Here is a 53,019-nt window from a genome sequence, read left to right on the forward strand (position 1 = left end):
CCTCAGGCTTGCAGACCCCGGCCAAGCTGTAGCGCCGCGTCATCATTGCGGCGCGGCGGGTGAGTGCTACCCGCGGGGAATCTCGGCGTCGCGCAGCTGACGCAGCAAATCCTGCCAGTTCCAGCTCTCCACGCGCGCCTGAAGCATGAGCATGCTCGGGGTCAGCAGCAGGGTCAGGACCGTCGCGAAGGCGAGTCCCCCGGCCACCGCTGAGGACAGCTGAGTCCACCACTGCGACGAAGGACCGCCGATCAGGATCTCGCGGTCGAAGAAGTCCAGGTTGATACCGAACACCATCGGTAGGAGTCCAAGCACCGTGGTCACGGTGGTCAGCAGCACGGGGCGCAGACGCTGCGCACAGGTACGCAGGATCGCCTCCGTCGCCGACATGCCACTGCCGTGCAGGGTGTTGTAGGTGTCGATGAGTACGATGTTGTTGTTGACCACGATGCCCGCCAGGGCGATCACCCCGATACCGCTCATCACCAAGCCGAAGGGTTGCTGGAGAAGCAGGTGACCGAGGAGCACTCCACCGGTCGAGAACAGCACGGCCGTCAGGATCAGGAAGCCCTGGAACAGGCTATTGAATTGCGTCACCAGGATGATGTAAATGATCGCCACGGCCACCAGCATGGCGCTCATCAGAAAGGCCTGGGAGGACTCTTGCTCCTCGCTGTCGCCGCGGAAGCTCACGTTGACGGAGCGGTCGAGGGGCAGCTCGCCGACGGCTTCGCGCAGCACGGCCACCCGCTCGGGAATCTGCATGCCGGGGCGCACGTCGGACTTCACGCTCATCGTGCGCCGCAGGTCCGTACGCTCCAGGGTACCCACCTCCTGCGCCGGAATGCGTGTGACGAAGTTGCCGATGGGCACCATGCCGCGATCGGAGGAGACGCGCAGGGTGTCGATCTCCGTGAGGCTGCGGCTGGTGGCGGGATAGCGCACGCGAATATCCACCTCGTCATCCGCATCGTCCGGGCGATACTCACCGATCTTGAGGCCGTTGGTGACCAGCTGCACCGCGTTGCCGACGAGGGTAACGTCGGCACCGTAGCGGGCGGCCTCCGCACGATCGACGTTCAGTCGCCATTCGATGCCCGGCAGGGGACGGCTATCGGAGACATCCTGCAGGCCAGGCACCTCCTCCAGCAGCGTGCGTATGCCCGTGGTCGCCGCCTCCAGTCGCTCCGGGTAGCGTGAGCTCACCTCGATGATGATCGGCTTGTCGTTGCTGGGGCCCGCCCGCGGCGTCCGGGCCGTGACCACGATGCCCGCGAGATCCGCCGTGCGTTCGCGCACGTCGGCGAGGATCTGCGCGGCCGGCCGGCGCTCACTCCAATCCACGAACTGAAGCTGGATAGTGCCCACCACATCGCTGGTGCCCTCATCTCGTGAGGCGCCGGTGCGAGCGTACACGGAGTCGAACTCGGGCATGTCGAGGATGCGCGATTCCACCTGGCGCACCAGGGCATCCTGCTCCTGCGGCGAGAGATCGCCGCGCGCGCGCACTTCCACGCTCGAGAACTCGGGCTCCACGTCCGGGAAGAACTCCATGCCCTTGCCGAAGGCGCCGTAGGCCACGTAGATGCCCACCAGCAGCACGGTGACCGACGTCACCGCCAACATCGGCACGCGCAGGGCCACGCGTAGCACCCGAAGGTAAGCACCCGTGAAACCGTGAATCTGATCGAGATCCCCCTGCTCCGCCGCGGCCAGCTCCGCTTGTGCCTTGGGATCCAGGGTCCCCGCCCGCCCGAAGATCCCTCCGAGCGTCGGCACGAAGACCAGGGCCATCACCAGGGACGCACTCAGCACGGCGATCAAGGTAATCGGTAGGTAGCGCATGAACTGGCCGGTGACGTCCGGCCAGAACAACAGGGGGAAGAACGCGGCCAGGGTGGTCAGCGTGGACGCGGTGATCGGCAGGGCCATGCGCTTGGCCGCCGTCGCGTAGGCATCCTTGCGCGCCAACCCTTCCGCCATCTTGCGGTCCGCCAACTCGGTCACCACGATGGCGCCATCGACGAGCATGCCCACGGCCATGATCAAGCTGAACAGCACCACGATATTGACGTTGATGTCCATGAGGTTCAGCACGAGCATCGCTGCCAGGAAGGAGCCGGGAATGGCCACGCCCACCAACAGGGCCGAGCGCAGGCCGAGGATTCCGATGATCACCACGAATACCAACAGCACCGCGGAGAGCACGTTGTTCTCCAGGTCGCTGAGCATGTTGCGGATGTCGCGGGACTTATCGCGCGAGAAGCTCGCCTGCACGGCTGCCGGCCAGAGCGCCGATTCGCGTTCGACCAGCGCCCTCACCTCGTCCACCGTGTCGATCACATTGGCGCCGGCGCGCTTGATGATCTCGAGGCTGATCGATGGCCTGCCGTCGATACGAGCGAAGCTGGTGGCGTCCTTGTAGGTGCGCCGGATGTTGGCGATGTCCTGCAGGGCGACGATGCGATCGCCATCCGCCTTCACCGGCATCGCCATCACGTCTTCAACGGTCTCGAACACCCCGGGCACCTTCACCGGGAAGCGCCCTCGCTGGCCCTGCAAGGTGCCGGCCGCCACCAGGCGGTTGTTGCGATCGACCAGCTGGAACAGCTCCGCCTGAGAGATCTCGTAGCTCTCCATGGCGCGCGGATCCACCAGCACTTCGACCACCTCTTCCCGGTCGCCCGCCGTATTGACCTCGAGCACGCCGGCGAGGCCTTCGATGTCGTCCTTCAGATCCCGCGCGAGGCGGGTCAGCACCCGCTCCTGCACCTGACCGCTCAGTTGCAGGACGAGCATGGGATCCATGCGCGACAGGGTGACCTCGGAGACGATGGGCTCGTCCGTCTCCTCCGGCAACTCGGCCTTGACGCCGTCCACCTTCTCGCGCACGTCCTGCAGGGCCAGACTCGTGTCCACGCCCGCGTCGAACTCGAGGGTGACGGACGCCCCGCCCTGGTAGGCGTTGGAGGAGATCTTCTTGATGCCCTCGATAGCGCGCAGGGACTGCTCGACGGGGCGCACCAGCAAGCGTTCCGCATCCTCGGGGGAGATGCCCTCGTGCGACAGGGAGGTGTAGATCACCGGAATCTCGACGTCCGGATCGGCCTCCTTGGGGATGTTCACGTAGCTGGCGGCGCCGGCGACGAGAATCAGAGCCAAGCCGAGTAGCACCGTGCGCGCGTGGTGCACGGCGAAGTCGATGATGGCGTTCATCAGTTGTCCTCGCCGACGTCAGCCTCGACCAGGCGTGTGTCCGGGAGTGCATCCCGCTCGCGCGCCGTGCGCTGGTTCTGCGACTCCAAGGTGGGGGCCACGCGCTCGCCCTCGCTGACGAAGCCGTAGCCGACGGTGATGATGCGGGCCGGGTCCGGCAGGCCCGTCACCCAGACCGTGTCGCCGTCCGCGCGGGCGATCTCCACCGGCAGGAAGCGCACCTGGTTGTCGTCGTCGACGATCTTGATGCCGAGGCCGCCGGCATCGTCCAGGGTCATCAGGGCGGGCGAGATGGCGTGGGCCAGCACGCTCTCGAGCGGCAGGCCGAGATCGGCCGATGCGCCGAGGGGTAGACGCCCCTGTGCGTTGTCCAGCTCCAACTCCACCAGGAAGGTGCGCGTGGAAGTGTCGGCCTGGGGTGAGATGTAGCGCACATGCCCCTGGCGGCTGACGCCGTCGATGAGCTGTGCTTCCCCGACCAGCCCCGTGTGCAGGTAGCCGATGTCACCTTCGGACACATCAGCGCTCACGATCACCTTGCGATCGTCGAGGTAGGTGAAGAGCGGATCGCCCGGAGTGACGTAGTCGCCCACTTCCACCGAACGATCTTGCAAGGCACCGTCGAAGGGCGCCCGCACCACCATGCGTTCGAGGTCCAGCTCCGCCCGGCGCAATTCTGCTCGCGCGCCCTCGAGGTTGGCCAAGGTCTCCGCCACTCGGCCCTCGGTGTTGAAGCCGGAGGGCTTGAGGGCCTTGTTCGACGCGTACTCGAGTTCGCGCTGACGCACCAAGGCCTTGGCTTGCGTCAGGCGCGCCTGGCGGTCGCTGAGGTCAAGGCGCAACACTTCCTCACCCGCCTCCATGCGCGCACCGCGCAGGGCAACGGTGGCCTCGATACGACCGGAAGTCTGCGCCTTCACCTGCACCTCGCGGGAGGCCTCCGTACGCCCGCTCACCTGCAGACGACGCTCGATGCGCTGCGCGAACTCCTCCTGATACTGCACGCGCGTAAGACGGCCCTCGCGCGCCCCTACACCGCCGTCGCCCGCCTCGGCGACGGGCGTCGAAGAAGACGCCGATCCGTCGGACAGCGCACCGGAGGTCATCCAGGCCACCAGGACCAGCACGATGATGATGGAAAGGGTCCAAGGGCTTCGCAGAAGACTGGTCATTCGGGGGGTCCTAGGGCCTACGCGCGAGGGGGCGATATTATGCTGCAAGGCAGCGAAATTTACGACTACAGCAGCGTGATCTGGATCGAATCCATCGCTGCATAGATGCCGTCCGGACAGCTGCGGTCGCAGTGCCGGGCGCGCGTCGCTAGGCGGAGACGGTCCCGCTCGTCAGGGTTGCAGATCGGCCGGGATCATCGGCGCCGACAGCAGGCGGGTGAAGGCCGTCCAGCGGTCGTCCCCCGCCGCCTCGACGAAGGTCCGCACTAGGTCACGGCCCAGGTTGTAGTTGACGACGTAGCTGCGGTAGGTATCGATGAAATCCAGCGATTGCTCCGCTTGGTCACGATCGACGAGGTTGTAGCGCACGATCCAGTCGATCGCCTGCTCACGGGACATCTGCCCGTCCAGATAGCCACGCGCCGCCTCGTTGCGCGCGTAACTCAGGCGCGCCCGCAGGCGCTGGAGCGCGTAGTAGCGATCCGCCTCCGCCACGTCCAGCCCCGCGAGGGGCCACAGGACGCGCTTCTCGAAGGCCACCTGATCGTCACCGGGGAAGGCCACCTCGATGCCGTAGTTGGCGCTGCCCTCGGCCAGCAGGGCCGACGGACTGAACAGCGGCTGCACCGTGTACTCGATCCACCCCTCGCCCTGGGCCAAATTCAGCTCCTGCAGCGTCTGGTAGGTGTGGTGGCCGGGATAGCCCTCATGGCAACCCAGATCGACGGCGCGGTTGATCTGCTGGGGCAGATCCGTGTTGACCTGGATCAGGCTCTCGGCATCGCCCTGGTACCAGTTGTAACCGCTCCAGGGTTTGTCGCTCACGTACTCGAGGGTGAAGCGCTCCTTAGCGGGGAGTTCGAGGGCCGCCAGCGTGCGCGCGCGGCACTCATCGATCGCCGCCTGAAACACGCCATCGAGCCGATCGGCAGGTACCTCGAAGCGTTCGAGAAACGCGCTCACCCGGTCGGCCAGGGGATCCTCGCCCGGGAGCAAGGTCTCGATGTCCACGAGCAGGGCCTCGAAGTGGGCCGCGTCGTACGTCGGAGGCGTCACACCGAAGAGGGCGAGAGCCTCCTGATCGAAGGAGAGACGTTCACCCGCCGCCATGGCGGCCCGCGTGCGCAACGCGTGCAGGCGTGCAAGCAAACCGCGTAGGCGATCGCGTGCGCGCCCTTCTCGGACTCTGACCAGAGGCTCCAAGCGCGCGCTCAGGGCATCGGCCTGTTCGATGATCTCGGCCGGAGCGAGATCGGCCTGCTCGGCGAGGGCGGCGAGCTCTTCGGGACCGAAGTAGGCGTCGACGTGAGCGGGATCGTGGCGCCCCATGGCCAGTTCCAGGGACACGTACTCGCGGGCGAGAACATCCACATCGGGCACGGCGGCGTTGCTCGCCACTCCGCCATCACCCCCGCAGGCGGCGAGCCCCAAGGTCGCGACGGCGCCGGCGCCCAGGGCGATAGTACGACGCGGCAGTCGGTTAATGGTTCTGTTCAGCATGGCCTGCATCCTTCTCCGCCTTGTCCTTGCCCGGCAGCAGACCGCTCAAGGCCCCCCAGGTCGGCGCCACGACGCGCCCGACCACCGGAATCAGCAGCAGACCCACCACCAACCCGAACACGCCGGCGCCGGTGGCGAACACGAGCCATTCGACAAAGCCCTCGAACACGTGCACGGCGTGCGCCACCATGACGGCGACATCGTGCAGCCAGTGCTCCACCCCGTCTGCGCCGAACACGGCGAGCCCATGAATCACGATGCCACCGCCGACCCAGATCATCGCGGCCGTACCCACGGCCGCCAGCAACTTCAGGAACCCCGGCATCGCCACCACCAGGGCACGGCCGAACGCCCGCACACCGCCACCGAGGGGGCCTTCCCACTTGGTCGCGGCGAGGGCGACACCCATGTCATCCGCCTTCACGATCAAGGCGACCGCACCGTACACCGCCAAGGTGATACCGATGCCGACGATGGCCAGCACGATGGCCTGGGTTAACAACGGTGAATCGGACACCTCGGACAGGGCGATCGCCATGATCTCCGCGGACAGAATGAAGTCCGTGCGAATGGCGCTCGCCACCTTCTTGTCCTCGAGGGCCTGCGCATTGGTCTCGGCCAAGCCCACCTTTTCCTCGTGCTTGTGCGCTTGGTGAGGGAGGAAGACTTCCAGCACCTTCTCGGCGCCTTCGCAGCAGAGGTAGAAGCCTCCCAACATGAGCAGCGGCGTGATGATCCACGGCGCGAACTTGCTCAGCAGCAGGGCCACGGGCAGCAGCACCAGCACCTTGTTTTTCAGGGAACCGACCGCGATCTTGTAGACGATCGGGATCTCCCGCGCGGCCGCGAAGCCGACCACGTAGCGCGGCGTGACGGCGGTGTCGTCGATGACCACGCCGGCGGACTTGGCGCCTGCCTTCGCGGCCTGGCCCGCCACGTCGTCCAAGGAGGCCGCCGCCACCTTGGCGATCGACACCACGTCATCCAACAGTGCAATCAACCCTGTGCTCACGCCGCTTCACCTCCAGCGAGCCCACGCGCGGGCCCAGGAGGCGTTATACCGCCTTGGAGGGGAGTTTGCAGATCGCGGACCGGGCGGACGCCGGGCGGGCCAGGCGAGCCTCGAAGACTCGGCGCGCTTCGCGCGGCTCGGGCGCTCGTGCCTGAAGGGCCGTGACCTCGAGCGCAGGCTCAACCAGGACGCGTCCGTGAGCTCGGCCCAGACGCCGGGACGAACCGTCATCCCGCCAGTGACCGTCTCCGCCCTGGGCCAGCGCACGGGCTCGGTGCGTAGGCAGGCGTTGCAGGCGATTGATGACGGCGTAGCTGGCCGGGGAGGCGTCCAGGGTCCAGCCGGCGTTCTGCACGGCCAGGAGTTGCGCCTGGACGATCGGCGCCACCGCGTCGCACACCCCCTCGAAGGCCCCGAGGGGAGGCCAGAAGCCGAGTTCCCCAGCCACCACCACCGCCCGATGGGCGAGCATGACCTGGCAGTCTACGAACGCCCGCGGGCTGCGCGCGTGTGCGCGCTCGGCGATCGCCGAGGCCACCGCAGAACAGAAGGCCTCCGCCGCAACGGACGGGGAATCACACTGATCGTAGGACATGGAATCCTCTTCGCTGCCCCGAACACCATTCCGGCGGGAGCCGGAATCCGGGGCGGGAGGATTCGTGGGCGCCGCTTTAGCCGTACTTCTATCCCGCCCGCAAGTTGGTACTTAAATCGGCGGTGTCCCCGAGGGACGCGAAAATTATAGCGCGCGGCGCGGCGCGATCAAGCGTCGCTCGCGCCCGTCGGTGCCTCCCCGCCCTCAGGGCCGTAGAAGAACACCCAAGTCACAAAATCTTCGGAGAAGTCCTCGAAGCGGTGGGTCACGCCGGCGGGCACGAAGAGCACTTCGCCCGCTTCGAACCGCTCGCGCTCCCCGTCAGCCACGAACCAACCGCTGCCCGAGGCCACCACGTAGAGCTCATCACGCGTGTGCGGCGTTTGCCTATCGACGCTGATGGGCCGATAGATTTCCACGCTCATGCTGCCATGGGTGAACAGCTCTCGGAACGGCGTGTCGACCTGGGCCAGGCGCGCCAGCGCGTTGGCGACGGTTAGTCTCATGGCGACTCCGGCTGTCCTTGCACACGACTCGCCATTCTATGCCCGCCCGCCTGCATACGCATGCTGCAGCCCAACCGCGACGGGCGAGGATCGCCGCCTGCGCACCGCTTCGAGTATGCTGCATAGCAAAGGTGGGGACACACGCCACACCCCGACACCCGCGCAGCCTCAAGGACGACCGCCCGCATGTTTGCCTCGATCCGCCAATGGCTGGACTCTCTGAGCGAGGAGAGCCACCTGTTTACGAATCGCGATGACGCCATGCTGCACAGCGGCGTCGCTGCCGTGCTCTACCACCTGATCGCCGCCGACGACACGATCAGCCAGCGCGAGCGCAACGCCTTCACCCAGATCATGCGCGAGGAGTTCGACCTGAGCGATGCACAGATCGCCCATCTCTTCGAGGCGGCGCAGGCCTCGCGCGGCGATCCCCTGGAAGACGTGGAGACCGTGAGCGCCTACCTGAAGGACAGCCCGACCATGCGCATGGCCTTCGTGGCCAAGCTCATGCGCCTGATCAACGTAGACGGCACGGAGCAGAAGGAACTCGACGCCCTCTACGGCAGTCTGCGGGAGGCCTTCCCGGAGCTCGGCGCCCCGTGATGATCACCGCACCCCTCGGGGTGCTCGCCATCCTGTCGGTCAACGTAGGCATCAGCGACTGGTTGGCGCGACGGCCCGGCTGGCACCTGCTCGGCGCCGCCCTGCTGGTGATCGCCCTCACCGCCGTCTGCGCCAACGTCGGCCTGATTCCATCGGTCACCGACGGCTCCCCCGCCTACGACGCCATCTTCACCTACGTCGCCCCGATGGCGATCTTCTGGTTGCTGCTCGGGGTGGATCTGCGCAGCATCGTGGCCGCCGGCATCCCCATGCTGGGCATGTTCGCGCTGGGCGCGATCGGCACACTGCTCGGTGTGCTGGTCGCCATGGTCCTGATCCCAGCGGAGATCTTCGGGGAGTTTCGCGCCGCGCTCGCCGGCATGTTCGTCGGCACCTACATCGGCGGCGCCCTGAACTTCAATGCCGTGGCGCTCGAGTTCGGGGTCCAGCGCGAGGGGCTGCTCTACGCGAGCGCTGGTGTGGTCGACAACCTCATGACCACTGTGTGGATGGTGGCGACGATCGCGTTGCCGCGCGTGCTTGGCCCCGTGTGGCGCACTCGCGCCGCGAGCCGCCCACAGGTCACCGGTGAGGCCACCACGTCTTCAACCCAACCCCACGCCGACGCCTCGGACGACGAAGTCGTTGGCCCCGGCGACCTTGCCGTGATGTTAGCCCTGGGCGCGGGCGCCCTACTGCTGGCACAGAAGCTAACGGAAATCATCGCAAGCCTGGGACTGGCGCTGCCCGAGATTCTGGTCCTCACCACGGTCGCCCTCGCCCTGGCGCAAGTGCCCGTGATCCAGCGCCTGCGTGGTGCGCGCGCCTTAGGGATGTTCTCGGTGTTGCTGTTCCTGGCGGCGATCGGGGCTCTGTGTGATCTCGGTGAACTCGCGGGCACGGGCCACCTTGGGTTCGGGCTGTCAGCCCTCGTCACCCTCACGGTTCTGGTCCACGGTGTGTTCGTCTTCGCGGGCGCCTACGTGATGCGCATCGATCCGGCCGGGGCCGCCGTGGCGTCCCAGGCCAACATCGGCGGCGGCACCTCGGCCCTCGCCCTCGCCCGAGGCCTCGAGCGACCGGATCTGGTGGCGCCGGCGCTGCTGATCGGCTCGCTCGGCAATGCCGTCGGCACCTACCTCGGCTTCTTCGCCGCCGGCCTGCTCGCCTGAGGGGGCTTCGCTGAGTCCCTAAGCGCTCGGCGGAATCGCCGCGTAGCCCACTTCGCCGAGGGCGTGGATCTCATCGCCCACCATCGCGCGCACGCGCAAGTGCAAGCGGGCTCGACCGCGGCGGCGAAACTGGGTCAGGAAGGACTCCACCGTCTGCCCGTCGGGCATCACGGCCATCGCTTCGAAATCGCTGCGCACAGGCAGGAGGAACTTCACCTTCACGCTTTGCGCAACGATATCGCTAGGTGGACAGTCATCGACGAGCGCCGCCGTCAGGCCCCAACCCGCCAGAGTCATTGCCGTCTGCAGGGCACCGGCGAACCCCGTGCCCATATGGTTGGCGCTCGGCGTGAGCGGGGCGAACAATCGCAGGCCCCGCGCGTCGAGCTCACGCAGCTGCAAGCGCATGAAACGAGCCAAAGGAATCTGTTCGGCCCAGGTGGTACCGAGGCGCTGCTTGAGCTCCTCACTGAACTGGTGATGGTCTTCTTGCCGCTGCGCCATTCGTCCGCTCTCCACCGGATCACCCAATATCTGACGCTCTGCTGCGTCGCGTCGACAGGTGCCGCAGCGGGCGTCGAAAAACGACCCCTCTCACGGCTTGAGGCGAGGCAGCTTAGCTGTCCCTATCGCACTCGACAACACGCCAGGTCACGGCTGGCACGACTCACGCGACAAGCTCTTCCAACGCGACCGAATCGACGTCAGTTCGTCGCGTTCGCAACGCCGAGGGTCGACGGCGCGACGCTGCCTTGCAGCAATGTCAGCGATTGGCGGCGAGGGTTTCGATCGGAACGTAGACTTGATCGAAACCGAAGTTTCGAGGCGCCACGAATTCCAACGCCTTCGCCGTTCGCATGCGTGCCGGCGCGCCGATGGCGAGCAGTTGCAGGCGCTGGCCGTAGCGCAGGGTCTCAGCCGTGATCGGCAGCCCCGTCTCGAGATCCAGCGCACAGATCAGGTCCGGCGTCGTCGCCAGCACCCGCTCACCCGCCGTCGCCAGGAGGTACTCGTTCTTGATGCCCACCTGCACGGGCACACCCCCGGCGAAGGGCTGTACCTGCAGGGTGGCGAAGTCGTAGCCGCCCTCCACTCGGCGTTCGATGTCCGTCACCTTGCCCGTCGTCAACACGTGTACCTCTCCGTAGTGTGTCGGCGCGAGTAAGTCTCTCAGGGCATCGACGAAGGGCTCGAGGCGGTTACCGAAGCGGCCGATCAGCTCGCCGATCTGATGGCACAGGCTGATCGTGCTGGGGATCGTGACCTCCTTCGCCTGCGCACCGCTCATGCAATGCTCCGCACTCAAGCACTGACCACCGCCTGCGACCACCGAGAACTGGCGCACCAGGTGTTCGGTGATCAAGGGGTCGCGCACGTGGTCGAGCACCACGCGATCGCCGAGTTCGCTGGCCACCGCGAGGGGGGTGGCGGAGATGCCGTAGATGGAGAAGGACTCCATCTGCAGTTCGGGAAAGGCGCGCCCCATGCCGTCGGCGTCGACCACGGGCAGGCCGCGCTCGGCGGCGGCGACGAAGGGCACGAGCGCATTCACGCCCCCGGCTTCGAAGGCGATCAGCGCGGTGGTGCGGCGGCCGAGAAAAGCCTCCAGGGCATCGAGGGCCCAACCGGCCTCGCGGCCGTTGCCGGGCTTCTCCTGCATGATGGTCGGTGAGCCCACGGAGCCTATCGCCACCACTAACGCGTCGTCGTCGAGCTCCTCCAAGGGCAGCAGGTCGACCGCGCCGACACCGTCGAGGGCGCGCTCGGCGAGAATCTCACCGATCAGCGTATCGCCTCCACCGCCGGTGGCCAGGAAGGCGCCGCCGCGAGCGATCGCCTCCACATGCTCGGCCCGCACCTGACGCAAGCGCTCACCTCCATCGCCACTCATCGCGCCGCCTCCCCACTCACTGCTGATACCCGCTCGAGATCCGCATCGCCCACGGCGCGCGCGTGCAAGGTGCCGCCCGGCTCATCGGAGTAGCTGAGAGGCACCTCCCCTACCTCGACCACGTCCACAGTGCCCTCGCGCGCGCCCGCCTGCACGGCGCGCGCGATCGCCTCTGCCTTGACCGCCGCCAGCGCCTGCTCCCGCGGTTGCCGAGACGCCACATACACACTTTGCGCTTCACCGCCGATCTGCCCGAGCGCAGCGCCGATGGCGTTGGCCACCGCCCCGTCCTGGGGCCGCAAGGTCTCACTCACCCCTGCCAGTCCGTCCGGCACGAGGAAGCCACCGCCGCCGACCACCACCAACGGCAGCGGCGCCGGATTGGTCTTCATCTGATCCACGTGCACCTCCAGGCGCTCGCGCATCACGCGACTCGCCGCCGCCACCGTGGCGGCGGGCACCTGGGCGACGCACCCGGGATCGCCGATCTGTACCCGGCCTTGGGCCACGGCGATATCCGTGGCCGTGAGCTGATCGCCGCCGAACACCAGCGCCCGCGTGCGCAGATCCCGCCCCACGGAGCCCGGTCCTACGCTGCCACCGTCTTCGCTCACCTGAGAACCACCGCCTAATGCGACCGCTAGTACGTCCGGCATGCGGAAGTTGGTTAGGACGCCGCCCACGCGCACGGCGCTGCCGGATGGACGCGGGAAGCCGTCGACGAGCATGCCGATATCGGCCGTCGTACCGCCCACGTCCACCACCATGGCGTCGCCGTGGCGGGCGAGCCACAGGGCGCCGCGCATGGAGTTGGTGGGGCCGGAGGAGAAGGTGAAGACCGGGTAGCTGCGGGCGAATGCAGCCGCCATCAGCGTGCCGTCGTTCTGGGAGATGAAGAAGGGGCAGCGCATGGACAAGGCCGCGAAGGCCTGCTCGAAGGCGCTTACCACGTCGTTCGCCAGGGGCAGGAGGGCGGCGTTGAGCAGCGTCGCGTTCTCGCGCTGATAGAGCCCGAGGTGACCGAGCTGGTGTGAGAGGGCGATGCGAATCCCGGGCACCCGCGTGCGCAGGCGAGCGGCCGCCTCGCGCTCGGCGCTGGCGTCCGTGGTCGCGAAGACGGACGTCACGGCCACCGCACTCACGCCGCTACGCGCTATCTGCTCCACCGCATCGTCCAGGGCCGCCTCGTCGAGGGGCACGATGGGCTTCCCGTCGTACTCCGTTCCCCCGTCCACCAGCAGGCCACCGGCGAGTGCTGGATCCGCCAACACCACCTCACGAAGTTCGCGAGGCCACTTCGCCGCGATCGGCAAGGCCGAAGACGACTGGCCGCCGATGCGCAGGGCGGCAATCGGCGAGAGCCGTCGACGCTCGACCACCGCGTTGGTGAACTGAGTGGTGCCGAGGTTCATCATGCGTACGGCATCAGGGGCTACGCCCGCCTGCGTGAGCACCTCGCGCACCGCGTCCAGCACGCCGCTGGCGATGTCGCCGGTCGTGAGCGTCTTGTGCGCGGCCAACAGCTGGTTGTCGTCGATGACCACGGCGTCGGTGTGCGTGCCGCCCACATCTACGCCGACCCTCATGCAACCACCCTCCGCGCCTCGCGCCGCCGTATCAGCCCCAAGCCCCCGTACACGAGGGCCGCCACCAGCACGCCGTCCAGGTTGGCGATACCCGTGACGTGCGTCTTATCGAAGTAGGCGAGCGCCGCGGCCACGGCACCGAGCGCCCAGGCGATGAAGGCAGATGGGTTGACGCTGCTGTGCGCGCCGTCGAGTTGCTCCAGGCGATAGTCACCACCGCGCAGGATGAAGAAGTCCACCACGTACACCCCCAACACCGAGGAGAAGATCACGCTCTGCCAGACGAGGAAGTCGATGAACACGTCGCTGACATCGGTAAGGGCGATCGCCGTGCCGATGACGCCGGCCACCACCACGAAGACCCACTCGCTCGTGCGCGGAAAGATGGAGGCGAGTGACAATCCTGCGCCGTAGAGGTTAACGGCATTGGTGGTCAGGCTGGCCACGACCAGAAACACCAACGCGAAGGCGCCGAAGCCGAGGGCGAGCATGATGGCCAGGGGCTCGATCTCCCCGAGGTGCAAGGCAGGGCCGGCCGCCACCGCGTGTACTAAGGTCTCGATCAGCGTGAGGGCGATGATCACCGCCACCACCACATCGCGAGGCCCGCGCGCATAGCGCGTCAGGTCCGGCACCAGCAGGACGCCGACGATGATGCCGCCGGACAGGGTGGTGACCGCCTGGCCGAAGCTCATCTGCGCCGTGGGTGCCAGGGTGGTGAGCGTCTCCCACGACGTCGCCTCGAAGGTGCGAGCCACCATCATCACCAGCATCGTGAGCATGAGAGGAAAGGCGATCAGGGCCAGCTTGTCGAGCGCCTTGAAGCCGAAGATCGTTGCCCCCGTCATCAGCACGCCCCCGCCGATCACGTAGGCGGCCGAGGGCAGGGTCGCGCCGAGCACTTGCTCGCCGATCTGCTCACCGGCGGCACCGAAGAAATAAGCGTTGACGCCGAACCAGCCGAACTGGGCGATGGCGAAGGTCAAGTTCACCCAACGCGCACCCTGTGTGCCGAAGGAGAAGCGCAGGATCATGTAGGTGGACAGGCGGCTGCGCATCCCGACCCAACCGGTGACGATGGCCAGGGTGCTGACCAGCACGGCGGCGGCCAGAAAGGCGAGCAAGCTGGCTTCGAAGCCGAGGGCGACCCCGACCTCGGCTCCGCTCAACAACGCAGGCAGGGCAACGCCGATGCCGCCGAGGATGAAGCCGATACGCACGCCGCCGTAGGTCTCCGCCTGGGGCACCGGTTCGGTGGCGTAGTCCTCGACCAGATTTTCCAACCGACTCACACGGAGCGCTCCTCGAGTAGGCAAGGTCAATAAAGAAATCCCCGGACCGCCTTCGCGATCCGAGGACTTCTGCCCACTCCAGATACTCCGCTACTGTGCCGGGAACCGCCAGTCCCGGGCAGCCAGACGATCGCGGCCCACTAGCCCTGGGGAATACGCAACACCTGACCTGGGTAGATGCGATCGGGGTTGCTCAGCATCGGCTTGTTTGCCTCGAAGATGCTCATGTACTTGGCGCCACTGCCGAGGGTCTTCTCGGCGATTGCCCAGAGCGTGTCCCCCGACGCCACCGTGTGGAAGACGGGTTCGGCCGCACCGGAGTCCGCCACGATGGCCTCCTCGACCTCGGCCACACCTTCAAGGTTACCGACGGCCACGATGATCTTCTCTTTCTCTTCTTGGGTGGGCGCACGGCCTTCCAGGCGCACGCGATCGCCATCCACGGAGATCTGCAGATCATCTCCGGGCAACCCGAGCTCCTTCACCTCCGCGCTGAGAGCTGAGGCATCTGGCGCCGCATCCTTCTTGCGACCGATCCCGATGGCCTTACCGGCATCTCGCACAAACTTCCAAACATCCATGAGCTTCCCTCCGCCAGTATCGTGTTTGATGTTCTGATCGTGCCACTGCACCGACCGGCAACCAACGACTGTAACGCTACTTAACACTTGGATAAGGTTATCGGAAAAAGGACCGGCCACCCCCTGGCGGCCGGCCAACGCGGCACGCACCCGCCGGGATACGTGCAGCAAAGGGATCGCAGAGCTTCCGTGCCCTACTTACTGCTTCGTCTTGAGGTCAGGAAAGCTCGCCGCCGCAACGCAGACACGTTGCTGGAGCCAAGCCAAGTGATTCAGCGCGGGCATTGTGGAGACCGCCGAACCGGTTGGTCAACGACGGTCACAGGAGTTTTCAAGTGCGGTGCATCCAGAATCGAGGCACCGCGAAAGGCAACGGGGAATCGCTACAGATTGTGGCTACCGCGGCACGTACGCACGCAGCTCGTGGCGCGCCACCTGACGGCGATGTACGGCGTCGGGGCCGTCGGCCAGGCGCAGGGTTCGCATCAAGGTCCAGGCCCGCGCCAACGGCGTGTCCTGACTGACCCCCGCGCCACCGTGCAATTGAATCGCCTCGTCGAGCACGTGCAAGGCGGTGCGCGGCGCCACCACCTTCACCTGACTGATCCACGGCGCGGCAGCGCGCGGGTCGCCGCGATCGATCATCCAAGCGGCCTTGAGGCACAGGAGGCGGGCCATCTCGATCTCCATCCGGCACTCGGCGATGATGTCGTGGTTGGCGCCCAGCAGGGCGAGGGGCTTACCGAAGGCCTCGCGCGACACCGAACGCTGACAGAGCAGGCGCAGGGCCTCCTCCGCCATGCCGACAGCGCGCATGCAATGATGGATGCGACCGGGCCCCAGGCGCGCCTGAGCGATCTCGAAGCCTCTGCCCTCACCGAGCAGCAGGTGATCGCGCGGCACCCGCACGTCGGTGAAGCGCAGGTGCATGTGTCCGTGGGGAGCGTCGTCGTGGCCGTAGATCTCCATCGCCCGCAGCACTTCCACCCCCGCGGTATCGCTGGGCACGAGAATCATCGAGTGCGCCTGGTGGCGCGGTGCATCTTCGGCCCCCGTACGTACCATGACGATGTACACCTTGCAGCGCGGATCACCGGCGCCGGAGGCCCACCACTTCTCGCCGTTCAACACGTAGTGCTCACCGTCGGGTTCGCAGCGCATGGCAATGTTGGTGGCATCGGAGCACGCCGCGTCGGGCTCGGTCATGAGGTAGGCGGAGCGAATCTCCCCGTCGAGCAATGGCGTCAGCCAGGCGGTCTGCTGCGCGGGTGTGCCGAAGCGATGCAACACCTCCATGTTGCCCGTGTCGGGGGCGGAGCAATTGAAGACCTCGGCGGCGAGCGGTGAGCGTCCCATCTCCTCGGCCAGATAGGCGTAGTCGACGGTGTTGAGCGCCGCGTCTTCGGTGGCGGTGAGCCAGAGGTTCCACAGGCCCGCTTCGCGCGCCCGTGCCTTGAGGGCGCCGAGCAGTTCCAACTGTACGGGCGTGAGCTGCCAACGGTCGCCGACGCCTACCTCGCGGGCGTAGATCTCCTCCGCCGGGCGCACGTGCAGATCGATGATCTCGCGCACTTGCTCGCGCATCGCGTGGGCCTTCGGGCTCAAGCCCAGATTCATGGTGAGTTCTTGCAAGGCGAAGCTCCAAACGTTGAGCGCAGGTGTCGGCAACTCCGAGACCGGGTTAAGCTGATCCCCGCACCGCAGGCGCCTTCGTGACGCCCTGCTTGTCATTTCTCTTCGACCGCCGGAGCGCGCGTGGACAACGTCAGCGACAGCCTGGACCAGGACCTCATTGGATCATACCTCGCCGACCAGATTGCGGGCTTCGGCAAGCTGCAGAGCATCGAACGCTTCCGCCAGGGCCAATCCAACCCCACCTACCTGCTCGTGGCCGAGGGCGGTCGCTACGTGCTGCGCACCCAGCCACCCGGTAAGTTGCTGCCCTCCGCGCACCAGGTGGCACGGGAATATCGGGTGATGCAGGCGCTGGCGGATCAGCAGGTGCCCGTGCCGACGGTGCACCTGCTCGCCACGGAGGATTCCCCCCTCGGCCGAGACTTCTTCGTCATGGACTTCGTGGAAGGGGAGATCTTCTGGGATCCGGCCTTGCCCACGGTGGACGAGCAGACCCGCAGCACCATCTACGATCAGCAAAACCAGGTGCTGGCCGCCCTGCACCAGGTGGACGTGGCCGCCGCGGACCTCAGCGACTTCGGCAAACCAGGCAACTACTACGCCCGGCAGATCGGGCGCTGGAGCAAGCAGTACCAGGCCTCGGTGATCGAGCCGATCCCGTCGATGGACTGGCTCATGGCATGGCTGGAGGACAACCAACCTGAGGATGATGGCCAGGTCGCCCTCGTCCACGGCGACTACCGCCTCGACAATCTCATCATCGAGACCGCCCGGCCGGCGCAGGACACGCGCATCGTGGCCGTGCTCGACTGGGAACTGTCGACCCTCGGCCACCCCTACTCGGACCTCGCCTACCAGTGCATGCAGTGGCGTCTGCCGAACACGGCCGCCACCCGCGGCCTGCTGGGACTGGCGCGGGAGAAGCTGGGCATTCCGAGCGAAGCGCAGTACGTGCGCACCTACTGCGAATGCACGGGGCGCGACGGCATCGATCACTGGCCCTTCTACCTCGCCTTCAGCTTCTTCCGCCTGGCCGCCATCGTGCAGGGGGTGGTGAAGCGGGCGGTGGACGGCAATGCGTCAAACCCTGAGCAGGCCAATCAGTTCAAGGCCATGGTGCCCACCTTGAGCAACATGGCGAAAGATATCGTCAGGCGAGGCGAGTAGCATCGCATCGGCAGGCCCGACGGTGTTACTCAGCGCCGCTCACCGAGGCCGAGTAAGGGCACGAGCACGCCGGTGACGAGGCCGAGCGCGAGTACGCAAGCGCCACCGAAGTAGGCCACCAGAACGAGGAATTCCTCCACGGGCCTCACCCCCGACAGCGACGCCGCGGCACTCGCAAACCCCACCAACGCAGGCACTACGACCACGGTGAGCGGCAACAGCGGATGTCCGAACACGCCGTGCGGCGCGGCGGCGGGACTGAGGTGGGCCGGCGTGGCACGCGCCCACAAGCCGATCCCGACCAGCAACGCCACAGCGCCTGCAATCGTGCTGAGGTGCTGCAACACCACGTAGCGCGGCAAGCTCTGCTCAGCGAACACGGGCGCCGCGAACCAATCGCCCCACAGGCTGCCCGCACGCGGGTGGGTGAACGAGTCCCACCCGATGTGCGTGAGTGTACCGATCGCCAAACACACGAGCACCGCCCACATGGGTTCGCGCGAGGGCCAACCCCGTCGCCACGCCTCCGCCTCCAGGCGGCTGCTCACCCAGCGCGGCAACAAGCGTACGTAGGCGGGACGCACCAACCAGTGGTAGAGCAGAAACAGGCAGAGCCCGATCGCGATCCCCGTCGTCACCGCCCCCTCGAGTGAGTGTAGGTGCACGGCCAAGGTCCAGGACTGCACGTAGTAGCCAAGGTCCGGCACCATCGCACCGATCGCCAGCGCCGAGAACGACGTGCGCGCCCCGAGCATGCGCTGGAGCGGTACGACGGCGGCGACGTGGGAAACGGTGAACGGCATTGCCCAGCGAGTATACGTACTTGTCAGCGCCCTTCATGCGGCGCTGAAGCACCCGCTCAACCCGCCCCGCCTCGCTCGGCCAGGTAAGCACGCACCAAGGTGGCGGCGTTACGCGCGGCTAAGCCCATGAACACGCGCATCTCGTTGCCCTTCGGCTCGCCCCCGGCAAGATCCGACACGGAGCGGAAGGCCACGTAGGGCACGCCATTGGCGTAGGCGACCTGGGCGATGGCCGCCGTCTCCATCTCCACCACCTGCGCATCGAAGGTGCGTCGCAGATACTCGCGAAAGCGCGCGTTGTCGAGGAACACCGAACCGGTCACCGCGCTGCCGCCCACGTGCACGCGCGGTTTGCCGCGCAGACAGGCGTCGTCCGCATCGAGGCACGCTTGCAGCTCGGTCACCTCAGCCGCACGCGCCGCCGCGGCCATCAAGGCCGGGTCTGCTGGATACCAGAAACGTCGCTCGGCCTGCGCAGTGTCGACGGAGGCCACGGGAATGCTCCGCGGCGCCATGAACTCGAACGGCGGGAAGTCGGTGACGATTCCCGGCGGCAGGGCGGCCGCTGCGTTGGGCATATCCCGCAGGTACACCATCTCATCGTACTTGCCCCAACGGGCGGGCACGGCGACGTCACCGATTGCGAGGCCCCCGTCCAGGGAGCCGGCGATGCCGCTGACGATGATCTCATCCACAACGAACCGGTCGATGGCGAGCTGCGTGGTCATCGCCGCGTTGACGGTACTGATGCCCGTGCGGAACAACACCACCGACACCTTGGCGATCGATCCTCTTAGGAACGTGACGCCGTTGTGCTCGACCACCTCAGCACCCTCCACGTACGGCGCGAGCGCGTCGAACTCGGGCCCGAACGCCGTGGCGATGGCCACCGAGGGCGACCCCTCGTCGCTGAGCGTCTCCGCCTCGCTGGCGGCGGGCAGCAACAACGGCGAGAGCGCCAGCGCGGCGACGGCGATCACCGCGACGTCTTCCAGCAGTGCCGCCGGCAAGTCGCGGCCCAAGCGCTGAGCGAGCTGTGCACGCATGGTGTAGGTGACGAAGGCGCCGATCATCGCGGCGCCGACCACGAGCACCACCACCAGCGTGCCACCCCCCAAATGACTGGCCAGCGCCGCTCCGCCGAGCGAGGCCAGCACCGCGCGCGCCACCAGTGCGGCAGGCGACTTGCGCGACGGAATCGCGGGTTGCTTGTCAGCCGCCAGCTCGAGCAGGGCCAGAGCGGTGAGGATGACCGCGGGCGCGGTAGAGGTGAGAAAGGTGACCCGCGAGTCAGCCACCTGAACGATGCCGAAGGCTGCCGCCCAGGCGACGATCGCGGGCGCCGCAAAGGTGCGGGCACCGTTCACAAATCCGATGAGAATTGCGCTGAGCATTCGTCCCTGAGCGTCCTTGCGACATAAGCGAAGGTGACAGACCGCTCACCGCCTGGACGCACATGCGCGAGAGGCGGGCTGGGTCTAAGTATCGACGGGGCCGATGATGGCATATTGATCCATCCCGGCGGTGCTACCGCCCTCGCCCACGAGCAGACGACCGAGAAGCGATGCCCGCCGCGCCACCGATTCCCAAGAACGATGCCGCCCGAGTGACGGCGCTGCACGAGCTGCAGTTGCTCGACACGCGTGCCGATGAACGCTTCGACCGCGTCACGCGGATCGCGAGCGATCTGCTGCAAGCGCCGATCGCCCTGGTCAGCCTGGTCGACGATGACCGCCAGTGGTTCAAATCACGCCAGGGCATCACCACCACGGAAACGCCACGTCCCGTCGCCTTCTCCGCCCACACGATCTGCCACAAGGGCCCCTTGGTGGTGCCGGACGTGCAGGCGGACGAGCGCTTCGCCGACAACCCCTGGGTCGCGGGCGCGCCCAACGTGCGCTTCTACGCGGGCGTGCCCCTGAGGACAGGCACGGGCCTGCCCTTTGGCAGCCTCTGCGTGTACGACTACGCCCCGCGCAAGCTGGACGAGCAGGCTATCGAGCGCCTGGTGGACCTCGGCGGCATCCTCGACCACGTGGTGCGCACGGACCGCGCGGCGATCGAGGATCCCGTCACCGCGCTGCCCAACCAGCGCGGCCTCGAGCACACCGGCCAAGGGCTACTTCGCCGTTGTGCCCGCCAACGCTTGCCGGCGTCGCTAGCGGTGGTGCAGATCAAAGGGGCCCGTGAGCTCAAGCGCGACTTCGGCAACGCCGCCTTCGAGCGCACATTGGTCGGCTTCGCTGAAGCGATGCAGGAGGTGTTCCGCGAACGCGACCTGCTCGCTCACCTAGGCAACGGTCGCTTCGTGGCGCTGGTCGCCAACTGCACCGACGGCGAAGCAAGCCGCGCCCTGACGCGCCTGCGCATGAACCTGCGTGCCGAGCAGGGCCGCCCCGACGGCTCACCGGTCACCTTCGACTTCGGCGTCACCACGGTGCGCGCGGGCCAACCGCTGGCCCTAGATGCGATGCTGCGCGCGGCAGAACCTGCCAAGGCAGCCTGATCCGCTCACGCCGCACGCGGCGCACCTGACGGGATCTATCGCTCCCCTATCGCCTGGCGCCTTCAGCCGCTTCCAAGCCGCGAAGCGCTTGGACGCGATTGCGCGACCGTGCCAGCTGCTCGCGATAGGCCTGCGCCGCGCCTTCGTAGCGCTCCTCGGCCAGCAGCAGATCCCCGAGGAACTGGGCGGCTGGGTAATCCACGAAGGGCGGCCCGTAGGAGTAGGGCATTCGCCCCTCGCGCTCGCTCGCAGCCCGTGCGTGGCTCAGCATCTTCTCCTTGTCGCCGTCGGCACGAGCGAGCACGGCACGGATCTGCAAGAGCATGACCTCCAGACGATCCATGTAGAGCTCGTTCCAGGCGGTGCGACGGTTCTGCGCCGTCAGCGCGGCGTCGAGAGAAGATTGTAGATCGAGGAAGGCGGCCAGGTGCTGTCCGATGTCGGGGAGTTCCCGGGCCGTCAAGGCCTTCACGTAGTGGTAGAGCAGCTGGGGATCGTACGCCTCACCCAGGTCGAACTCCCACGCTGCCACCTTCGGATCGCGGCCGCCGATCTCGATCAGGTAACGAGCCCACATCTGCACGGTCGAGCCGAGTTGGGAACGATCCGCATCGAGTTCCAACACATCCATGTCGGCGCGTGAGGCCCCGGGCAGCTCACCGTGGGCTGCCTCCAGCAGGCGTCTCGCCTCGGTGGCCTTGCCCTCCTGCAGTAAGCCGTAGAGCAACCAGAAGTTGTAGTGGCCCCAGCTACGCGCCTTACGCCCCCGTTCGCTGGCCATGGCGTTGGCGACGCGAGAGGCCTCCGTATTGGCGGTCACCACATCGGACCACATGCCGAGGGCCGTGAAGATATGCGAGGTCATGTGCAGCGAGTGCCCCGCGTCGGGCGCCATGATGGCGAGGGCGCGAGCGGCCTCCAGGCCCAAGGGGGCGTGGATCGGGTCGTCCACGGCGTGGATCAGGTAGTGCGCCGCCCCGGGATGCTCACGGTTGGCGTAGAAAACGGCTTGCGAGATGGCGGCCGACTCCATGTAGGCGGGCACATCACGCACGCCCGCCCCCTCGCCCATGATGGCCAGGGCATGGAACAGCTGCACTTCCCGGTCGTCCGCATAGAGGGCTGCCATCTGCCCCATGGTGCGGCGATAGGCGGCGTCGCGCTGGGACTTGGTTCCCTCCCCGTACAACACCTCCAGGCTGGCCAGAAAGTCGCGTTCCTTGTCGTTCGTCGCTCGCGCGGCGCGGGCCTGTGCGCCGTCCCCCAGACGCGCCAGCACCGCCAACGCCGCCTCACGGTTCTGCTGGTCCCACAGCGGGTGGTTGTGCACCATCGCCTCGCCCCAGTAGGCCATGACGAAGGCGGGGTCCAGGCGCTGCGCCTCCTGAAAATGGGCCTTGGCGAAGTCGTACTCGAAGAGGTGCAGCAACAGCATGCCGCGGATGAACTCGGCCTGCGCCGCCTTGGAGTCGGTGCTCGTCGGGAAGCTGATCTCCCCGAGGACGCGCGTCGGCGTGGGGGCAGGATCGTGTTCGCCGCCATGGGCGTGGGCCACGTTGAGCACGGATGCAGCGCCGCCAGCGATCAACGAGAACAGCAGACAGGATTTCAGCGAAAGCAGCCAACGGCGCATGAGAGTTCCTCGGCGATGGGTGGACGCTCGCCGCGCTGGCGAACGCGGCGGCAGAGGATGGGCATCAGCATACCGCCGCTGGATCGCCGGTGCCTGCCCTGCGCCGACCCGGGGGGCGCGAGCGCCGCTTGAGCGCCCGCTACCCCCTCCCCTAGACTGCTGACCGTCCCCCTCCCCACGATCGTCGTCGATCAATCGCACTCATCCAGGGCCCATGCTCCCGCGCAAGCTTCTCGCCACCGCCCCGATCCCCGACACGAAGAAGGAACTGCACCTCTACCAGTCGGGCGATCTTTACTCGATCAAGGTCCTCGGCCTGGGCGATCTCATGACCACCCGCATGCACGGCTCCGAACGGGCCCTTGCGGAACTCGCCACCACCCACCTCACCAGCCACCCGAGCCCGCGCCTGCTGGTGGGCGGACTCGGCATCGGCTTCACCCTGCGGGCGGCGCTCGACGCGGTGGGTGAGGGAGCTGAGGTGGTGGTCGCGGAGCTGGTCCCGGAGGTGGTCGACTGGAATCGACAGTGGATCGGGGCGCCGGCAGGTCATCCGCTGGACGATCCGCGCGCGAGCGTGTTCGTCGGCGACGTGGCCAAGCTGCTGCAGCGCCCGGGCACGGGCTTCGACGCCATCCTCCTTGACGTGGACAACGGACCCGAGGGATGGGTCCGCGCCGACAACGACTGGCTCTACTCCCTCGAGGGGCTCAGCGCGGCCCGCGGCGCCTTACGCGAAGGCGGTGTGCTCGCCATCTGGTCCGCTGGGCCAGATCGCGCCTTCGTCCAACGACTGCACAAAAGCGGCTATCAGGTACGTGAACACAAGGTGCGCCCTCACCGACCGGGCAAGGGGGGTTACCACTACATCTGGCTGGCGAGCTAGTGTCCTGTCCCGCGAATTCTTCAACGAACTTGTGGGACAGGACATTGGGTGATGTCGTCACCGATCGTTTTTGACTGGGGTACACTCATCGTCCTCGCGCACCCAGTCCCAACGAAGAGCCCATGAACATCCTCGAACTCAGCGCCCTGCTGCTCACGCTGGCGGCAGCTTTTGCGTACCTGAACCATCGCGTCATCGGCTTGCCCATGACCATCGGCGTGATGCTCCTCGCCATGTGCACCTCCCTGCTCCTGGTGCTCGCAGGCAACTTCGGCCTCGAGGCGCAGCTCGGCGAGGCGCGCGACATCGTGCGCGGCATCGACTTCGACCAGGCGCTCATGGACGGCATGCTGAGCTTCCTGCTGTTCGCCGGCGCCCTGCACGTGAAGCTCGAGGAGCTCGCGCGCTACCGCTGGCTGGTGGGCATCCTCGCGAGCCTCGGCGTGGTCTTCACAACCTTCGTGGTGGGCACGGGCGCTTGGTTGCTCTTCGGCCTGCTCGGCATCGAACTGCCCTGGATCTACGGCCTGCTCTTCGGCGCCCTGATCGCCCCCACCGACCCCGTCGCCGTGCTCGCGGTGCTCAAGTCCGCCGGCGTCTCCAAAGCGATCGAAACCAAGATCGCCGGCGAGAGCCTGTTCAACGACGGCGTGGCCGTGGTGGTGTTCATCGTGGTCAGCGGCATCGCGGTGAAGGGGGATGAGGCGAGCGCCTTGCACATCGCCGAGCTGTTCGTGCATGAAGCGGTGGGCGGCGCCGTGCTCGGTCTCGCCCTCGGCTGGATCGTCTACCGCCTGCTGGCCCCGATCGACAACTACCGGGTGGAGATCCTCCTCACCCTGGCCCTGGTGGCCGGTGGCTACACCCTCGCCCACGCGCTTCACCTATCAGGTCCGATCGCCATGGTGGTGGCGGGACTGCTGATCGGCAACCGCGGCCGAGCCTTCGCCATGTCCGAGCAGACACGCCTGCGCCTCGACGACTTCTGGGAGCTGATCGACGAGATCCTGAACGCCGTCCTGTTCCTGATCATCGGCCTGGAAGTGCTGGCCATCACCTTCGGGGGCCGCGAGCTCGCCGCGGGCGTGCTGGTCATCCCCCTGGTGTTGGTGGCGCGGTGGCTGAGCGTGCTCGGGCCCGTGCAGCTGCTGCGCGCGCGCCAGGAATTCCCACCCAACGTGGTGCGGATGATGACCTGGGGCGGCATCCGCGGCGGTATCTCGGTCGCCCTGGCGCTCTCCCTGCCGCCGAGTGCGGAACGGGAGATCCTGGTGGCCGTGGCCTACTGCGTGGTGGTGTTCTCGATTCTGGTGCAGGGCACGACGATGAAGCGCCTGGCCGTCGCCACGCGCGAGGGATGATCGGCACGGCCGAGCGAGGGTCACGCCCGTTTCACGGTAGGCCCCTGACACGCAAAGCAATTCCCTAGGTAGCCGGCGAGCGGTAGCTTCACGGGGTGCGCAGGTGGGCGCGATCTGGCATCGTGAGGCGGTGCTGATATCGACCGAGGCCTGCCGTCCATGTCCCCAGGTGTTCGCCTACTAGTCGTCGCCCTGGGAGGGCTCACCGTCGGCGCCGTCCTGAGCGCGTCGCTGACCAACCGGCCACCGCCGTCTACGGACCGAACGCCGGACACGCTGCGCAGCAGCCGCCAGGCAGTGGCACCCGCCCCGCTGCCGTCGGCGCCCACCCCCGAGGCCCTCTCGACCCTACCGCCCGATCTGGCGTCGGCCCTCGCCGTCAGCACCCCCTTCGGCCGCGACCTCGCCTTGCACCGCCTGGCCTCGCAGAGCGATGCAGGATTCCTACGCGAAGGCATCGAACGCATGGCCGGCACCGGTCAGAGCGCCGGCGGTCGTGGCGCGGCGGCCGGCATCTTCCTGCAACGGCTCACGGAACTCTCACCGGAGCAGGCCCTGGCGCAGATCAACCGCGCCGCCACCGTGGATGCGGACTATTTCACGCGCATCGTCTTCGGCACCTGGGCGGAGGTGGATCTCGAGGCGGCGATCGAAGGCGTGCGCGAGCTGCAGTCCACACCCTTGCGCCAGGGGGCGGGGGACACGATCGTCGGCACCTGGGCAGACCTGGATCCGTCGCGGGTGGATTGGATCATCTCCCGCTTGCCCGCCACCTACCAGGCCAAATCGGCGCGACGTCGCTTGCTCGCACGAGACGTGGCTAACGACCCAGCAGGTACGCTAAGTAAGGCACTCGCGTCGACGGACCCAGTAGCGCGATGGAAACAGGTGGCAACGATCGCACGACTGTGGGCGGATACCGATCCCTACGCTGCCCTCGCCCAGGGTTCGCTCATCGAGGATGCCAACGCGCGGCTCGCCTTCGAACGCGCCGTGATCGACCGCTGGGCACAACGTGATCCCCGCGCTGCCATCGCCCAAATCTCCCAACGCCGACGCAGCTCCGAGCGTGGACAACAGCTCATGAAGATCCTGCGCCACCTGACGCCGGTGGACCCCCGGGCGGCCCTGCAATGGGCGCAGGAGTTGGAGTCCGTGCAAGGGCACACGGGTTACACCCAAAGTGTGCTGAGGGAATTGGCCGAACATGACGCCCAGCTCGCGGCGGACCAGCTATCGCGCCTAAGCTCCACCGGATCGCGGCAACAGGTGGTCGCCAACATTGCGATCGCCCTCGCCCGCCAGCAACCGAAGGGTGTGCTGAGTTGGATCGATTCCCTGCCGTCGGCATCGGAGCGCACCATGGCCTTCGGCGCGGCGGTCAACGCGCTGGCCCTGGGCGATACGAGCGCTGCGATCGCGATGCTGGAGTCAGCCCCGTCCGAACGTATGCGCAATGAGGCGCTCGCCTCGACGGTTAACCGCCTCGCCGACCAGCGACCGGAGGACGCCGCCCAGTTGCTCGCCCTGCTACCCGAAGGGTCGAGGGAGTACACGGGCGCCCTGCAGAACCTCGCCACCCTGTGGGCCCGTTCCGATCCCTACGCTGCACTGGCCTGGGCCGAACGCCTACCCGAGGCGCAGCGCGCGCAAGCGCTGCCCCAAACCATCGGCATGCTGGCCCAGGAGGATCTGCTGGCTGCAGCAAACCTCGTACAGACCCTGGACGGCCCGGAGCGGCGCCAGGCGCTCAACGAAGTGGCCACCCGCTACGGCGCCAAGCAACCGGCTGCCGCCTTGAGCTGGGTGCAGCGCTTCGCGGGCGAGCCTGGCTACGAGGAGTCGCTATCGGGCGTGCTGAACAACTGGGTGCAGCAAGACCCGCGCGGTGCGCTGCTCGCGCTGGATCGCATCGAGCCCGCCCGGGCCACTAGGCTCGCCCCACAGCTCATGAGCCAATGGGCACGCGCCGAACCCACGGAGGCTGCCCGCTGGGTGGCTCGCCTGGATGACGAGGCACAGGCAAAATCCGCGCGTGCCGTCGCCGGTGTCTGGGCCCAAACCGATGCTCGTCAGGCGATCGCCTGGGCCGGCGACCTCAGCCGGGGCGCGGGGCGTGACGAGGCGATCAGCTCGGCCCTACAGACCGGAATCAACCAACAACCGGACTTCCTCGATGAAGCGATCGATTGGTTGGACGAAATCCAAGACCCCGGCCAGCGGGAGAATACGGCAACGAATATTATCAGTAGGTTAGCACGGCGAGATCCGTCGGCAGCGCGTGCGCAGTTGGAGCGGATGAGCCTTTCGCCGGCGCGCCGTACCCAGCTGACCAGTCAGATCGAGGCGTACGAACGCAAGCGCGGCGGGTAGTCGCCCCTAGGGCGGGGCCGTATCGTCGGCGGTGGGCCTCACGCTCGCGAACAGGTTGAGGGACAGGCGGCCCGTGGTGAAATCCTGCGTGAGTAACTCCGGGCGCGTGATATGGCCCGAGTGCGGGTACTCGCCGTCGTAGAACACGAAGCGGTTCCACTTCGCCGGCACCACCTCCATGAGCTCCGCCACATCGTTGCTCTCGGTCATGTAGCGCGGCGCCTCGCGGTAGTAGGCCGATCGCTCCTGCAGCAAGCGGTGAGCGGCTTGTGGATCGCGTAGCTCCATGGCCATCGCCTCGAACGCCATCGCCTGCTGCTTCCAGCGATAGAACGCCGTGCCGCCGAGCTCGGGCTTATCGAAGAGGTACACCAGCCCCGCGAAGGTGCGCCGGTCCTCAGCGTGGCGCGGGTCGATGTGGCAGATGCGTTGGAAGTTCGACAGTTGCTCCGGTCGCAGGGTCACCATGGACAACCCTGCCGTGAGCTTGATGGCGCTGCGGTGGAACGGGAAGTGGCGGGAGAGCTGACTGCGGATGAAGCGCTGAATCTCCTCCATGCACAAGGCGCCAATCACCCGTCCCGGGCCTGGGTAGGTGTGCGGGCGGATGTGGAACTCGCTGGCATGGGCCTGCGAGTAGTGCACGAGGGAGGCGGTATCCTGCAGGAAATCGTCTACGATGGCACAGCGTCGGCCATCCCCGATCTCACGGATCTCGACCTTGGCGGCAGGGTTGACGGCGATCGTCGGCGGATCCGCACTCATGCGTGACGCCATCACCCGCCCCCTCGCGCCGCCTCGTCGAGCACGGCCAAGTTCTCGCGGTGATCGCGGAAGTTGAGCGCGCAGCCCGCCAACATGCGTTCGACATCGGACGCCCGATAGAGATCCTTACCCGGCGCCTGCTCCTCGGCGAGGCCTGGGTAGGCGCCGTAGCCAGAGAGGAGGCAATGCCAGGACAGGGTGCCGAAGTGGGACTCGAGCTTTTGCCGCTGCACCTCCTGGGTGAGATCGCCGCGGCGATACCACACGTCGAGGAGATGCCGCAGCGAGCTCGATAGCGCCATGTTGTCGCGGTTATCGCGCCAGTACGCGGAGTCATCACGGGTATTCAACTTGTAGTGGGCCACGATGTAGTCGCGTACCCGTTCGAAGCGCTCGTGCACCAGGCGATTGAAGGCGTCGCGATCGCTCGCCTCGAAGGCGCCCTGTTTGAAGTGGCGAATGAACAGCTCCACGCTGATCTGCGTGAGCAGGAGCGCCGTGTCCTCGAGGGGCTCGATGAACCCTTGGGAGAGGCCGAGGGCCAGGCAGTTGCGCGACCAGTGATGCTCGCGCTGCCCCACCCGCATCTTCAGATGGCGCGCCTCCTCGGCGCTGTCCATCATCCCTAGGAATTCCCGTAGCTCTCGCTCCGCCGCCTCCGCTTCCAGGTAGCGCGAGCTGTAGACGTAGCCGTTGCCGAAACGGTGGGTCAGGGGAATGCGCCAGCACCAGCCGTTGGACAGGGCCACGGACACGGTCTCCACCGGCAAGGTGTCCTCCACCGGGGTGGGCAGCACCACCGCCGCGTCGTTGAAGAGGTTGTCCGCGAAGCTCTCGAAGCGAACGCCGAGAGTCTTCCCGATCAGCACGGACGCGAAGCCTGAGCAGTCGATGAAGAAGTCCGCTTCGATGCGCTCGTCGTCCTCGGCGATCAACGCCGTGAGATCACCCGCCTCGTCCCGCTCCACGGAGGCCACGCGACGCTGCAGGTGTTGCACGCCGCGGCTCACCGCGACTTCCGCCAGGAAGGCGCCGAGCTTGCCCGCGTCGAAGTGGTAGCCGTAATCCATCACGAAGGGGAAGGTCTCCGCGGCCTGCGGCCCCTTGCGCGCCTGGGCGAGCACGCCGTTCAGGAAGAAATCGCCCGGATCGGTGTGCACATCGAGGCCGAAGCGGCGACGCTGGCAATTGCCCATGAAGGCGTTCTGAGAGAGCGTGTCGATCTGCGAGACGAAGGGGTGTGCGTAGCGGGCGAGCCCCGACGTCGGGCTCCAGCCCTCGAAGGCGATGCTCACCTTGTACGTGGCGTTGCACCGGGGCATCCACTGCGCCTCTGGCACCTCGATCATCTCGAAGAAGCGCTTGAGCGTGGGGGTGGAGCCCTCGCCGACACCCACGGTACCGATCTGTGGCGACTCGACGAGGCTGACCCTCACCTCGTGGGCGGGCCAGGCCTTGGCGAACAGGTTGGCGGCCATCCAGCCCGCCGTGCCGCCGCCGAGGATAACGATATGCTTAAGTCCCAAGGTCGCGAGCCCGATCTAGGCCTTCGCGGCGCAGAACATGTCGAGGAAGCCGTCGTGACTCGGCATCTGCCCCAAGGGCTCGCGCTTCGCCCGCGCCATGGTGGTCATCTTCTCGGCGAGTTGGGCGTCCGTGAGCGAGCCCGCCAAGGGATGGAAGTCCTGCGGCATCACGCCCTGACCCAACAGCACCTGCAGCCACGAGGGCTCCAGGAAGATATCCATGTTGTCGGGGAACAGGGCACCGCTCTCGCGGAACACCTCGATCGTCTCGCGCAGGCGAGCCGGCACCTCCATGTCTCGCAGGTCGCGCCAGAACTGCGTGTCGTCTCGCTCGTTCACGTGGTAGTGGAGGATGATGAAATCGCGGATGTACTCGAACTCCACCTGCGACTGGCGGTTGTACTCGTCGACCATCGTCGGCAGCACGCCGGCGTGGGGGAACATCTTCACCAGGCGCACGATGGCGGACTGGATCAGGTAGATGCTGGTGGACTCGAGCGGCTCCAGGAATCCGCTCGAGAGACCGATGGCCACGACATTGCGGTGCCATTGCTTGCGCGCCCGCCCGGTGCGGAAACGGATCAAACGTGGTTCGCCCTCGAGCGCCTCGCTGTCGAGGTTGCCCATGAGCAGCGCCGCCGCCTCGTCATCGCTGTAGTGGCGGCTGCTGTAGACGAGGCCATTGCCGTTGCGGTGTTGGAGCGGAATGCGCCATTGCCAGCCGGCGCCGTGGGCGATGGAGCGGGTGTACGGGGCGGTCTCATCGAAGCGCTTCGACGGCACGGCGAGGGCGCGGTCGCAGGGCAACCAGTGCCCCCAGTCTTCGAAGCCAACGCCCAGGTGTTGCTGGATCAATAGCCCGCGGCCGCCGGAGCAGTCGATGAAGAAATCGCCCTCCACCTGCTTGCCGTTGTCCAGGTGCAGGCGGGTGACATGACCGTTCTCGGGGTGAAGGTCGACGGTGCGGATCAACCCCTCCGTACGGGTGACGCCACGCCCCTCGCTGTAGCGGCGCAGGTATTGGCCGTAGAGCGACGAATCGAAATGATAGGCGTAGGGGAGCTCGTACATGGGATCGCTCACCTTCATCTTGGCGAACTTTCCCGCCTCGCAGCAGAGGTAGTTGAGGTCGTAATCCCACAGGTTGCTGCGTTGGCCCGCCTGCTCGGCGCGGGTCCAGAAGTGGTGGAAGTGACAGAAGGCCTGGCTGCGGCCGGGGGCGCCGAAGGTGTGGTAGTACTGCTCGCCCGGTACGCGCCAATTCTCGAAGCGGATGGCGAGCTTGATGGTGGCCTTGGTCTCGCGCAGGAACTCCGCTTCGTCCAGGCCGAGCACGGCGTTCACGTGCTGAATCGGCGGGATCGTCGCCTCGCCGACGCCGATGATGCCGATCGCGTCGGACTCGACGAGCTCGATCTCCACCTGCTTGCCCAGCACGCGAGCGAGCAACGCGGCGGACATCCAGCCGGCCGTGCCGCCCCCCACGATCACTACCTTCTTCGTTAGCTGTCCCATGAGCTGCTCCCCTCGAGCGCCTGCGACCGCGATGTCGCGTAGGCGTCGCCGGCGCCTACGAAAGGCGCGGCGTATTTTTCCCCCGCAGTATGGCACGACGCCCGAACGCAAAGCGCCCGGGCGTCGTGTTCACCCATCCCTTAGTGCGTGAGAACTACCGGAACTGGTAATTCACGCGCAGCAGGTAGGTGGCACCGAAGGTCTGGAATTGCAGCACCTCGCGGGAATCCTCGTTGGTGAGGGTGGTCACCTCGTTGGTGAGGTTCTGCCCCTGCAAGGCCACACGCAGACCGGAGAGACGATCGAAGCCGCCAGCCCCGAAGTCGTACGCGATTTGCGCGTCCCACAACTCGGCGCCCTGGTCCGTTAGGGGGGTCAGGGCCAGGCTCAAGCCACGAGCCTCCGTGAGGAAGTCCGTACGCCGACGACCCGAGACGCGGATCTCGAAGCCCGCCCTCTCGTAGAAGGCCGTCAGCTGGTAGTTCTCATCGGAGAGGCCGGGCACTCGCCCGCCGTCTTCCAAGCCGCCGCTCATGATGGCGACGCCGAGCGAGACGCCGAAGCCATCCAGGGCCTCATGGAAGAGGTGGAAGGGCACGTTGGCCTGGAACTCATAGCCGCGCACGTCACCCTCGAGACCATCCTCGCGGAAGGTGACCACGCCGTCGAAGGTGCCCGGGGTGATGATGTCACCGTTGTCAGCCGTCGCCTGGTGGTAGCCGGGGATGAAGAACGAACTGAAGTCCGCGATGAAGGCGCCTTCACGGTGCCAGTTGACCAGGTCCTTGTAGAAGAACCCGACCGAGAGGAAGCCGTCGTCCGCGAAGTACCACTCGTAGGCCAGGTCGACGTTGTTGGCCTCGAGCGGTCGTAGCGCTGGGTTACCCGCGTTACCGCCCCAAGGGCCGGCGGCCGGATCGGTCGCGGCGACGTTGGCTGCGTTGAAGTTGAACGAAACCGTCGTGTTGGGTCGCATGTCGTCCATGCGCGGACGACTCAAGGTCTTCGACGCCGCCAGGCGCACCTTGTGGCCGTTGTTGAAGTCGAAGTTCAGGTTGAAGCTCGGCAGGATGTCCGTGTAGTCGTCGCCGCCCTCGACGGGCGTTGCCTGCACGAACAGGTCCGGGCCGGTCTGGGTGGAGAAGCCCGTCGCCTGCTGATCCGTATTCACCACCTGCACGCCGGCGTTACCGCTGACGCCGAAGGCGGCGAAGTCATGGCGGAAGTCGAGCTGGGTGTAGAACTGCAGCAGTTCCTCATTCACCGTGTAGGTGTCGCCGAGGCGACCCGTTTCCAACGCAGAAGCGTCGGTCGCGGTGTAGAAGCCGCTATCGAACAGGGCCAGGGCATCGTAGGCCACCACACCGGGGATGCCGATGAAGCTCAGGTCCGTCGCGCCCGCGCGCACCTCCTCGGGGATCAGGGCGTCCTCGGGGAAGGTGGGGGCGGTCAGGAAGAAGCCGTCGTTGTCCTTCGACTTGCTGCGATCGGAGTAGCGGAAGCCGAAGCCGAGGCGATCGAGGAAGGCGCCTTCGAAGTAGCGCTGGCCGTTGAAGGCGATCGCCGTCAGGTCCTCATCGAAGATCGGCTCGTTGACGAAGCCGTCCTGGGCCTGGGAGGGGCCGATGTTGGGGAACGCGTCGTTGGGCGCGAAGGCATCGACCGGGGCTAGAGCACCACCCCAGGACTGGGGCCCGGCCAGGCGGATCATGTCGAAGTCCGTGAGGTCCTGGTTTTCGCCGCTGTACACCGTGCCGTCGGGGCCGGACTGGAAGCTGCGCACCGTGGGATCGCCCTGCGTATCCAGGCCCGCGCGGCCCACGCCGGAGTAGCTCTCGATGTTGGTGATGCGCTTTTGGGTCTCCCCGTAAGACGCATCGACACCGAGCACCCAGTTCTCCGTCGGGCGGAACTCGAGGTTGGCCCCGAAGGTGGTCAGCTCACCGCGGGTGCGTTCCGCGTCGTTGCGGATCACGGACAGGAAGCCACCGTCGATCACGCCGCCGGTGACGAAGCCATTCTCGGCGCTAGTCACCGTGTAGTCGCCGGTGCCCCAGACAGCGCCGCCTTCCTCCACGCCGCGGAAGACTTCGTCCTCCTGAAAATCAATGTAAAGAGCGTCGAGAGTTGCAGTGACTTTCTCCGAAGGCTCGAACTGGAGGACGGCTGTGGCGGCGGTCCGCTCGAGGCTCGCCGAGCGCGCGAAGGAGTCGTGTCCACCCACCACGGTCTCATCGCCCGTGAGGGTGACGCCGTCGGCAGCGTTGGCCGGGTCGACGGTGGGGTAGCCCCAACCGCGGAAGTGCTCTTCCTGACTCGGCGACTCCGTGTGGGTGACGGCGAAGGCCAGGCCAACGGTGTCGTCGGCGAAGCGATCGGAGAAGCCGAGGGCCAGGCGATAGCCGTTGTCGTCGAAGTCCGGGTTGGCCGAGGACTGACCGTTCTGCTCGTAGGAGAGGTTGGTCGTGAGGTACGACGCCGACTCGAGCGGCTTGGTCGTACGCAGGTCCACCACGCCGCCGATGCCCTGCACGTACAGGCTCGACTCCATGGACTTGTAGATCAACGCACCGCTTAGAATCTCGGAGGGGTAGAGATCGAACTCCACCCCGCGGTTGTCGCCGATTCCCAGCAGTTCGCGGCCATTGAGCGTGGTGCCCACGAAGTCTTCGCGGAAGCCGCGCACGGAGATACCGGAGGTGCGGCCGTTGCGCCGTTCACCTGCCAAACCCGTAAGGCGCGCTAATGATTCCGCGATACTGGTATCGGGTAACTGGCCGATGTCATCGACCGTGAGGGCCTCGACGATGGTGGTGCTGTCCTGCTTCAAGGACTGGGCGCGCATGAGGCGTCCCCGGGTGCCGGTGACCAGCACCTCTTCCATCATCGGATCATCTTGTGCGCTGTTGGCGCTCTCGTCCTGGGCCATGGCCACCGGCGCCATCAAGGCGCCTCCGTACAGCGCTGCGGCGACGGCCAACGACAAGGACAGCGTTGCTCCCTGACCTTCCATACTCTTCCCCCTAAGCCTGGCGGCTACCATGTGTTCCCCCCCACGGGTATTCTTTGGATTATCTTCCAATCGATGCTAACGCGATCCGTCGATACAAAAACGTGAAAACGTATGCAAACGGTTGTGCACCGCGGCGCACGAGGGAGGCGCAATAGGGGCGGGGCCACACCACCGGTCGGCAGGGCAATGAGGGGATGCCTTGAGCAGCAGGGTGCACAAGACGACATCGCTGGATATCGCCCACGCCGCGGGCGTCTCCCAGGCCACGGTCTCGCGCGCCCTGCGCGGGAGCCCGCTGGTACGGCCGGAGACCCGGGAGCGCATCCTTCAAGTCGCCCAGGAGCTCAACTACAGCGTCGATCGCAACGCCGCGGGCCTTCGCACCGGGCGCAGCGGCACCCTCGCTCTGCTGCTGTTCGAAGACCCGACCAGCGATGACTCGCAGATCAACCCCTTCTTCCTATCTATGCTCGGCAGCATCACCCGGGCCGCGGCCGCCTGCAGCTACGACGTGCTGGTGTCCTTCCAACAGCTCAATCACTTCACGCCGGCCTACGAGGCGAGCAATCGCGCCGACGGCATCATCCTGCTCGGCTACGGCGACTACCTGAACTACGGCGAGAAGCTGAAGGCGTTGGTAGACGCCGACGCCCACTTCATCATCTGGGGGCCACCGGTGGAGGGTCGCCCTGGCCATTCGCTGAGCTGCGACAACTACGACGGCGCCATGCAGGCCGTGCGCCACCTGGTCGCCCTCGGACGGCGCAGCATCGCCTTCATCGGTGGCGCCTCCCCCGGCAGTCCCGAGTTCCGCGATCGCTACCGAGGCTACCGCGCCGTGTTGGAAGAAGCCGGCATGAGCCCGGACCCTCGCCTGTTCGAGGAGGCGATCAGCCAGGAGCGCGACGGCTACCACGCGGCGCAACGCCTGCTCGCGAGCGGCGCCCACTTCGATGCGATCTTCGCCGCCAGTGATCTGATCGCCATCGGCGCCATGAGCGCCCTGCACGACGCGCGGATAGACGTCCCCCAAGAGGTCAGCGTGATCGGCTTCGACGATCTGCCCGCCGCCGCCTACGTGTACCCCGGCCTCACCACCGTGCGCCAGGACACGGCCCAGGCGGGTGAGCGCCTCGTGCACAACCTGCTGAAGCTGATCGAGGGCGAACCTACGCACAGCGCCCAGCTGCCCATGGAGCTGATCGTGCGCAAGTCCTGCGGTGCCTTGAAGCGTCGCTGAACGCCCGGTCCACACCCGACCACCTGTCGTCGCCCGCCCCGGGTTTGCCGTCGACCCGCGACTTCGCGTAGCTTGTCGCGCTTCGACATTCCTCCGGGGGAAGGAACCTTGACGAGAACTCTGGCCGCCCTGATGGCGACGGCAAGCTTGAGCGCCTGCGCAACGCTCACCTCACCGCCCACCGCCCAGACCAGCGCGCCGCCAGAGCCCGATCCTGTTCCCCCGCCTGCGCTGAGCGCTGCCCTCGCCGAGGACGACGCGCACATCGTCGACGAACCCGCTCCTGCGCCGGTGGCCGTCGCCGCTGAGCCGCCGCCGCCCGCCACCTTGATGGATGAGATCCGCGACGGATTTCAGCTGGCTCATGCCACGGACGAGAAACGCGTCCAGCAACACCTGGCCTGGCTGGAGCGCCACCCCACGTACCTGGAGCGCCTGCGCCCACGGGTCGAGCGCTACCTGGCGGAGATCTGCGCCGACGTCCGCGAACGCCGGCTGCCCACCGAACTGTGCCTGCTGCCGATCATCGAAAGCGCCCTCGATCCCCTCGCCTTCTCCCCGGGGGGCGCGGCGGGCCTGTGGCAGTTCATTCCCGCTACCGGCAAGCGCTACGGCCTGAAGATCGACTGGTGGGTGGACGAACGGCGCGATCCGATCGCCGCCACCGACGCCGCCCTCGATTACCTGCAAGCGCTGCATGAGCGCTTCGGCGATTGGACCTTGGCGGTGGCGGCCTACAACTGCGGTGAAGGCCGCGTCGCCCGCGCTGTTCGCCGCGCCGGCCCGGACGCCGACTTCTTCGACCTCAAGCTGCCCCGCGAGACCGCCGCCTACGTACCGCGCCTGCTAGCCTTCGCCGCCATCGCCGCTGATCCGAACGGCTACGAGGTGGCCTTGCCCTTCGAAGGCATCCCAGCCGACACCAGCGCCACGGCCAGCGTGGAGACCGGAGGGCAGATCGACGTGGCCCGGGCGGCTGACGCGGTGGGCCTTACCGTGGATGAGCTCTACGCCCTGAACCCGGCCCTCAATCAGTGGGCGACCCACCCGGACGGCCCGCACCGCCTGATCGTCCCCGCCGATCGCGCCGATGCCGCCCAGGCAGCACTCAGCGCGATCCCGGACGACCAACGCGTTGCCTGGAGCCGCCATCGGATCCGCCCAAACCAGACCTTAGGCGGTATCGCCCTGGCGTACGACACGGACGTCGCCACCCTCAAGCGCATCAACCAACTCTCGAGCTCACGCATTCGCGCGGGCGATCACCTGCTGATCCCGACCTCGAGCTTAGCCGCGGACGCCTACCCGACCCCAGCGCGCACGCGGCGGCGAGTGGCGGCGCCGTGCACGTGGTGCAGGCCGGTGAGTCCCTGTGGACCATCGCCCGTGACTACGACGTCTCCACCCGCACGCTCATGCGCGTGAACCACGTGGGACCGAAGGACTACCTGCAGATCGGCCAGAAGATCATCGTGCCCCAAGGGAGCACCGATGCTTCAGGCGCCCGCAGCCGAGGCGCCACTGTGCGTACCGTGACCTACCGGGTCCGTTCGGGGGATTCCCTGGGAGCGATCGCGGCGAAGTTCAACGTGTCGGTGAACAAGATCGCCGGGTGGAACGGCATCCCGCGTGATGCGCTGATTCACCCGGGCCAGGCCTTGGTGCTGCACGTAGACGTGACCGCCTCACGCACCTGAGCGCTCCGGCGCGCATCTCCTGGGCCGGCATGGTTCGCGACTGCCCCACCGTATTCTGAGCACCAGCGCTCGAATCTCCCTTCCCCGAGATTTTTTCGAGACCCGCGCAGCTTCTAGAAGCGCAACACCTCAGGCAAGGTCCGGAGCCTCGCCTGGAGGAGATCTTTGCATGGGCACGTTCCTGATGATCGTCGCCGCGGTGGTACTGGTACTCGCCGTCGGCGTCGGCATTGCGCTGTGGTTCGCACGGCGCTGGCTGGCACGCAAGGTGGGGGATTGGAGCGTCGCCTGTGAACTGATCGATGTGACGGTCAATCGCCCCGCCCGCCTGAAGCTGCAGCCTTACGCCGGTAGCGACCCCATCGCGGACTCAGGCTTCGAAGAACGCAACCGCGCGTTGCGCAGCCTCGGCTTCCGCCCGCTCGGCGACTACGAGAGCGAGTCCTACGAGCTGCCGATCCTGCGCGCCATGCACCACCCAGAGAAGGGTATCGGTGCCGCCCTGATCCTCCACGAGGGCGGTTGCCATCTGGAGTGCTTCGCAGTGACGACTGACGACCGAGTGCTGGCGATAGGCTCCGGCCCAACGCCTGCCGCGCAATCCGAACGCCTGCGCTGGACGGTGCTCCCCACGCTCACGCCAGAACAAGCATTAACGCATCTGGAAGATGCCATGGCGGACACCACGCCGCGCGCGATGGATGCTCGCCTCTTTCGCGCAGCCTACGAGCAAGCCTACGCCGCCCGAATGGATGGCCTGCTCGCGCGCGCCCCTTCGCGCGACGCGCTCGAGAAGCGGGGCCGCGAGCGCCGCCCGCCCGCCACGGCGGCGCAGATCGAACTGGCCGCCAACAGTCAGCACTCGGCGTGGCTCGACCAGGTGGAGGAAGCCGCTCTGGATCGCTACCGTCGCGCGAGCCGACTCGACGCCGTCACCTGGGAGCGCATCGGCGATGACCTGCACGTGGTCCACGATCGACTGCCGGAGGATCGCCTGCACGACATGCTGGTCATGGACGATGCGAGCGAACTGGTGTTCTCCCAATGCCTGGCCCAGGAGCTGCGCGGCAAACGGCTCTACGAGGAGGTGTTGAAGCGCCTGCCCGCCACCAGCCGTCGGCGCCAGCGCCTAAGCGAAGTCCGCTATCCCCTACCGGCGGTGATCTACGGGATCGATCCGGAGCTCGCCGACGAGGCGTCGCCCGCGCAGAGTTACGAATACGTTTATCAGGCGGTCGACCCCGAACGCGGCGATGTGCGCGGCAAGCTCATGGCCACCAGCACCGTCGATGCCAAGCGTCAGCTGCAGCAGATGGGCCTCATGGACTCGAAGATCGTCGTCGACCCGACCATCGATGGCGGCCAGCTTCAGATCGATGACGCAGACCTCGACATCTACGTCGAGAGCATGACCGGCAGCTGGTGGCAGAACCTCATCATGATGATCAAGGGCAATTGGCTGCTCTGGCTACCGCCGCTGCTCCTCGTCGCCTGGGTGCTGAGCGATGGGCCGCCGTACGGCTGGGGAGACTACGCCGCCTTCACCTACCTGAGCCTCGCCGTGCTCGGTGTGGCGTACCACCTGTTGCCGGCGCTCGCCTACGATGGGTTGGTTCGCGCACGCAACGGCGGGCGCTGGCGGGCGGCATCCATGCTGCTGCGCATCTGCCAATCGCGCGCCGGCACGCTCGATGCCTTCTACCGCCATCAGCTGGAGCTCGAGCACGGCAAGATCCTCGCCGGCCAGGGCAACCTAGGCGCTGCCCTGGCGCACTGGAAGACCTTCGAAGATCACGTCTCCGCCGCCGACTACGTCAACGGCCTGACGGCCCTGTACAGCGCTGCGGGAGATTGGCCGAGGGTGATCGAGGCGCAACGCCGCGCGATCGCCCTGGCCCCGGACCCGGCCCCGATGCGCGTGGACCTGGCGATGTCCCTCGCCCGCTACACCGATGAGGTGGATGAGGCGGAGACGTTGCTGAGCGGCTTGCATCCCGACGGACTCAGCGAGTTGGTGCTCGGCGGCTTCATGTACGCCCGCGGCCTGATCGCCCTCAAGCGCGGCCAGCTGCAGATCGCCGAACGTCAGCTGGCGCAGACCATCGAACAGGTGAAGCAGTACGAGGCCGGGCCTGCGGTCGCGCCCTGGGGCACGGAGGTGCGCGCGTTCCTGGCGCTGACGTGGAAGCGCGCGGGCAAGCTCGACGCCGCCTCCTCCCTGTGGACAGCGATCGAGGCGAGGTTGCGCCACAACCCGATCGCGACGCGCCTGGCGCAGGAGTACCGCGCCGCCACGCCCGAACAAGGCGCTGCCTGAGCGCGAGGCGTTAGAACCGCAGCGTCACCCTGGCACCGCCGAGGTCCGCCGCTTGCCCGATGTCGACGGCGCCGCCGTGCGCCAACATGACCTGGCGGGTGAGCGCGAGGCCCACGCCCGTGCCCTGAGCGCGCGTCGTGTAGTAGGGCACGAACACGCGCTCGCGCAATGCCTCGGGCACGCCCGGGCCGTTGTCCGCCACCTCGATGTTGACTCGCCCCTCCCGGCTCAGGGATGCACTGAGTCGTATCGTCGCTTCGGGCGTCTCGCCGAGAGCATCCAGCGCGTTACGCACGAGGTTGATCAGCACCTGCTCGAGCTGGGCCCGATCGGCCTGCAGCCGAACACCGGCCGACGGTGCCTTCGAGGTGAACGTCGCCTTGGCTCGGTTGAGCTCCACCTCCAGGAGTGAGGCGACATCAGCGAAGAGTGCTCCTAGCTCCACCTCGGTCCTCACGGGCGCCGGTAAGCGGGTGAACTGACGATAGCCCTGCACGAACCCCATCAGCGAATCCGCGCGTCGCGCCACCGTGTCCACCGCATCGCGTGCCCGCGTCAGGTTCTCCTCCTCCGTGCCGGCCGCCAACAGGGTCTGCGCCGTACCGGCGAGGGATGCCACCGGGGTGAGGGAGTTCATGATCTCGTGGGCAAGCACCTGGCCCATCTGCTGCCACGCTTCGAGCTCGCTCGCCGCCAGCGCGTCGCTGATGTTCTGCAGCGTGACCAGGCGTTGGCCCACCTGCCCGACCACGATCTCCGTGAGGGACAACGTCATGCGCTGGGTCACCCCATCGGCGAGCGTGAGACGCACGACGCAGCTCTGCCCCGGCGCCTGTTCGCGAACGGCCACCGCCAGCTCGGCACCGAACGCCTGCAGATCGGCGACGGTGGTCACGGCGTGGGTCGCGAACAGGCGTCTCGCCGCGTGGTTGTGCAAGACCACCTTCTGCGCGCCGACGACGCTGAACATCGGCACCGGCACATGCTCGACGATGGCCTGCAGGCGCAGCCGGTCCTCTTCCCCCGCGTGGCGCAGCTGCTGCAAGCGAGTCACCACCTCGCGCATGCTCTGACCCAACTCGGCGAAGCGAGCGCCGCGCAGGGAGGGGTCGATGCGGTGGCTGAAGTCGCCGTGGCGAATGCTATCGAAGAACCGCGCAACCTCGCGGTTGGTCCGCTGCACGAACACCACGAACTCGGTGACCAAAGCGACGCACAGAAGGCCCAATACCAGCGGCGTGATGACGAAACGCGTGCGAAACACCACCCACGAGAGCGCCAGCATGACCAGCAGCAGCAGCACGGCGCGCAGGGTCGCCTGCACGGCGAAGTGGCGACGAAGGCTCATGCTTCCAGCCATTATCTGACGCCGAGGCTAGAGGCCATGCTTTTCCATGCGCCGATAGAGCGCCGCCCGCGTCAGCCCCAGCTCCTTGGCGGCGCGGGAGATGTTGAAACCGTGCTTGTTGAGCGCGGCTGAGACCGCCCGCCGTTCCAGCGCGTCGAGATTGAGCTCCTGGTCCAGGGGCGTGCTTCCCGACGAGGCCGCAGCCGTGGCGACGGCGCGGGCGGTGGCGGGCAGGGCGAAGTCCTCCAGGCGGTACGCGGCGCCCCCCGCCATGATCACCGCGCGCTCGACGGCGTGGCGCAGGGCGCGGACATTGCCGGGCCACGGGTGCGTCGCCAGGGCCTCGAGGACCGCGTCGTCCACCTCACGCGAGGGCTTCTCGTAGCGCTCCTCGTAGTACGGCAGGTAGTGCCGCACCAGCGAAGGCACATCTTCCGGGCGCTCGCGCAGGGGCGGTAGCACGATCTCGATCGTGTTCAGGCGGAACAACAGGTCCTGGCGGAAGGTCTGCGGATCCGCAAGCTTCTCGGGGGGCAGGTTGGTGGCCGCGATCAGGCGCACGTCGAAGGGCTCGCTGGCCGTCGCGCCGACCGGGGTCACGCGCCGCTGCTCGAGGGCACCTAACAACTTCGCCTGGCTGGCGAGGGGCACGTTGCCGATCTCATCCAGAAAGAGCGTGCCGCCTGATGCACTCACGAGACGCCCCGTACGATCGCTACGGGCATCCGTGAAGGCACCGCGCTTGTGGCCGAAGAGTTCGCTCTCGAACAGGGTGTCCGGCACCGCGCCGAGGTCGACGGCGACGAAGGGGCCGTCCACCCGCCGCGAGGCCTGGTGCACGGCCCGAGCGACGAGGTCCTTGCCCGTGCCGTTCTCGCCGAGCACCAGCACGTTGGCGTCCACCGGCGCGGCGAGCGCCACCAGTTCCAGCACACGTCGCATGGCCATCGAGTCACCGATGATCTTAGGTGCGTCGACGGCGGGCGACTCGGGGGCGTTGCGCCCACCGGCCGAACCACCGGCCCGGGCGCGGGTCCTGGCGAGCGTCACGCCGGCCTCGACCGTAGCCAGCAGTTGGTCGTTCTGCCATGGCTTGGTGACGAAGTCGCAGGCACCGCACTTCATGGCGTCCACCGCCGTGCCCAGGTCGCCGTGGGCGGTGACCATGATCGCCACTTCATCGGGGTCGTGCTTGAGCAAGCGAGCCAACCAATGCAGGCCCTGCTCACCTGTGGTCTGCCCGGGACCGAAGTTCATGTCGAGCAGGAGCACGCGGGGCAATGCACCGCGCGGGCCGATGGCCTTCGGGTGGCTGATCGCCCGCACGTGGCCGTAGGCCTGCGCCAGAAGCAGGCGCCCGGCTGTGAGCACATCCTCATCGTCGTCCACCAGGACGACTTCGACGTCGTCGCGGGGTTGCGGCTGACCTACCATGACGAAAGTGTCCGATTCCGAACAGTACGCTGTTCAGTATCGCACAGGCGGCCAGCAGTGCATCAGCGTAAGCCCCTGAACGGCTGAGCATTTCAAATCTGGCACAGCGTTTGCTCTAGCTGATGCTATGAACGACGCCAACTTGCATGCCGTGCCGACACGGCCCGCGCCCCGCAGCGGGTCCACCATGGACCGCCCCGTCACCCGCGATCGACGAGGCTGGTGGCTCATCGGCGCCGCCGCCGTGATCACCCTCGGGGTGGGGCTCACCCTCGCCCGCGGCTGGCTCGCTGACGGTGGGCGCAGCCTGCAGGTCGGCCACGAGCAGGTGAGCATCGCCACGGTCACCCGCGGCATGTTCGAGGACTTCATCCCCGTGCGTGGCCGGGTGGTACCGCGCAGCACCGTCTTCCTCGATGCCGTGGAGGGCGGTCGCGTGGAGGCGGTGCTGGTGGAGGACGGCGCGACGGTCGAGGCCGGCCAGGTGCTCGTGCGCCTCAGCAACGCCCAGCTGCAGCTCGATGTGATCGCCCGCGAGGCCGAAGTCACCCAGCAGCTGAACAACCTCGACACGCTGCGCTTGCAGCTGGCGCAGAACCGCCTCTCCCACCGGCGCACCCTGATCGACGTGGACTACCAGATCCGTCGCCTGTCGCGCCTCGCGCAGGACGGCGAACGCATGATCAGCGACGGCTACGTCAGCCAGCGCGAGTTCGATGACTCCCGCGACGAACTCGCCTACCAGCGCGCCCTGCGCGAGGTGACCCTCGAGGCGCAGGCGACGGATGAGAGTCTGCAGGAAGCCCAGCTACGCCAACTCACCGCCGCGGCGGAACAGCTGCGTGCCAACCTGCGCCTGGCACGGGAGAACCTAGCGAATCTGGAAGTTCGCGCTCCGGTGGCTGGCCAGCTCACCGCCTTCGATGTGGAAGTCGGTCAGTCACTCGCGCGTGGCGAGCGCATCGGTCACATCGACGACCCCGATCGCTACAAGCTCTCCGCCCTCATCGATGAGTTCTACCTGCCGCGCGTCGACATCGCCTTGCCAGCGAGCGCCGAGGTGGACGGCCAGAAGGTCGATCTACGGATCACCAAGATCTACCCGCAGGTCACCAACGGCCAGTTCGAGGTGGACCTCAGCCTCTCGGGCGACACGCCGCCGCAGGTGCGCCGGGGACAGACCCTGCAGACGCGCCTGCAGCTCGGCGACCCGAGCCAGGCCTTGCTGATCCCCAACGGCACCTACTACCAGGACACGGGCGGCAACTGGGTCTTCGTGATCACCGCCGACGGCACCACCGCCGCACGCCGCGCCGTGCGCCTCGGCCGACGCAACGCCCAACACATCGAAGTGCTCGACGGCCTGCAGCCCGGCGAGCGTGTCATCGTGAGCCCTTACACGGGTTTTCTCGCCATGGACCGCCTCGTGCTCGCGGCCAATCGCTGAGCGCCAGCCCAACCGCTTACCGGAGAAGGAACACCTGATGAGCCAGCCCACCAACCAGAAGCCCCTCCTCGCCCTGCGCGATGTGACCCGCGTGTACCGCACGTCCGAGGTCGAGACTGCCGCCCTCGCCGGCATCGACCTGGAGATCGACCCCGGCGAGTTCGTCGCCATCATGGGCCCGTCCGGCTGCGGCAAATCCACCCTGCTCAACATCCTCGGCATGCTCGACTCGCCCACCCGCGGCGACTACGAGTTCCGCGGCGAGCACGTCGGCGCCTACGACGAGACCCGCCTCGCCCGCCTGCGCAAGCGGCACATCGGCATCATCTTCCAGGACTTCCACCTGATCGATGAGTTGAGCGTGCGCGAGAACATCGAACTGGCCCTGCTCTACCAGAACGTGAGCACCAGAGAACGGCAATCCCGCGCGGATGAGGTGATGGACCAGGTAGGTATCGGTCACCGCGCCAACCATCGGCCGGCGCAGCTCTCCGGCGGTCAGCGCCAGCGCGTCGCCGTGGCGCGCGCCCTGATCGTGGCACCAGACCTCATCCTCGCCGACGAGCCGACTGGGAATCTCGACAGCGCTCACGGCGAGGAGGTCATGGGCATGCTCCGGGGGCTCAACGAGCAGGGGGCGACCATCATCATGGTCACCCACTCGCCGGCGCATGCGGACTGGGCTAAGCGAACCGTCAACCTGTTGGATGGACGGGTCATCGCCCACGACATCCGCCAAGCGATCTGAGGAGGCATCCGCCGTGTTTCGCAACTACCTCATGACGGCCCTGCGCAACCACCTGCGACAGGGCGGCTACACGCTCATCTCCCTGGCGGGGCTGACTCTCGGCATCGCCGTCTCGGCGCTCGTCTTCATCTACGTGTGGCAGGAAACACACTACGACCGGCAGATCCCGGACGCGCAGCGCTTGTACATCGGCGAGACGCTGCTGGAAGCGCCCGGGCGGGCGTCACAGCTCTTGCTCACCACGCAGGGCCCCTTGGCGGATGAAGCCGTCGCCGAGGTGGCCGGCGTCGAGGCCAGCACGCGCGCCTGGATCGGTTGGTACACGGTCTCGATCGACGATCGACTGGAGTTCAACCATCAGCTCGGCGCCGTCGACACCAACTTCCCGCGCCTGCTCGGCCTTAAGATGCTCGAGGGCAGTGCCGACGCATTGGATGATCTCAGCGCCACCTTGCTGTCGCGGTCGATGGCCCAGCGCCTCTTCGGCGAGGGCCCCTACCTCGGCCAACGGGTCACCTTCGGTGGGCAGAACGATCTGCAGGTGATGGGCGTGTACGAGGACATGCCGTCCACCAGCCACCTCGAGCTGCACATCCTGACCGCCCTGGAGGCGAAGCTGGTGACGGACCGCGGCGTCACCCCCAAGTCCGACTGGAGCCTGCCCTCCGTCTTCTCCTACTTCAAGCTCGCGCCGGGCACCGACCCTGGGGCGGCCGGTGAGGCGCTGCAAGCCATCGCCCGTCGCAACACGCAAGCCCCCGATGGCGTCGCCGTCGAGCGCTACCTGTCGTTCTTCCTCGAGCCCGTGACCGCCTTGCACCTGAACGGGAAGAACTACGCCCAAGCGCCCAAGCCGCGCACGGGCAACGCCACCGCGCTCGTCATCGCCACCACGATTGCGCTCCTGGTGCTGGGGGTCGCCTGCATCAACACCGTCAACATCGCCACCGCCCGCAGCGCCGATCGCGCCCACGAGGTGGCCATCCGCAAGGTGGTGGGGGCCACCCGCGAGCAGCTGGTGATCCAGTTCCTCGGCGAATCCGCCCTGCTCACCCTGCTCGCGACGCTCATAGCGCTCATGTTGGCGGAGATCAGCGTGGGCATTCTCGGGGAGTTGCGCACGTCAACCACGGCCGCCACCGGTGGCTTCGTTGACCAAACGCTCTCGCTCAGCGTGCTGCTGCAACCCGCCGCGATGATGAGCTTCGCTGCCCTGCTGCTGCTGGTCGTGCTGCTCTCCGGCCTCTACCCAGCGTTCGTGCTAGCCAACTACAAGCCCGCCAGGATCTTCCACCCGGGAGGCACGGGAAGCCGAGGTCAGGGCCTGCGCACCGTGCTCGTGGTGTTCCAGTTCGCCACGTCCATCGCCCTCATCGTGATGGCCGGCACGGTCTGGCAGCAGGTGCGCTACCTGGAATCCGCCGACCTCGGCTTCGACCGCGGCGGCGTGGTGCTCCTGAACGGCGTGCGACGCGGCCCTGCCGGCACCATCGAACTCACCCGCAAGCTCGACCAGGCGATCGAGGGGCGGCCCGGCATCGAATTTGTGGCCGGCACCCACTCCTCGCCGTCGTGGGACTACGCGGACGACGGGCGCGTCCATCGCAGCGACCGACCGGCAGACACGGCCGTCACCGTCGACCGCCTCGCCGTGGACACGGATTTCTTCAGCGTCTTACGCGTCGAACCCCTAGCCGGGCGCGTGTTCAGCGAGGACTTCGGCCCCGACCGCGCCCAGTGGGATCTGGAGAGCCGGGGCGAGGTGGAATTGCCGCTCGTGTTGAACGTCTCCGCGGCCAGCTCCCTCGGCTACGGCGTCCCCAGCGATGCGGTCGGCGTGGCCATGCGTTTGGAGCTCGCGCCGGGGGATGCCCGCAACGGGCGCGTCGTCGGCATCGTGCCCGACTTCCATTTCAAGTCGTTGAAGACTCGCATCAACCCGATGGTCTTCTTCCCGGACCCGACGCGCTTCAACACGCTGATGGTGCGCTTCGATCCGCGCCAGCGCGGGCAGGCGCTCGCCTCGATCGAGGAAGGCTGGACAGCGGTGCTGCCCTCGCAGGCCCTCTCGCAGGAGTTCCTGGATCGCCAGTTGGTGGTGCAGTACGTGACCGAGCAACGCCAGTTCACGGTGCTCGCCACCCTCGCCGCCATCGCCATCTTCATCGCGGTGCTCGGCCTGGTCGGCCTCCTGGCCCACGCCATCGCGGCGCGACGCCATGAGATCTCCCTGCGCAAGGTGATGGGGGCGGAGGTGATCGATCTGCTGCGCCTGTTCCTCTGGCAGTTCTCGCGGCCGGTACTGGTGGCGTCGCTGATCGCCTGGCCGATCGCTTGGGTGCTGTCGGAACGCTGGTTGGACAGCTTCGCCTACCGCGTCGATACGTCGCTGCTGCTGTTCGTGACCTCTGGCGCGTTGGCGCTGGCGATCACCTGGGGGTTGACCGCGATTCAGGTGGTGCGCGTATCGGGCACGCGCCCGGCGGAGGTATTGCAGGCAGGGTAGTCCGCAGCGAACGGTAGCCGGGCGCCCGGCTACAGGTAGTCCGGCGGGGTGACGGTGTCGATCACCAGCACCCCATCGTATTCCTCCGACAGCGTTAGCGGCGTCTCCTCGTTGCCCCATTCCCACGTAGGCGTGGTGGTACGCAGCCAGGCGCTGCCCGGAGCGTCTGGATCGGCACCTTCGATGTCGAGGAACAGATACGCCAGACGCCGACTGTGGAAGATCGCCTCGAGGCTGAAGTTCAACGGTGCCAACACCTGCTGCACGCTGCGATCGTTGAAAGCGTGCTGACCGCGGTACATGTAGAAGCCCACGGTGTAGAGCTGCGGCTCGAGGACGTCGTGGACGAAGACCCCCATATTGGCGTCGGGCAAAAACCCCGCGCCCTGGTGTCTTAGGTGCACGTTGTGCGCCCACGCGATGATCTTCTCCTGCGGGTAGATCTGAGTGGCGAGGGCGATCAGGTTCTCGCCCATGCCCCGATCTCGCTCGCTCGCGCCGAAGGTGTCGGTAAAGCGTTGCGCAAGCTGGCTTGCGAAGAACGGGGCTGTGCGCGTGTACTGAGCCGCGATGCGCACCTGCAACGACGTGTAGTCACCGTCGCCGACGATGATCGTCTCGTTGGCGAGGAGGTAGTCGCTGAGCGTGGTGTAGTCCACCTGCAGGCCGGGCAGAGCGTCAGTCAGGCTGGTGATGGCGTTGCTCGAGGCGCTAGTAGCCGCCTGAGCAGCGCCGATAGCATTGAAGAAGCGCTGTTCGAGCTCGATCACTTCATCGGCGTAGGCGGGCGATACCTTGCCCACCATGGCCTCCAGTTCGGCGGGTCGTTCACCGCTGTTCACGCCGCTGAACTGAACGTCGAAGCCCGTGATACGCAGGGGCGTCGCCGTGGACTGGGTGGACACCAGGTAGTCGAAGAGTTCGCGTAGCTCTGCCGTCTGCCAGACGCTGAACAGGCAGCTGTTCATAGCGTCGCGCGCCAGGCCGCGTTCGAGAATGCCCTGGGCATACTCGCAATCGAATAATCCCCCTTCGAAGGCGAGGAGGTTGAAGCCGAGGGCTTCGTGCAGGTACTTGATCAAGCGCACCTTCGCTTGAGAAAACTGCTTGACGCCGTGGCTACTCTCGCCGAGGGCAACCAGGCGCTTCGACTCGAGGACGCCAGAGAGGAAGTCAAGATCCGAGAAGTCGTCGTCGACGGTCAGCGAGCGCACGGTCTTCGCGTTTGCCGCAAACCAGGCGGCAGCGTCGTCGTCCACGCGGGCCGCGTTGGTATCCGCGCCGGTTTGCAACTGGTTGTCGCTCAGCAACACATCGGGTGTGGGCGGGGCAGAAACCGGCGGTGGCGTGGCGACCTCGGGCGGCGCCGGTGCCGCACTGCCGCCGTCGCCTCCGCCGCATGCGCTGAGCGCGAGGGTGGATAAGGCCAGGAGTGCTAGACACATACGCCGTGAAGTCATCGTCACATTGACTCGGAAGCTAAGGGAACCTTCGTTGGAGTGTAATTGACACCCGCGCTACCTCACCAGCGATGCGGTCGGCGTCGCTGTGGGTCTGGAACTCACCCCAGGGAATGCCCGCTCGCTTGCAGCCTGGGTGACCTGCCCGCTACTCCTGTGCCTGAGTGAACAGACCGCTTGGTTGCAGCACATCTACGCGCACGATCTTACCGCCCTCGAAGGTGAAGACTTCGACGATGTCGGTCCACGATCGCTGCTGTGACGTGAGCTTGACCCGATCGTGCATGACGACGCGATCGTCGATCGCCACCAGGTGCACGAGTTCGTTGCGCACCTCGGGGAAGCGCGCGAAGTGTCGGGCGCGGTTCTCACGCAGGGCGTCACGGCCATCGATGCGCCGCTCGCCGCGGAACATGTGGACCTGGGCATCCGCGGCGAAGACGGCGACGTAGGCATCGGCGTCCCGGGCGTTCACCGCAGCGATGATGGCTTCCACCTGGCTCAGGTGGTGGCTCGAACTCGGGAGTGGATCCGCCAGGGCGTTCGCTGGGAACGCGCACCAGCACACGAGGCCTATGAGGGTGTGTCGGAAGGTGAGTCGCATCTGATGGCTCTCCAAGCGGCGTTGATTGCGCCGAGCGTAGCGTGCGCTCGCGCCCGTGACGCCGTCTGCACGTGCCGCTTGCGACCGATCGAGCGCTCGCCGCGATCGGCCGAGCGCTTTCCCAGGCTCACCGGGCGACGTAGGGTACTAGGCGGTCGCCACCGCCCGAGAGAGACTCCGATGGATCCCGCCGCGCCACGCCCAGACCTCATCCCGCCCCCGCCCACCGGCGCCAAGACCTTCCACTGCGTGGAGGCCCACACGGAGGGCGAACCCCTTCGCATCATCCTGTCGGGCTTCGAAGACTTGCGCGGCGACACGATCCTCGCGCGCCGGCGCGACGCGCACGACCGCCTCGATGACCTGCGCCGGGCCCTGATGTGGGAACCCCGCGGCCACGCCGACATGTACGGCTGCATCGTCGTGCCCGCCGAGCGTGAGGGATCGGACTTCGGCGTGCTGTTCACCCACAACGAGGGCTACTCGACCATGTGCGGCCACGGCGTGCTGGCGATGGCGCGGGTGGCAGTGGAACTCGGCCTGGTGCCCGTCGTGCGCCCGGTCACCACCATGGTGATGGATACGCCTGCGGGTCCGGTGCGGGCCACGGTCAAGCTCGATCAGGAAACGGGCGCCGTACAAGCGGTATCCTTTCAGAACGTTCCCTCGTGGGTCGTGAGCTTGGACGGAGAGATCCGCGTACCGGGTGTGGGCGCCGTGTCCTACGACGTGGCGTTCGGCGGCGCCTTCTACGCCTACGTTGACGCCGATGCCCTCGGCCTCACCCTCGAGCCGGCCTCGACCCAACGCCTCATCAAGATGGGCCGCGCGATCAAGGAGGCCGTGCAGGCGGCGGACCCGCCGAGGCATCCAGCAGGTGAGGACCTATCGTTTCTGTACGGTACTATCTTCACTGGCCCCGCCAGCGACCTCCGCCATCATTCGCGCCACGTGTGCGTCTTCGCCGACGGCGAGGTGGATCGAAGCCCGACCGGCACGGGCGTCAGCGGGCGCCTCGCGCTGCTGCGTGCGCGGGAACAGATCACCGTGGGCGAGACGGTCGGCATCGAGAGCATTCTAGGTAGCCGCTTTTACTGTCGGATCGCGGAGGAACAAGATCGTGCCGATGAGCCGGGGCCCCAGATCGTCCCGGAGGTGGAAGGCCGCGCCTGGGTCATCGGCGCGACGCAGTGGGTGATCGACCCGCAGGATCCGTTCCGCTCAGGGTTCCTCCTGCGCTAGGGACCGGCTCGTCGGGCGCAGCGCGTCTCAGCAGCGCATCGTGAACTGCGCGTAGCTCCCGGCTGATCGCTAGCGCCGACCCCGTTCTGGCCTAGTGCCAAGCGGCGAACCGGGCCTGTCCATTGCGGCTAGCCAGTGGCGAAGACACAGAGTGTCTTTCTAGTGTGCCGTCACGGAGGTAACTTTGCCTGCGCGGTCGTAGCCCCCCTCCCAGCCCTGCCCTCGACACTGAACATATTCAGGCGAAAGTGCCCATGGGGCGACACACCTCAGCGTTTCACCTTACCATTTAGGTTCCCGCGTAAGCGCCGTTATCGGACTAATGAGAAATATAACAAACAAAACGACCTCGCTTGACGCCGCTACACGTCAAGCTGTTCGCGCAATCTTCACCCCTATGGCGTTAGGCACCTGGTTGATGGCCGGGGCGCCGGCCGCGGCCCAGCCTGACGCAACACCCCACGCAGCAGCCGTGAGAGACGGGTTTGTGATGAATGGTGTAGGCACCATGGACAGGGCTGGCTACGCGGCTAGCGGTATCGGTGATATCAACGGCGACGGCTTAGACGATGTGCTCATCGGTGCCCCGGACGCCGGACCCTTCTCCGGCGCCAGCTACGTGGTCTTCGGCAACGACGATGGCCTGCCTGAGTCGATAGAGCTCTCCGATCTGGCCTCCGGCGACGGCACCCTGGGCTTTGCGCTCATCGGCGCACAGGCATATGACACGATCGGACGGAGCGTTAGCGGGGTAGGTGATTTCAACGGTGACGGGTTAGACGATTTCATGGTCGGCGCGGGGTATGCGGGGGCCTACGGTGAGGTCTACCTGATCTTTGGCGCACCGGAATTCCCACCGTCCATCGAAGTGGCCGCCCTAGGAGCTGCGGGCGTGCTCCTGCGTGGCGAGGAGGTAGGCGACGCCGTAGGTACCGCTGTCGCCGCCGCGGGCGATGTCAACGGCGATGGCTTCGACGACCTTCTGATCACGGCGCGCAACGCCGGCGAGGACGGCGAAGCCTACGTGGTGTTTGGCACTGATCAGCCACTAGGCGCCACCCTAAACGTAGGTACGCTGTCTCCTGCCCAGGGGTTCCCCATCGTCGGCTTCAAGCCCCGGTCCAATGCTCTGCTCGCGGCCAGTTCCGCGGGCGACTTGAATGGCGACGGCTACGACGAGGTGATGGTAAGCGCCTTCGATGCCACCATCGAGGTATGCGGAAACGCGCAAGGCCTCACCTATGTGGTGCTAGGCCGAGCAGATGGCGTCTCAGAGCCCGTGGACATCAGCAGCTTTACCGACGGCGATGGGAGTGAAGGCTTCGTGGTGCTGGGGGCAGCTTGCGGAAATCGCTCGGGATACGCCATAGGAGGCGGCGGCGACTTCAACGGCGACGGCGTTGACGACATCATCATCGGTGCCCCAGACGCCAAGCCGGGCGGTCGAAACGAGGCGGGCGCCGCCTTCGTCCTCTTCGGCCGCAGCGAGGGCTTCCCGCCCAGGACAGAACTGAGCGAGCTAGTTAGCGGTGACGGTAGCCTAGGGTTCGCACTGAACGGCATAAACGAAGACGATGGAGTAGGCACGGCAGTGGGAATGGCTGGTGACCTAAACCACGATGGCATAGAGGACCTGATCGTAGGCGCACACATGGCGAGCCCGAATGACCTGCGCCTCTCGGGACAGAGCTACGTGATATTCGGTCGCGACGATGGCTTCCCCGCTGAGATCGAACTCTCATCCATCGTGGAAGGCGATGGCAGCGCCGGGTTCGCCATCGACGGCGCAGCCGCTTCGGACTTCGCCGGCCGCCAGGTGGGTGAGGCCGGTGATGTGAACGGTGACGGGATCGACGACCTGCTGGTCGGTGCCTTCGGCGCGGATGCAGGCGGGCGCACCAACGCCGGGCGTACCTACGTGCTGTTTGGCACCACCGAGCCCTTCGCCCCAGTGTTCAATCTGTTTCAGATCGGCGAGGTGGGGTCCTTCCTCAGCACTACCGTGGCGGGCGTCAGAACGTTCTTCGCTGCCTGCCTCAATCGCACAGATCCCCAGGAAGCCATCGTGACCCCGGCGGATCAACCTGGTTTTTTCCGCTTTAACTGCGGCGAGATCGGCGTCGCGGCCAACGTGGGCGATAACGTACAAGTCATAGTAGACGGACGGTCCGCCGGTGACCGATTCGTCGGTGAGTCCGGCGGCTTCGAGGGCAACGCCCGCCTCCTGTGCCGCAACCTTACCCAGGGGGTGGACACACTGCCGCGGCCACTGGGCGAGACCGGCGCCTGGAGCTGCTCCGACGCGGGCCTGCCGATCGCGCTCGGGGATCAGCTGAGGGCAATCGTCAGCGGCACCACAAACTAGCAGCCCGTTGAAGGCCTCAAGCGGCACGATCCGGCGTTGGAAGTCGATTCAAAATGCTCGTGTGCTGCCCGTACACTCCGCTTTTGTCGATTTCCGCCTTGTCGCGCACTCGCCTGGGGCAGGCCAACAGACTGCTAGTGATCCCTGAGGCTGGCCAACGCGGTATCGAGGCCTGCCAAGTCTACATCCAATTTGAGGGACTTACTGGCTGGATCCCAGGCCTTGGACCAGTTGGCAACACCGTACTTGCCGGTGAGCGTGCTGCCGAAGAATGGGGCTAGCCTTTCGACGGTGCCGAGGAC

General features: G+C 66.8%; 39 protein-coding genes. 16 read left to right on the forward strand and 23 right to left on the reverse strand.

All coding sequences use genetic code 11. The annotated features are described in order from the left end of the window. Positions 1-66: 66 nt before the first annotated feature. The 6 genes from AAF184_09265 to AAF184_09290 all read right to left on the reverse strand — a co-directional run bounded on the left by AAF184_09265 (position 67) and on the right by AAF184_09290 (position 8,001). Positions 67-3,216 carry an efflux RND transporter permease subunit gene (locus tag AAF184_09265; GenBank protein MEO0422510.1) on the reverse strand — a complete coding sequence of 1,050 codons (3,150 nt, stop codon included), beginning with the start codon at positions 3,214-3,216 and terminating at the stop codon, positions 67-69. Then, complete coding sequence (locus tag AAF184_09270) at positions 3,216-4,388, reverse strand: efflux RND transporter periplasmic adaptor subunit (GenBank protein MEO0422511.1); 1,173 nt, start codon at positions 4,386-4,388, stop codon at positions 3,216-3,218. The genes AAF184_09265 and AAF184_09270 overlap by 1 nt, the downstream gene beginning before the upstream one ends. 171 nt (positions 4,389-4,559) lie before the next feature. Next, positions 4,560-5,888: a hypothetical protein gene (locus AAF184_09275; protein MEO0422512.1), complete on the reverse strand. Its 1,329-nt coding sequence runs from the start codon at positions 5,886-5,888 to the stop codon at positions 4,560-4,562. Continuing rightward, complete coding sequence (locus AAF184_09280; protein ID MEO0422513.1) at positions 5,869-6,900, reverse strand: DUF808 domain-containing protein; 1,032 nt, start codon at positions 6,898-6,900, stop codon at positions 5,869-5,871. The genes AAF184_09275 and AAF184_09280 overlap by 20 nt, the downstream gene beginning before the upstream one ends. Before the next feature lie 43 nt (positions 6,901-6,943). Then, positions 6,944-7,495: a hypothetical protein gene (locus AAF184_09285; protein ID MEO0422514.1), complete on the reverse strand. Its 552-nt coding sequence runs from the start codon at positions 7,493-7,495 to the stop codon at positions 6,944-6,946. Positions 7,496-7,662: 167 nt separating this feature from the next. Beyond that, positions 7,663-8,001, reverse strand: coding sequence for a cupin domain-containing protein (locus AAF184_09290; protein MEO0422515.1), 339 nt, complete (start codon positions 7,999-8,001; stop codon positions 7,663-7,665). A 186-nt stretch (positions 8,002-8,187) separates the two neighbouring features. On the opposite strand from AAF184_09290, the gene AAF184_09295 reads away from it, so the two are divergent. Both AAF184_09295 and AAF184_09300 read left to right on the forward strand, forming a co-directional pair. Beyond that, positions 8,188-8,604, forward strand: coding sequence for a TerB family tellurite resistance protein (locus AAF184_09295; GenBank protein MEO0422516.1), 417 nt, complete (start codon positions 8,188-8,190; stop codon positions 8,602-8,604). After that, on the forward strand, positions 8,604-9,776 hold the full coding sequence (locus AAF184_09300; GenBank protein MEO0422517.1) for a DUF819 family protein: 1,173 nt from the start codon (positions 8,604-8,606) through the stop codon (positions 9,774-9,776). The genes AAF184_09295 and AAF184_09300 overlap by 1 nt, the downstream gene beginning before the upstream one ends. A gap of 18 nt (positions 9,777-9,794) precedes the next feature. On the opposite strand, the gene AAF184_09305 is transcribed toward AAF184_09300, so the two are convergent. From AAF184_09305 to AAF184_09330, 6 genes are all read right to left on the reverse strand, one after another. Then, a complete protein-coding gene (locus tag AAF184_09305; protein ID MEO0422518.1) occupies positions 9,795-10,280 on the reverse strand; it encodes a YiiD C-terminal domain-containing protein in 486 nt (161 codons plus the stop codon). Between the two features lie 259 nt (positions 10,281-10,539). Beyond that, positions 10,540-11,667, reverse strand: coding sequence for a DUF917 domain-containing protein (locus tag AAF184_09310; GenBank protein ID MEO0422519.1), 1,128 nt, complete (start codon positions 11,665-11,667; stop codon positions 10,540-10,542). After that, on the reverse strand, positions 11,664-13,253 hold the full coding sequence (locus tag AAF184_09315) for a hydantoinase/oxoprolinase N-terminal domain-containing protein (GenBank protein ID MEO0422520.1): 1,590 nt from the start codon (positions 13,251-13,253) through the stop codon (positions 11,664-11,666). Before AAF184_09315 ends, AAF184_09310 begins: the two co-directional genes overlap by 4 nt. Then, a complete protein-coding gene (locus tag AAF184_09320) occupies positions 13,250-14,545 on the reverse strand; it encodes a cytosine permease (GenBank protein MEO0422521.1) in 1,296 nt (431 codons plus the stop codon). Before AAF184_09320 ends, AAF184_09315 begins: the two co-directional genes overlap by 4 nt. A 140-nt stretch (positions 14,546-14,685) precedes the next feature. Further along, complete coding sequence (gene lysM, locus AAF184_09325) at positions 14,686-15,126, reverse strand: peptidoglycan-binding protein LysM (protein ID MEO0422522.1); 441 nt, start codon at positions 15,124-15,126, stop codon at positions 14,686-14,688. A 396-nt stretch (positions 15,127-15,522) separates the two neighbouring features. Continuing rightward, complete coding sequence (locus tag AAF184_09330) at positions 15,523-16,743, reverse strand: acyl-CoA dehydrogenase family protein (GenBank protein ID MEO0422523.1); 1,221 nt, start codon at positions 16,741-16,743, stop codon at positions 15,523-15,525. A gap of 138 nt (positions 16,744-16,881) precedes the next feature. Between AAF184_09330 and AAF184_09335 the strand changes: the two genes are divergently transcribed. After that, entirely contained in the window at positions 16,882-17,928 is a 1,047-nt protein-coding gene (locus AAF184_09335; GenBank protein ID MEO0422524.1) for a phosphotransferase family protein, read from the forward strand. Positions 17,929-17,957: 29 nt separating this feature from the next. Here the strand turns inward: AAF184_09335 and AAF184_09340 are convergent, their stop codons facing one another. Both AAF184_09340 and AAF184_09345 read right to left on the reverse strand, forming a co-directional pair. Continuing rightward, entirely contained in the window at positions 17,958-18,731 is a 774-nt protein-coding gene (locus tag AAF184_09340; GenBank protein ID MEO0422525.1) for a DUF4184 family protein, read from the reverse strand. Between the two features lie 56 nt (positions 18,732-18,787). After that, positions 18,788-20,125, reverse strand: a complete 1,338-nt coding sequence (locus AAF184_09345) for a hypothetical protein (GenBank protein MEO0422526.1) — start codon at positions 20,123-20,125, stop codon at positions 18,788-18,790. A 170-nt stretch (positions 20,126-20,295) separates the two neighbouring features. Between AAF184_09345 and AAF184_09350 the strand changes: the two genes are divergently transcribed. Continuing rightward, a complete protein-coding gene (locus AAF184_09350) occupies positions 20,296-21,237 on the forward strand; it encodes a GAF domain-containing protein (GenBank protein MEO0422527.1) in 942 nt (313 codons plus the stop codon). A gap of 46 nt (positions 21,238-21,283) precedes the next feature. On the opposite strand, the gene AAF184_09355 is transcribed toward AAF184_09350, so the two are convergent. Continuing rightward, positions 21,284-22,870: a hypothetical protein gene (locus AAF184_09355; protein MEO0422528.1), complete on the reverse strand. Its 1,587-nt coding sequence runs from the start codon at positions 22,868-22,870 to the stop codon at positions 21,284-21,286. 214 nt (positions 22,871-23,084) lie between these two features. Between AAF184_09355 and AAF184_09360 the strand changes: the two genes are divergently transcribed. The 3 genes from AAF184_09360 (at position 23,085) to AAF184_09370 (ending at position 27,490) form a co-directional block, all read left to right on the forward strand. Then, positions 23,085-23,756: a hypothetical protein gene (locus AAF184_09360; protein ID MEO0422529.1), complete on the forward strand. Its 672-nt coding sequence runs from the start codon at positions 23,085-23,087 to the stop codon at positions 23,754-23,756. A gap of 122 nt (positions 23,757-23,878) precedes the next feature. Further along, positions 23,879-25,117 (forward strand): sodium:proton antiporter, encoded by a 1,239-nt coding sequence (locus AAF184_09365; GenBank protein ID MEO0422530.1) that lies wholly within the window; start codon positions 23,879-23,881, stop codon positions 25,115-25,117. Positions 25,118-25,276: 159 nt separating this feature from the next. Next, positions 25,277-27,490, forward strand: a complete 2,214-nt coding sequence (locus tag AAF184_09370) for a hypothetical protein (protein MEO0422531.1) — start codon at positions 25,277-25,279, stop codon at positions 27,488-27,490. Between the two features lie 6 nt (positions 27,491-27,496). On the opposite strand, the gene AAF184_09375 is transcribed toward AAF184_09370, so the two are convergent. The 4 genes from AAF184_09375 to AAF184_09390 all read right to left on the reverse strand — a co-directional run bounded on the left by AAF184_09375 (position 27,497) and on the right by AAF184_09390 (position 34,309). Next, positions 27,497-28,255, reverse strand: coding sequence for a DUF6445 family protein (locus tag AAF184_09375; protein ID MEO0422532.1), 759 nt, complete (start codon positions 28,253-28,255; stop codon positions 27,497-27,499). Between the two features lie 11 nt (positions 28,256-28,266). Further along, a complete protein-coding gene (locus tag AAF184_09380; GenBank protein MEO0422533.1) occupies positions 28,267-29,781 on the reverse strand; it encodes a tryptophan halogenase family protein in 1,515 nt (504 codons plus the stop codon). Positions 29,782-29,796: 15 nt separating this feature from the next. Then, positions 29,797-31,296 carry a tryptophan halogenase family protein gene (locus AAF184_09385; protein MEO0422534.1) on the reverse strand — a complete coding sequence of 500 codons (1,500 nt, stop codon included), beginning with the start codon at positions 31,294-31,296 and terminating at the stop codon, positions 29,797-29,799. A 154-nt stretch (positions 31,297-31,450) separates the two neighbouring features. Continuing rightward, positions 31,451-34,309, reverse strand: a complete 2,859-nt coding sequence (locus tag AAF184_09390; GenBank protein ID MEO0422535.1) for a TonB-dependent receptor — start codon at positions 34,307-34,309, stop codon at positions 31,451-31,453. A 199-nt stretch (positions 34,310-34,508) separates the two neighbouring features. Between AAF184_09390 and AAF184_09395 the strand changes: the two genes are divergently transcribed. The 4 genes from AAF184_09395 (at position 34,509) to AAF184_09410 (ending at position 39,563) form a co-directional block, all read left to right on the forward strand. Then, the gene (locus AAF184_09395) at positions 34,509-35,549 is read left to right on the forward strand and encodes a LacI family DNA-binding transcriptional regulator (protein ID MEO0422536.1); all 1,041 of its coding nucleotides are present in this window, start codon (positions 34,509-34,511) and stop codon (positions 35,547-35,549) included. 108 nt (positions 35,550-35,657) lie between these two features. Beyond that, on the forward strand, positions 35,658-36,974 hold the full coding sequence (locus AAF184_09400) for a transglycosylase SLT domain-containing protein (GenBank protein MEO0422537.1): 1,317 nt from the start codon (positions 35,658-35,660) through the stop codon (positions 36,972-36,974). Next, positions 36,893-37,246, forward strand: a complete 354-nt coding sequence (locus AAF184_09405; GenBank protein MEO0422538.1) for a LysM peptidoglycan-binding domain-containing protein — start codon at positions 36,893-36,895, stop codon at positions 37,244-37,246. Before AAF184_09400 ends, AAF184_09405 begins: the two co-directional genes overlap by 82 nt. 169 nt (positions 37,247-37,415) lie before the next feature. Beyond that, a complete protein-coding gene (locus tag AAF184_09410; protein ID MEO0422539.1) occupies positions 37,416-39,563 on the forward strand; it encodes a hypothetical protein in 2,148 nt (715 codons plus the stop codon). A 10-nt stretch (positions 39,564-39,573) separates the two neighbouring features. On the opposite strand, the gene AAF184_09415 is transcribed toward AAF184_09410, so the two are convergent. Next, positions 39,574-40,911: an ATP-binding protein gene (locus tag AAF184_09415; protein MEO0422540.1), complete on the reverse strand. Its 1,338-nt coding sequence runs from the start codon at positions 40,909-40,911 to the stop codon at positions 39,574-39,576. Between the two features lie 27 nt (positions 40,912-40,938). Beyond that, entirely contained in the window at positions 40,939-42,345 is a 1,407-nt protein-coding gene (locus AAF184_09420; GenBank protein MEO0422541.1) for a sigma-54 dependent transcriptional regulator, read from the reverse strand. Positions 42,346-42,472: 127 nt separating this feature from the next. On the opposite strand from AAF184_09420, the gene AAF184_09425 reads away from it, so the two are divergent. The 3 genes from AAF184_09425 to AAF184_09435 are packed head-to-tail and all read left to right on the forward strand — an operon-like array spanning position 42,473 to position 47,046. Further along, entirely contained in the window at positions 42,473-43,792 is a 1,320-nt protein-coding gene (locus AAF184_09425; GenBank protein ID MEO0422542.1) for an efflux RND transporter periplasmic adaptor subunit, read from the forward strand. A 37-nt stretch (positions 43,793-43,829) separates the two neighbouring features. Then, positions 43,830-44,540, forward strand: a complete 711-nt coding sequence (locus AAF184_09430) for an ABC transporter ATP-binding protein (protein ID MEO0422543.1) — start codon at positions 43,830-43,832, stop codon at positions 44,538-44,540. Positions 44,541-44,553: 13 nt separating this feature from the next. Beyond that, on the forward strand, positions 44,554-47,046 hold the full coding sequence (locus AAF184_09435; protein MEO0422544.1) for an FtsX-like permease family protein: 2,493 nt from the start codon (positions 44,554-44,556) through the stop codon (positions 47,044-47,046). Between the two features lie 29 nt (positions 47,047-47,075). Here the strand turns inward: AAF184_09435 and AAF184_09440 are convergent, their stop codons facing one another. Beyond that, positions 47,076-48,491 carry an erythromycin esterase family protein gene (locus tag AAF184_09440; protein ID MEO0422545.1) on the reverse strand — a complete coding sequence of 472 codons (1,416 nt, stop codon included), beginning with the start codon at positions 48,489-48,491 and terminating at the stop codon, positions 47,076-47,078. Between the two features lie 163 nt (positions 48,492-48,654). Continuing rightward, positions 48,655-49,110: a nuclear transport factor 2 family protein gene (locus AAF184_09445; GenBank protein MEO0422546.1), complete on the reverse strand. Its 456-nt coding sequence runs from the start codon at positions 49,108-49,110 to the stop codon at positions 48,655-48,657. A 180-nt stretch (positions 49,111-49,290) separates the two neighbouring features. On the opposite strand from AAF184_09445, the gene AAF184_09450 reads away from it, so the two are divergent. Both AAF184_09450 and AAF184_09455 read left to right on the forward strand, forming a co-directional pair. Continuing rightward, entirely contained in the window at positions 49,291-50,352 is a 1,062-nt protein-coding gene (locus tag AAF184_09450) for a proline racemase family protein (protein ID MEO0422547.1), read from the forward strand. A gap of 508 nt (positions 50,353-50,860) precedes the next feature. Then, positions 50,861-52,717: an integrin alpha gene (locus AAF184_09455; protein ID MEO0422548.1), complete on the forward strand. Its 1,857-nt coding sequence runs from the start codon at positions 50,861-50,863 to the stop codon at positions 52,715-52,717. Positions 52,718-53,019 lie beyond the last annotated feature (302 nt).

The sequence above is a fragment of the Pseudomonadota bacterium genome (assembly GCA_039815145.1).
Taxonomy (GTDB): Bacteria; Pseudomonadota; Gammaproteobacteria; order Steroidobacterales; family JBCBZW01; genus JBCBZW01.

Excerpts from the sequence above, each read along its gene's own strand:
- AAF184_09310 (MEO0422519.1), bottom strand. The coding sequence starts at position 11,667 with ATGAGTGGCGATGGAGGTGAGCGCTTGCGTCAGGTGCGGGCCGAGCAT.
- AAF184_09450 (MEO0422547.1), top strand. The coding sequence starts at position 49,291 with ATGGATCCCGCCGCGCCACGCCCAGACCTCATCCCGCCCCCGCCCACC.
- AAF184_09385 (MEO0422534.1), bottom strand. The coding sequence starts at position 31,296 with ATGGGACAGCTAACGAAGAAGGTAGTGATCGTGGGGGGCGGCACGGCC.
- AAF184_09365 (MEO0422530.1), top strand. The coding sequence starts at position 23,879 with ATGAACATCCTCGAACTCAGCGCCCTGCTGCTCACGCTGGCGGCAGCT.
- AAF184_09295 (MEO0422516.1), top strand. The coding sequence starts at position 8,188 with ATGTTTGCCTCGATCCGCCAATGGCTGGACTCTCTGAGCGAGGAGAGC.
- AAF184_09430 (MEO0422543.1), top strand. The coding sequence starts at position 43,830 with ATGAGCCAGCCCACCAACCAGAAGCCCCTCCTCGCCCTGCGCGATGTG.
- AAF184_09350 (MEO0422527.1), top strand. The coding sequence starts at position 20,296 with ATGCCCGCCGCGCCACCGATTCCCAAGAACGATGCCGCCCGAGTGACG.
- AAF184_09300 (MEO0422517.1), top strand. The coding sequence starts at position 8,604 with ATGATCACCGCACCCCTCGGGGTGCTCGCCATCCTGTCGGTCAACGTA.
- AAF184_09420 (MEO0422541.1), bottom strand. The coding sequence starts at position 42,345 with ATGGTAGGTCAGCCGCAACCCCGCGACGACGTCGAAGTCGTCCTGGTG.
- AAF184_09410 (MEO0422539.1), top strand. The coding sequence starts at position 37,416 with ATGGGCACGTTCCTGATGATCGTCGCCGCGGTGGTACTGGTACTCGCC.
- AAF184_09390 (MEO0422535.1), bottom strand. The coding sequence starts at position 34,309 with ATGGAAGGTCAGGGAGCAACGCTGTCCTTGTCGTTGGCCGTCGCCGCA.
- AAF184_09265 (MEO0422510.1), bottom strand. The coding sequence starts at position 3,216 with ATGAACGCCATCATCGACTTCGCCGTGCACCACGCGCGCACGGTGCTA.
- AAF184_09370 (MEO0422531.1), top strand. The coding sequence starts at position 25,277 with ATGTCCCCAGGTGTTCGCCTACTAGTCGTCGCCCTGGGAGGGCTCACC.
- AAF184_09315 (MEO0422520.1), bottom strand. The coding sequence starts at position 13,253 with ATGAGGGTCGGCGTAGATGTGGGCGGCACGCACACCGACGCCGTGGTC.
- AAF184_09415 (MEO0422540.1), bottom strand. The coding sequence starts at position 40,911 with ATGAGCCTTCGTCGCCACTTCGCCGTGCAGGCGACCCTGCGCGCCGTG.
- AAF184_09330 (MEO0422523.1), bottom strand. The coding sequence starts at position 16,743 with ATGAATCTGGGCTTGAGCCCGAAGGCCCACGCGATGCGCGAGCAAGTG.
- AAF184_09275 (MEO0422512.1), bottom strand. The coding sequence starts at position 5,888 with ATGCTGAACAGAACCATTAACCGACTGCCGCGTCGTACTATCGCCCTG.
- AAF184_09340 (MEO0422525.1), bottom strand. The coding sequence starts at position 18,731 with ATGCCGTTCACCGTTTCCCACGTCGCCGCCGTCGTACCGCTCCAGCGC.
- AAF184_09375 (MEO0422532.1), bottom strand. The coding sequence starts at position 28,255 with ATGAGTGCGGATCCGCCGACGATCGCCGTCAACCCTGCCGCCAAGGTC.
- AAF184_09360 (MEO0422529.1), top strand. The coding sequence starts at position 23,085 with ATGCTCCCGCGCAAGCTTCTCGCCACCGCCCCGATCCCCGACACGAAG.
- AAF184_09270 (MEO0422511.1), bottom strand. The coding sequence starts at position 4,388 with ATGACCAGTCTTCTGCGAAGCCCTTGGACCCTTTCCATCATCATCGTG.
- AAF184_09355 (MEO0422528.1), bottom strand. The coding sequence starts at position 22,870 with ATGCGCCGTTGGCTGCTTTCGCTGAAATCCTGTCTGCTGTTCTCGTTG.
- AAF184_09305 (MEO0422518.1), bottom strand. The coding sequence starts at position 10,280 with ATGGCGCAGCGGCAAGAAGACCATCACCAGTTCAGTGAGGAGCTCAAG.
- AAF184_09345 (MEO0422526.1), bottom strand. The coding sequence starts at position 20,125 with ATGCTCAGCGCAATTCTCATCGGATTTGTGAACGGTGCCCGCACCTTT.
- AAF184_09455 (MEO0422548.1), top strand. The coding sequence starts at position 50,861 with ATGGACAGGGCTGGCTACGCGGCTAGCGGTATCGGTGATATCAACGGC.
- AAF184_09440 (MEO0422545.1), bottom strand. The coding sequence starts at position 48,491 with ATGTGTCTAGCACTCCTGGCCTTATCCACCCTCGCGCTCAGCGCATGC.
- AAF184_09425 (MEO0422542.1), top strand. The coding sequence starts at position 42,473 with ATGAACGACGCCAACTTGCATGCCGTGCCGACACGGCCCGCGCCCCGC.
- AAF184_09285 (MEO0422514.1), bottom strand. The coding sequence starts at position 7,495 with ATGTCCTACGATCAGTGTGATTCCCCGTCCGTTGCGGCGGAGGCCTTC.
- lysM (MEO0422522.1), bottom strand. The coding sequence starts at position 15,126 with ATGGATGTTTGGAAGTTTGTGCGAGATGCCGGTAAGGCCATCGGGATC.
- AAF184_09445 (MEO0422546.1), bottom strand. The coding sequence starts at position 49,110 with ATGCGACTCACCTTCCGACACACCCTCATAGGCCTCGTGTGCTGGTGC.
- AAF184_09290 (MEO0422515.1), bottom strand. The coding sequence starts at position 8,001 with ATGAGACTAACCGTCGCCAACGCGCTGGCGCGCCTGGCCCAGGTCGAC.